Origin of the sequence: Anaerophaga thermohalophila str. Valhall, assembly GCF_000250735.1 — a bacterium.
GTDB classification, from domain to species: domain Bacteria; phylum Bacteroidota; class Bacteroidia; order Bacteroidales; family Marinilabiliaceae; genus Anaerophaga; species Anaerophaga thermohalophila_A.
The window spans coordinates 1-57,671 of record NZ_AHZV01000106.1 but is presented as its reverse complement, the minus strand read 5'-3'; the positions used below and the strand labels follow the sequence as shown (position 1 = coordinate 57,671).

At 43.2% G+C, this 57,671-nt stretch carries 49 protein-coding genes and 1 pseudogene (1 of these 50 running past the window's edge); 21 read left to right on the top strand and 29 right to left on the bottom strand.

Annotation, left to right across the window (positions count from 1 at the left end; translation table 11 throughout):
- Positions 1 to 262: the 3' portion of a hypothetical protein gene (locus OQ5_RS0105685; protein WP_016776557.1), read on the top strand. 224 nt of this gene lie to the left of the window's left edge; the window shows 262 of its 486 coding nt (coding positions 225-486); its start codon lies beyond the left edge, outside the window; it ends in the stop codon at positions 260 to 262.
- A 5-nt stretch (positions 263 to 267) separates the two neighbouring features.
- Complete coding sequence (locus tag OQ5_RS0105680; protein ID WP_176694059.1) at positions 268 to 744, top strand: HigA family addiction module antitoxin; 477 nt, start codon at positions 268 to 270, stop codon at positions 742 to 744.
- Positions 745 to 1,630: 886 nt separating this feature from the next.
- Here the strand turns inward: OQ5_RS0105680 and OQ5_RS0105670 are convergent.
- The 10 genes from OQ5_RS0105670 to OQ5_RS0105620 form a co-directional block, all read right to left on the bottom strand.
- On the bottom strand, positions 1,631 to 2,395 hold the full coding sequence (locus OQ5_RS0105670; protein WP_255297403.1) for a sulfite exporter TauE/SafE family protein: 765 nt from the start codon (positions 2,393 to 2,395) through the stop codon (positions 1,631 to 1,633).
- A 109-nt stretch (positions 2,396 to 2,504) separates the two neighbouring features.
- Positions 2,505 to 2,918, bottom strand: a complete 414-nt coding sequence (locus OQ5_RS0105660; RefSeq protein WP_026055136.1) for an FMN-binding protein — start codon at positions 2,916 to 2,918, stop codon at positions 2,505 to 2,507.
- 181 nt (positions 2,919 to 3,099) lie between these two features.
- Complete coding sequence (locus OQ5_RS0105655) at positions 3,100 to 3,825, bottom strand: tRNA threonylcarbamoyladenosine dehydratase (protein WP_016776551.1); 726 nt, start codon at positions 3,823 to 3,825, stop codon at positions 3,100 to 3,102.
- 33 nt (positions 3,826 to 3,858) lie between these two features.
- Complete coding sequence (locus OQ5_RS0105650) at positions 3,859 to 4,527, bottom strand: TatD family hydrolase (protein ID WP_016776550.1); 669 nt, start codon at positions 4,525 to 4,527, stop codon at positions 3,859 to 3,861.
- An 18-nt stretch (positions 4,528 to 4,545) separates the two neighbouring features.
- A complete protein-coding gene (locus OQ5_RS0105645) occupies positions 4,546 to 10,071 on the bottom strand; it encodes an alpha-2-macroglobulin family protein (protein ID WP_016776549.1) in 5,526 nt (1,841 codons plus the stop codon).
- Between the two features lie 54 nt (positions 10,072 to 10,125).
- Positions 10,126 to 10,611 (bottom strand): hypothetical protein, encoded by a 486-nt coding sequence (locus OQ5_RS0105640; protein ID WP_176694058.1) that lies wholly within the window; start codon positions 10,609 to 10,611, stop codon positions 10,126 to 10,128.
- Between the two features lie 440 nt (positions 10,612 to 11,051).
- Positions 11,052 to 11,813 carry a class I SAM-dependent methyltransferase gene (locus OQ5_RS0105635; protein WP_016776547.1) on the bottom strand — a complete coding sequence of 254 codons (762 nt, stop codon included), beginning with the start codon at positions 11,811 to 11,813 and terminating at the stop codon, positions 11,052 to 11,054.
- A 23-nt stretch (positions 11,814 to 11,836) separates the two neighbouring features.
- Positions 11,837 to 12,757 (bottom strand): CPBP family intramembrane glutamic endopeptidase, encoded by a 921-nt coding sequence (locus tag OQ5_RS0105630; protein ID WP_016776546.1) that lies wholly within the window; start codon positions 12,755 to 12,757, stop codon positions 11,837 to 11,839.
- Between the two features lie 6 nt (positions 12,758 to 12,763).
- Positions 12,764 to 14,056 (bottom strand): tyrosine--tRNA ligase, encoded by a 1,293-nt coding sequence (tyrS, locus tag OQ5_RS0105625; protein WP_016776545.1) that lies wholly within the window; start codon positions 14,054 to 14,056, stop codon positions 12,764 to 12,766.
- A gap of 253 nt (positions 14,057 to 14,309) precedes the next feature.
- On the bottom strand, positions 14,310 to 14,837 hold the full coding sequence (locus OQ5_RS0105620; protein WP_016776544.1) for a CvpA family protein: 528 nt from the start codon (positions 14,835 to 14,837) through the stop codon (positions 14,310 to 14,312).
- A 345-nt stretch (positions 14,838 to 15,182) separates the two neighbouring features.
- Here OQ5_RS0105620 and OQ5_RS0105610 point away from each other — a divergent pair, with 345 nt between their 5' ends.
- Positions 15,183 to 16,706 (top strand): GH3 auxin-responsive promoter family protein, encoded by a 1,524-nt coding sequence (locus tag OQ5_RS0105610; RefSeq protein ID WP_016776542.1) that lies wholly within the window; start codon positions 15,183 to 15,185, stop codon positions 16,704 to 16,706.
- 521 nt (positions 16,707 to 17,227) lie between these two features.
- Positions 17,228 to 17,809: a deoxynucleoside kinase gene (locus tag OQ5_RS20380; RefSeq protein ID WP_016776541.1), complete on the top strand. Its 582-nt coding sequence runs from the start codon at positions 17,228 to 17,230 to the stop codon at positions 17,807 to 17,809.
- A gap of 61 nt (positions 17,810 to 17,870) precedes the next feature.
- On the opposite strand, the gene nagA is transcribed toward OQ5_RS20380, so the two are convergent.
- The 3 genes from nagA to OQ5_RS0105590 all read right to left on the bottom strand — a co-directional run bounded on the left by nagA (position 17,871) and on the right by OQ5_RS0105590 (position 20,784).
- Positions 17,871 to 19,013: an N-acetylglucosamine-6-phosphate deacetylase gene (nagA, locus tag OQ5_RS0105600; protein ID WP_016776540.1), complete on the bottom strand. Its 1,143-nt coding sequence runs from the start codon at positions 19,011 to 19,013 to the stop codon at positions 17,871 to 17,873.
- A 147-nt stretch (positions 19,014 to 19,160) separates the two neighbouring features.
- A complete protein-coding gene (locus tag OQ5_RS21915) occupies positions 19,161 to 19,907 on the bottom strand; it encodes a vitamin B12 dependent-methionine synthase activation domain-containing protein (protein WP_016776539.1) in 747 nt (248 codons plus the stop codon).
- 202 nt (positions 19,908 to 20,109) lie between these two features.
- Positions 20,110 to 20,784: a corrinoid protein gene (locus tag OQ5_RS0105590; protein ID WP_016776538.1), complete on the bottom strand. Its 675-nt coding sequence runs from the start codon at positions 20,782 to 20,784 to the stop codon at positions 20,110 to 20,112.
- 149 nt (positions 20,785 to 20,933) lie between these two features.
- Here OQ5_RS0105590 and OQ5_RS0105585 point away from each other — a divergent pair, with 149 nt between their 5' ends.
- Complete coding sequence (locus OQ5_RS0105585; RefSeq protein ID WP_016776537.1) at positions 20,934 to 21,962, top strand: uroporphyrinogen decarboxylase family protein; 1,029 nt, start codon at positions 20,934 to 20,936, stop codon at positions 21,960 to 21,962.
- Positions 21,963 to 22,422: 460 nt separating this feature from the next.
- Positions 22,423 to 23,412, top strand: coding sequence for a hypothetical protein (locus OQ5_RS0105575; protein WP_016776535.1), 990 nt, complete (start codon positions 22,423 to 22,425; stop codon positions 23,410 to 23,412).
- A 108-nt stretch (positions 23,413 to 23,520) separates the two neighbouring features.
- Here OQ5_RS0105575 and frr read toward each other — a convergent pair.
- Positions 23,521 to 24,040, bottom strand: a pseudogene (gene frr / locus OQ5_RS20370) (ribosome recycling factor).
- Positions 24,041 to 24,456: 416 nt separating this feature from the next.
- On the opposite strand from frr, the gene OQ5_RS0105565 reads away from it, so the two are divergent.
- The 4 genes from OQ5_RS0105565 to OQ5_RS0105545 all read left to right on the top strand — a co-directional run bounded on the left by OQ5_RS0105565 (position 24,457) and on the right by OQ5_RS0105545 (position 29,101).
- Positions 24,457 to 25,161: a succinate dehydrogenase cytochrome b subunit gene (locus OQ5_RS0105565; RefSeq protein WP_026055135.1), complete on the top strand. Its 705-nt coding sequence runs from the start codon at positions 24,457 to 24,459 to the stop codon at positions 25,159 to 25,161.
- Between the two features lie 183 nt (positions 25,162 to 25,344).
- Positions 25,345 to 27,285: a fumarate reductase/succinate dehydrogenase flavoprotein subunit gene (locus OQ5_RS0105560; RefSeq protein WP_016776533.1), complete on the top strand. Its 1,941-nt coding sequence runs from the start codon at positions 25,345 to 25,347 to the stop codon at positions 27,283 to 27,285.
- A 172-nt stretch (positions 27,286 to 27,457) separates the two neighbouring features.
- Positions 27,458 to 28,213 carry a succinate dehydrogenase/fumarate reductase iron-sulfur subunit gene (locus tag OQ5_RS0105555; protein WP_016776532.1) on the top strand — a complete coding sequence of 252 codons (756 nt, stop codon included), beginning with the start codon at positions 27,458 to 27,460 and terminating at the stop codon, positions 28,211 to 28,213.
- Positions 28,214 to 28,393: 180 nt separating this feature from the next.
- Positions 28,394 to 29,101, top strand: a complete 708-nt coding sequence (locus OQ5_RS0105545; RefSeq protein ID WP_016776530.1) for a hypothetical protein — start codon at positions 28,394 to 28,396, stop codon at positions 29,099 to 29,101.
- Positions 29,102 to 29,113: 12 nt separating this feature from the next.
- Here the strand turns inward: OQ5_RS0105545 and OQ5_RS0105540 are convergent, their stop codons facing one another.
- The 9 genes from OQ5_RS0105540 to OQ5_RS0105500 form a co-directional block, all read right to left on the bottom strand.
- Positions 29,114 to 29,860 (bottom strand): glycosyltransferase family 2 protein, encoded by a 747-nt coding sequence (locus tag OQ5_RS0105540; RefSeq protein ID WP_016776529.1) that lies wholly within the window; start codon positions 29,858 to 29,860, stop codon positions 29,114 to 29,116.
- 96 nt (positions 29,861 to 29,956) lie between these two features.
- The gene (locus tag OQ5_RS0105535; RefSeq protein ID WP_016776528.1) at positions 29,957 to 31,234 is read right to left on the bottom strand and encodes a glycosyltransferase family 4 protein; all 1,278 of its coding nucleotides are present in this window, start codon (positions 31,232 to 31,234) and stop codon (positions 29,957 to 29,959) included.
- Between the two features lie 34 nt (positions 31,235 to 31,268).
- Complete coding sequence (gene yidD, locus OQ5_RS0105530) at positions 31,269 to 31,520, bottom strand: membrane protein insertion efficiency factor YidD (protein ID WP_016776527.1); 252 nt, start codon at positions 31,518 to 31,520, stop codon at positions 31,269 to 31,271.
- Positions 31,495 to 31,911 (bottom strand): ribonuclease P protein component, encoded by a 417-nt coding sequence (locus tag OQ5_RS0105525; RefSeq protein WP_016776526.1) that lies wholly within the window; start codon positions 31,909 to 31,911, stop codon positions 31,495 to 31,497. Before OQ5_RS0105525 ends, yidD begins: the two co-directional genes overlap by 26 nt.
- A 159-nt stretch (positions 31,912 to 32,070) precedes the next feature.
- Positions 32,071 to 32,817 carry a uroporphyrinogen-III synthase gene (locus OQ5_RS0105520; protein ID WP_016776525.1) on the bottom strand — a complete coding sequence of 249 codons (747 nt, stop codon included), beginning with the start codon at positions 32,815 to 32,817 and terminating at the stop codon, positions 32,071 to 32,073.
- Positions 32,818 to 32,866: 49 nt separating this feature from the next.
- Positions 32,867 to 34,024 carry a DUF4271 domain-containing protein gene (locus tag OQ5_RS0105515; RefSeq protein WP_255297400.1) on the bottom strand — a complete coding sequence of 386 codons (1,158 nt, stop codon included), beginning with the start codon at positions 34,022 to 34,024 and terminating at the stop codon, positions 32,867 to 32,869.
- Positions 34,025 to 34,124: 100 nt separating this feature from the next.
- A complete protein-coding gene (locus tag OQ5_RS0105510) occupies positions 34,125 to 34,700 on the bottom strand; it encodes a TIGR00730 family Rossman fold protein (protein ID WP_016776523.1) in 576 nt (191 codons plus the stop codon).
- Between the two features lie 151 nt (positions 34,701 to 34,851).
- Positions 34,852 to 35,559 carry a DUF6048 family protein gene (locus OQ5_RS0105505; RefSeq protein WP_255297405.1) on the bottom strand — a complete coding sequence of 236 codons (708 nt, stop codon included), beginning with the start codon at positions 35,557 to 35,559 and terminating at the stop codon, positions 34,852 to 34,854.
- Positions 35,522 to 35,986 (bottom strand): DUF6452 family protein, encoded by a 465-nt coding sequence (locus OQ5_RS0105500; RefSeq protein ID WP_255297399.1) that lies wholly within the window; start codon positions 35,984 to 35,986, stop codon positions 35,522 to 35,524. The genes OQ5_RS0105505 and OQ5_RS0105500 overlap by 38 nt, the downstream gene beginning before the upstream one ends.
- A gap of 207 nt (positions 35,987 to 36,193) precedes the next feature.
- Here OQ5_RS0105500 and OQ5_RS24295 point away from each other — a divergent pair, with 207 nt between their 5' ends.
- The 10 genes from OQ5_RS24295 to OQ5_RS0105440 all read left to right on the top strand — a co-directional run bounded on the left by OQ5_RS24295 (position 36,194) and on the right by OQ5_RS0105440 (position 47,717).
- Complete coding sequence (locus tag OQ5_RS24295) at positions 36,194 to 36,322, top strand: hypothetical protein (protein ID WP_016776520.1); 129 nt, start codon at positions 36,194 to 36,196, stop codon at positions 36,320 to 36,322.
- Between the two features lie 80 nt (positions 36,323 to 36,402).
- On the top strand, positions 36,403 to 37,737 hold the full coding sequence (locus tag OQ5_RS0105490) for a M16 family metallopeptidase (protein ID WP_016776519.1): 1,335 nt from the start codon (positions 36,403 to 36,405) through the stop codon (positions 37,735 to 37,737).
- A 47-nt stretch (positions 37,738 to 37,784) separates the two neighbouring features.
- A complete protein-coding gene (locus OQ5_RS0105485) occupies positions 37,785 to 39,848 on the top strand; it encodes a M16 family metallopeptidase (protein WP_016776518.1) in 2,064 nt (687 codons plus the stop codon).
- 711 nt (positions 39,849 to 40,559) lie between these two features.
- Complete coding sequence (locus OQ5_RS0105470; protein WP_100221878.1) at positions 40,560 to 41,126, top strand: TetR/AcrR family transcriptional regulator; 567 nt, start codon at positions 40,560 to 40,562, stop codon at positions 41,124 to 41,126.
- Positions 41,127 to 41,624: 498 nt separating this feature from the next.
- Positions 41,625 to 42,404: an outer membrane lipoprotein-sorting protein gene (locus OQ5_RS0105465; RefSeq protein WP_255297398.1), complete on the top strand. Its 780-nt coding sequence runs from the start codon at positions 41,625 to 41,627 to the stop codon at positions 42,402 to 42,404.
- 38 nt (positions 42,405 to 42,442) lie between these two features.
- Positions 42,443 to 43,714, top strand: coding sequence for an ABC transporter permease (locus OQ5_RS0105460; RefSeq protein WP_016776514.1), 1,272 nt, complete (start codon positions 42,443 to 42,445; stop codon positions 43,712 to 43,714).
- 66 nt (positions 43,715 to 43,780) lie between these two features.
- Positions 43,781 to 44,992 (top strand): ABC transporter permease, encoded by a 1,212-nt coding sequence (locus OQ5_RS0105455; protein ID WP_016776513.1) that lies wholly within the window; start codon positions 43,781 to 43,783, stop codon positions 44,990 to 44,992.
- A 45-nt stretch (positions 44,993 to 45,037) separates the two neighbouring features.
- The gene (locus OQ5_RS0105450) at positions 45,038 to 45,721 is read left to right on the top strand and encodes an ABC transporter ATP-binding protein (RefSeq protein WP_016776512.1); all 684 of its coding nucleotides are present in this window, start codon (positions 45,038 to 45,040) and stop codon (positions 45,719 to 45,721) included.
- Positions 45,722 to 46,064: 343 nt separating this feature from the next.
- Entirely contained in the window at positions 46,065 to 46,301 is a 237-nt protein-coding gene (locus tag OQ5_RS0105445; RefSeq protein ID WP_016776511.1) for a hypothetical protein, read from the top strand.
- Between the two features lie 285 nt (positions 46,302 to 46,586).
- Positions 46,587 to 47,717 carry a hypothetical protein gene (locus OQ5_RS0105440; protein WP_016776510.1) on the top strand — a complete coding sequence of 377 codons (1,131 nt, stop codon included), beginning with the start codon at positions 46,587 to 46,589 and terminating at the stop codon, positions 47,715 to 47,717.
- 406 nt (positions 47,718 to 48,123) lie between these two features.
- Here OQ5_RS0105440 and dxs read toward each other — a convergent pair whose 3' ends face one another.
- Complete coding sequence (dxs, locus tag OQ5_RS0105435) at positions 48,124 to 50,034, bottom strand: 1-deoxy-D-xylulose-5-phosphate synthase (protein ID WP_016776509.1); 1,911 nt, start codon at positions 50,032 to 50,034, stop codon at positions 48,124 to 48,126.
- 895 nt (positions 50,035 to 50,929) lie between these two features.
- Here dxs and OQ5_RS0105430 point away from each other — a divergent pair.
- Entirely contained in the window at positions 50,930 to 51,898 is a 969-nt protein-coding gene (locus OQ5_RS0105430) for an OmpA/MotB family protein (protein WP_255297397.1), read from the top strand.
- Between the two features lie 84 nt (positions 51,899 to 51,982).
- Here OQ5_RS0105430 and nadB read toward each other — a convergent pair whose 3' ends face one another.
- The 5 genes from nadB to OQ5_RS0105405 all read right to left on the bottom strand — a co-directional run bounded on the left by nadB (position 51,983) and on the right by OQ5_RS0105405 (position 57,610).
- The gene (nadB, locus tag OQ5_RS0105425; protein ID WP_016776507.1) at positions 51,983 to 53,590 is read right to left on the bottom strand and encodes an L-aspartate oxidase; all 1,608 of its coding nucleotides are present in this window, start codon (positions 53,588 to 53,590) and stop codon (positions 51,983 to 51,985) included.
- 135 nt (positions 53,591 to 53,725) lie between these two features.
- A complete protein-coding gene (locus tag OQ5_RS0105420) occupies positions 53,726 to 54,955 on the bottom strand; it encodes a glycosyltransferase family protein (RefSeq protein WP_016776506.1) in 1,230 nt (409 codons plus the stop codon).
- Between the two features lie 2 nt (positions 54,956 to 54,957).
- On the bottom strand, positions 54,958 to 56,070 hold the full coding sequence (locus OQ5_RS0105415) for a DegT/DnrJ/EryC1/StrS family aminotransferase (RefSeq protein WP_026055133.1): 1,113 nt from the start codon (positions 56,068 to 56,070) through the stop codon (positions 54,958 to 54,960).
- A gap of 7 nt (positions 56,071 to 56,077) precedes the next feature.
- A complete protein-coding gene (locus OQ5_RS0105410) occupies positions 56,078 to 56,545 on the bottom strand; it encodes an acyltransferase (protein ID WP_016776504.1) in 468 nt (155 codons plus the stop codon).
- A gap of 48 nt (positions 56,546 to 56,593) precedes the next feature.
- Complete coding sequence (locus OQ5_RS0105405; RefSeq protein ID WP_016776503.1) at positions 56,594 to 57,610, bottom strand: Gfo/Idh/MocA family protein; 1,017 nt, start codon at positions 57,608 to 57,610, stop codon at positions 56,594 to 56,596.
- Positions 57,611 to 57,671 lie beyond the last annotated feature (61 nt).

Here is a 57,671-nt window from a genome sequence, read left to right as displayed (position 1 = left end):
CACTTTAGAAATAGCACCACACAACATCGGACGAAAAAATAAGAAATATGATTATGTCGCCGGTTGCTTGATTGCTTTTGCATGTAAAGAAAGTTTCAAATTGAAAAGTGCTTACAAAGGATTCCTAACCTTTATGTCGAAAACAAGCCTAATGAAATGGTATTCGAAAAAATATGGAGCATCAGTAGGACTTGGACAGAGAATGTATATTGATAGTGAAAACGGGCTGAAGTTGATAAATGAATACCTTGAAAGAAAATGAAAGCTATGAAACGAGATAATAACACAGAGCCAACTAACGGAATGCTAACAAATCAAATGGATACTGGAACAGATGAATTTAAAGATTTCCAGGCCATAATGTTGAATAAGGCGAAAAGTCGGTCAGAAACGCAAAAAAGAGAAATTGAATTACTCTCCATCAAATTTCAAATGCAAGATTATCTGGAATCTGAAGAAACTGAACTCAAACTTCCGGGAGATTTTTTAAAAGAATACTTGAAAACACTAAGAATACCTCAAAAGAAATTTGCTCATTACATTGAGATAAATCCTTCTAATTTGAGCAAATTAATTAACGGAGAGAGACCAATAAATTATGAATTAGCAATCATTTTGGGAAAGATTTTTAATAATGACCCAATGCTTTGGATTGAAATTCAGGCAAAAAACGAACTCAAAAAAATCAGAAAAACCAAAACGAAACGATTTAATAATTACTCATTGAAAGACTTAATGACCTAAGATAAAACGCGCTACAACAAAGCTATATACGCCAGTCGTGGCGTCACAACATATTCAACCACTCGTTTTGTCTACTCACACAAGCTGTTATGGAGCGGAACGTGGAAGCCCGGCACTCTCTCCCATACATTTCGGGTAGACGAAAGGGATAAAACCATAACTGTAAGGCATTGGGAAACGAGCTTGCGAGTTCATGAACACCTTAAACTATTAAACCCCTCGTGAATAATGCAGGCAAATTACAACTTTTATTGTCAACGATAACAAAAATAGGAATAACAGTCGGGGCTCGCTTCACCGTCCCGAAACTTCGGGATTAAAAGTGCCTGAGCCGTGTGCCGGGAATTGAAAATCATGCATTCCTTAAAATAATAATTATGAATGCATAAACTGGTTCGTACGGTTCTTGGGGAGCGGCTGCCTCTAAAGAGCAACACAACAGTGCTATTGTGAGCAACGCAACAATACTATTGTGAGTGACGCAATAACGTTATAGCGAATGGCGCAAAAGATTGAGAATATCTGTTTGCTCAAGAGTTTATTGTTCCCACAAACCTCTTTAATTATTCATCTGCAAGCCAATCAGGATATAATCGTGAAACAATTAAACAACAATTGCGACTAAATGGACCTGTAATTCTTTCCGGAGGGAACCAGGTTGGTGGATTTCATCAAATAAGCAGCTTCAATCAACAGTAACCCAAAACATCTAATACCTTTCCCGGGCATCTGAAAACAATTGTCAGAGACCCGGGAAAGGGATATTTTATTGATGATTGCCTTCCTCGTGCTGGCACTGCTTGTCATAGATTTTACAATCAGACAGTTTGTCAGAAAAGCAAAAAGCAGTTATTGACCCTTTGGGGTTATTCGAAAACGAATGCCGTTATTTAAAAAACAATAACACTGCCGATAAAGCAATAACAATCGTCACGAATATCCTGAATTCTTTTTCCGGGATAAATCGCACCAGGAATTTGCCGGTAACCGAGCCTAACCATACGGCCGGCAACATTATGAAGTTTAATTGCAGTGTCGCCGTGGAGATCGATTCCCACACAAAAAAGTGAAGCGGTATTTTTAGCAGATTCAGGCTTATATAAAAGACAGCCCCGGTAGCAATAAAGCTCTTTTTGGGCAATCGCATAGAGAGTAAGTACAAATTAAAGATTGGCCCTGCTGCATTGCCAATCATAGTGGCAAAGCCGCCGGTAACGCCAAGTGTGCGGGCAAACCAGCTTTTGCGGGTAAATCCGTCAGGCCCGCCCGAATAGTCGCGATAAAAGATCAGTACCAGACAAAGCAATACGGAGATTCCTATGATGTTACGAAACTGATTATCCGATATCATTTCGCCGACAATCAGTGCCAGGACAATCCCTGTCAGGGCATAGGGATAAAGTTTTTTGATATGTTCCCACTTAAGACTTTTGTAGTAGTAACGGATGGCGAACATGTCGCCAAAAACCAGAAATGGTACCAGTAATCCGGCCGAAGCCATGCCTCCGTAAAAGTGGGCCAGCAACGGAATGGTGACCATAGCAATGCCCTTCAGCCCGCTCTTTGATACGCCCACCAGCCAGGCGCTCCCCAACGTTACCAACCAAATTCCCCAACTTGTATCTAATGGATTTATTATTGATTCAATCATGCTGCAAAGAAACAAAAAATAACCGGGAGGGATAACAGAGAAAACAGTGAGTCTTTGCCTTATGAATGCACGCTATATCGAAATGTAGTGATAAAAAATGTAATCTGTTTTATCGGGCTTGTTTAAGTGCTTCTTTTACCGAAGCTTTGAAGATATTACATGACCAGGTAGCACCACTCATTGCATCAACCTTATCAATATTTTGATATTTCAGCAAACTATCGGGATATGAAATAACCCCGACGCGGTTTTTTCGACATTGATCCATATATAATTCATTTCCTGCAAAATATTTCTCATACTCGTCATCAAACTCAACATGTTTTGCCGAATCGCGAATTACAAACTCAACATCAATTATTTCTCCATTCTGTATTTTTATTGTTGAATGGCCATAATAAGGTTCATTGGTATAAATCGATTTTGATATACCTTGAAATGTACCATCTTTGTACCCCTTTTTTCCTGCAAATGCAAAAAAAATGCACATCAGCAGTACAGCAATCATTATTCTTGAAATCATTGAAAAAACAGTTATTTACAATAATACTCCGAGAAACTTTTACAGGTGTCTGGTAATAAATTTTTTACACAATTAATTGCACAAGCTGCAACTCTCTCATAATAAAAGCTTTGCGTCATTGCGTATCTGCATTTAGGCTTTTTTTAACTGACTATTGTACTATAAAGACAATAAAAATCACTTATACCCTTATTCTTTCCCCTGCCAATTCTCTGATTACCTTAGAGGCTGCCATCATTCCAAAAATGGCAGGCATATATGAGATAGTACCCACAGTGGTTTTTTTGTTTTGTTCGCCCCGGGTTTGTATGATCGCTGATTTGTGAACCGGCTCCGGACTGAAAACCACATCAAATCCTTTTTTGATGCCGAATTTGCTCAAACGTTTTCTTACCATACGTGCCAGGTTACAGTGATAAGATTTGCTGATGTCTGTAATCTGTACCTTTTCCGGGTTCATTTTTCCGCCCGCCCCCATGGAAGAGATCAAACGGCGGCCATTTTTCATGGCAGCAACAATCAGGAAAACTTTTGGGCTGAGAGAGTCAATGGCATCCACCACATAGTCGTACCGCTGTGTCATCAAAACCTCAAAGTCGTCGCCGGTGTGAAAATGGCAGAAAGGATGCAGGACAATATCGGGATTTATTTCTTTTAGCCGGGCCGCCATCACATCGGTTTTTGACATTCCTTCGGTCGAAATAACAGCGGGCAACTGACGGTTTCGGTTCGAAGGATTTACTACATCACCGTCGATAACGGTTAGTTCTCCGATTCCGGATCGGGCAAGCATTTCGGCGCACCAGGAACCAACGCCTCCGAGTCCGGCGACCAGCACATGCGACCGGTTTAGTTTTTCAAGTTTTTCTTTTCCGATTAATAGTTCCGTGCGCTCAAGCCACTTCATGAAGCTACTGTTTTAATAAAATCCCGGGTTATCTCATTCAAATCTGAACAAACGGTTAAAATTTTCTTCAATGCTACTGCCCAGTTTTTCAACTGTGGTATTCCTTATTTCAGCACCCCGGATATATAAGCCCGATATGGATTTATTGGTGTGATCGGTTTCCAGGAATAAGTTTTCCCCAGGGATTCTTTCAAGTGATTCTGCCGCTTTATTATTTTGGTGGTAAAGTATTTTCGGGCCGAATGAAAGATAAAAACCTTGTTTTACAAATTGTTCCATTTCCTGTGGATGGCCGCTAAAACCATGAATCACCCAGGGCTGGGACGGTGTCATTTTTTTATGCAGGTTCAATATCTCGTTATTGGCTTTTACCGAATGAATGATCAGTGGTTTTTTTATGTCCTCCGAAATGTCAACCTGCTGGCAAAATATTTTCTTCTGAAGTCCCAGGGCAGGCCCCTTGATTTTATCAAGACCGGCCTCTCCAATCGCAATTACTTTGTGGTTTGCAGCAATTTTCTTAACCTTATTTAATAATGCATCGATGTCTTGTCCATGAATATACCAGGGATGGATTCCGTACGAAAACCATACGCCCTCAGGTCCTTCCTGCAGAGGCTCCGGCGCCACACAGCTGACGATGGCAATTTCTGTATCAGGATTTTCGGGTTCTGTATGGGTGTGGAAATTGATGTACTTCATTAATTCCTTCTTTTACATTTAGGGGGCCGAAACAATGGTTTTTTCACCGGGAATTCTGGCCCTGATGGCATGATTATACATGGCTTCACAAACAACGGGAGGAAGATAATATTCACCCGGGAATGCAGCGTGTACTACCACAACAAATTGTTTGCTTCTGCCGGCTTTCAGATCGAAATACGAAAGCACCCTGTCATCACGGATGTCACGATAATCAGGAAGGTCAACATCGTACGAACGGATACCTTCCAGACGAGTGTTTCGTATTTCCCATCCTGACGGGATCATTTGTGTCAGGGCCAGATTTCGCGCGTCACCAGCAGAGCCGGGATTGCTGACTCTGATCACATATTTGAAGTCCGTTCCTTGCGGGATATTTTCATGTGAAACAGGGCGATCGTCCATGGTCAGGAATCTGCGTTCAATCTTAAGATTCTCTGAAAAGGCTGTGGAATCAATTCCTCCCGGAATTCCCTGAATCAGCAGTGAGGCAAACAGCTCCTTACCCGAATCGTTGGAAACTGTTATTTGCCCGTTCATTGCTTCACCAAAGCTGATGCTTCGTTGCGAAACCGGTTTGTCTGTTCCTACAGTAATATTATCTTCGTTATTCACCGAATAAGTGTATTGCAGTGACGAGTCATCTGCTCCGTTTCCGGCAAAATTAACAATACTCATCAGTGTCCATGCTGTTGTTTGTGTACTATACCATCTTCCAGAATTAAGCGCCTCAGCTGCTTCTTTTACCAAAGGCATGGCAGTTTCCTTTCGCCCCAGAAGATTCAGTGCCTGAATAAGAATGGCTTTATCGCGCAAGGGTGAGCCGTACGTTTCGTATTGAACATCTGTGGAATTCAACTCAGGTGCCTCATTCATTATTTCCGATGCCACTTTTTGCATACCCGTAAGGGCATAGGCTGAAGCCAGTAACCATCTGGTTTGAGCGATGAGGTACGACTGCTGACGCAGCCGGTTCATGGCGTCAGTGACAGGTTCGCCGGCCAGTGCAAGGGTATAGAGCCTGTAAGCCTGAAGCATCTGTTCTGATGTATAAGCTTGTGTTTCGGGGCGTGGCAGCCAGGATGAAGCTCTTTCTTTTTGCCATTCAATCCAGCCGGACTTTAATGAAGGGTGCACCAGAAAGCCCTGTTTCTCTGCTTCGAGCATAAAATGACCGGCATAACTGGAGCCCCAGTCACTGGGTTGTGATTGTCCCGGCCAGTAAGCAAATCCGCCTTCGGGCGTCTGGTAAGAACTGTAGCGTTGAAGTACGCTGGTGATATTTTCTCTTACCCTGTTGCGTTGTTCCCCCGTCATGTCGACAATCTTGTCGAGATACAATTGCGGAAAACCGCCAGAAGTAATCTGTTCGATACATCCGTGCGGGTATTCAATAAGAAAGTTCAGTCGCCCGGTTAAATCCATCGGAGGAATTGCACTCACCTCCAGTTGCATGGTATTTGTTCCAGGGATACCCGGCAGGTTATATTCCAATGTCTGATTTGCTTTGGGCTCAATAACGGCAAAGCGGGTTTGTGTCACAGGTGGATTGGGCATTCTTATTTCCAGGTTTTTTGTCAGACGGTCTTTTTCCCCGTTGCCCGATGCTTCAATTACCAGTTGCGACTGGCCGGTAAGGGATTTGGTATGCACCTCAAAACTTACCGTTTTTTCACCGGGTGAATCGAAAGAGACGGTTTTGCTGCTGTTTTCTCCGAAGGAATAATGTTGAGAACCTGTAATTGTGACCGTTACTTCGTGAATATTTTCTTCGGAAACAAAAACAGTAACCGGAAGGGACAGTTTCTCATCGGGGCCTAACATACGAGGCAATGCAGCCCACGCCATCACAGGCTTTTTCACTTTTACGGTAGCATCATTGCTGCCGGTAGCCTTTCCGTCGGTGCTGATAACCATAACACGAACAGATCCGGTATAAGAAGGAACTTTGAACCGGTGCGGGTTTTCATCCCTCTTTTTCAATTTGTTCGGGCCGAAGAATTTCACCATGGGCTCGAAGCGTTGCAACCGGTTTTGCCCTTTGTCACCCTTGAGCGATTCATCTCCTCCAACGCTGAAAAGCTGTTCAATCTTTCCACCGAATGCACCGATGACTTCATCGTAAAGATCCCAGGTTTTAACCCCAAGCGCCTGTCTTGCGTTGAAGCGCTCCCATGGATCGGGTGTCTGAAAACCGGTTATATCAAGCAGGCCTTCATCTACTACTGCCAATACATAGTCCATTTCCCGGTTATTGGCCTCGCTGACTATGATTTCAACATCTTCCCCGGGGCGCCAGGTTTCAGAAGTCTTTATTTCCGGTTCGAGACGCGTGCCGGGATTTTCTATTTTTACCGGAATGATTCCGTAAAGACGCAGGGGGCGATTGTTGGTAGTCTGACTGTATGTTTGAATAAGCGTTATGCTGATATAAATGTTGGGAGCCATCTCCGGTGTGGCTTCAAAGCTGAATGTTGTTTCTTTGGCCTGAGGTTCTATCCACCACGACTTCAGCACGCTGCTTCCCGACTCAAGACTGACAAGGGCTCGTCCCTGCTCTGAAGAGGGGAACGTGACGGTAACGTCCTCACCAACCTCATATTTTTGCTTATCGGCAGAAAATACAAGGTGAGAAGCGCCGTCGCCACCACGCGATTCACGTGCCCATCCCGGCCAGTCAACTCTCACTGTGGTGGCAGTTGAATGCCCCGACGAAGGATTTATTACTCTTATCAGGTATCGTCCCCACTCCGGCTTGTTTATCCGAAAATCAAAACTGCCTGAGCCATCATCACCGGTTATCAGTGTTCCTGAGTCGACAATATTCCGGCTGCTTGAAGCAATATAGCGTCCAAGGTCTTCTTCTGATGATTCCCACCACCAGCGCCAGTTTATTTTATAGACGGTATATTGTAGTTTCTGATTGCCTGCAGTATTTCCCTGACTGTTTACAGTAACTACATCTATCCGGTGGTTTTGGTCGGTTAATAATAGTCCGCGATCATCGCCCTCTGGAGCACGAATGCCTGTATATACATCGAAGGGTGATATAGCAAGGGTTTCGTTTCCGACACTAAAAGCGCCCCCTTTTTCAAATACTCGGGTTCTTAATGCTCCCCGAACCATGCCGGGAACCAGGTCGAATTCAGGTATTCTGTAACGGAACGAAGAGAGACCTTTTTCGTCTAACATTCCTTCATAGATGGTCAGTTCCGATTCGTTCACTTCCCGTGAGGGATCATCAAAAATAAAGCCGGCATATCCTTCAAAATGGGTTTTTGCAGGCTGCAAATTAAGTCTTACATCGGCTTTGAGGTTGGAAGCAGGGGATCCGTGAAGCCAGTTGGAGCGGATATTGAAATTATAGATTTGCCCGGATTCCAAAATTTTTCCGGGTGTTTCAAGCTCCACTTTCAGACGGTTGGGACGAATTGTTTCAATGCGAAGATTCTTTTCGAACACAACACCTCCCACATGAACACTTGCGAGCCAATAGCCGGTGGGGGCGTCCTTGCCGGTTTTCGTCCTGAAAGTGTATAAACGGTTTTCGGGATGTGTCCGGGTTTGTTTGTAAACAAGACGTCCTCTTGGATCTGTTAACTTGAACGTAACCGGATGATTGGGGGGAAGTGTTCCCGGCGTGCTTTCGATGGGCATAAAAGAGACAAAAAGGGAGTCTCCCGGTCTCCAGACCCCGCGTTCCCCGAAAATGAATCCTCTCAGACCTTCATTCACGGTTTCACCTGATACGTCGAACCTGTCGAGTGCGAGGGCCTGCCCGTCATCGAGCCTTAAGTATCCTCTTTGCTTTCCATCTCTGGCGATCAGCAAAAAGGGAATTCCGTCAGCCGTTATACTTGCCTGCCCCTCATTGTTGGTAGTGCCTTCCCCGATTTTAATCATTTGAAGGTTAAAAATCTCTACCCCTACATTGGCAAGGGGTTCGGATGAAATAAGGTCGCTCACGGTCACCAATAATTCGTTATTGGTACCGCCTTTTACCAACAGTCCGAGATTCGAAGCCAGCACATTACGTGCCACCCAGCGGTCGCGTGTATAATATGAGTCGGAGCAGGGGTTGTCTCTTTCGCTCCAACGATAATCCGGGTTATAGTGGTAAGGATAAACGGAGTAATAGTTGTCGGTTTCATCCCAGAATCCTTCTTCCGGGTCGGGATGGTCGGCCTGAACGGAATTATCCCTCTGGTCATCACCTGCACAGGGATAAATGGCATCCGTCTTTTCAAAGCCCAGTTCTACCCGGTAAATGGCTCCCGGATCGGGCTGGATGAAGCGGGATAAATCGAGAGAAAAGGTGTTCCATTTGTTTAGGTCGAGTGTTGGATCGGTGTCTATTTCGATGCGTTGCTTGTGAACCAGTCTTCCTGCCCGTTTAATCTGGTTTTCACCACTGAGTTGATTGACCTGAAGGAAATGACCGATGTTGTGTTCATATATCTTGATAATACGGACTCTTACTGCATTCAGACTCACTGCTCTGAAGGGCATGAACAAACCGTCTGAATAAGGCATGACAGTTCCGTCTCCGATGATTTCAACAGCCGGTTTTTCACTTGTGAAGGTGAAGGTGAATTCGCCGCGTCCGGACAATTTGCGGCCCGATACATTCTTAACATCCTCAGAAATAATAAGCGTTTTTTCGCCGGTAATGTCTTCATCCGGGTATAGCTCTACAAGGTTGTTGTCTATATTCCAGTTAAGGTCCTGTCCCGAAAGCCTGAAAAGGCCTGATATGTCCTGTCCCGGGTCTAACGGATCGCTGAAAGTAACGGTAATAACTTTTCGCGGTGAGGTTTCGAGACGGGCTGAAAAGATTTTGAATGTATTTGCCGGAGGGATGTTTACTTTTAGGTTTTGTTCTTCACCGGGAGAAAGCGGACCTTCTTTGACCGTTACAGATAGTATACCCTCATTTTCTCCACGCATTATGTCATTAACAGTAAGGATGTGGTTTCGGCCATTTGAATGGAACCATTCGGGTTCTCGGGTTTCACCGTTGTATTTAACTTCTACATTGGTTTCTACCAGTTCGTCATTGGCTACATCGGCCAATGCCACTTTTATGGTTGCCTGATATTTATTGTAGTCGCTGACAGACAATGGTCCTATGTTTTCGGTGCTTAACCAGGCATCCTGCTGAATAGTCTGAAAGGTAAAGAAAAAAGGCTCCTCTTCATCAGGCAAAAGACGCTGGAGGGCTATCTCACTTTTAAATTTTTCGCCTGAGGGAAGCAGTTCTGAAGGCTTAAAAACAATGGTTCGCTCATCTGCCCATACTGCTTCTCCCTTTATTGATGGAGAAAAAGAAATAATGCCGTCTTTTATGCTCTGGCCAGGGACTGCCTGGCTGACAGGCGATGTAAATTCGACCATCACGGGTGATTTCACAGAAATCTGCCCAGAGGTAAAAGCACTGATTGCCGGATGAAAAGGGGAATGGGGAGCTTCCTTTTTGTCGCTATCGCAGGCAGAGAAGAAAATGATGGTAAGAAAAAAGACAACACGAAAAAAAGTAGTTTTCATAACAAGGCATTTTAAGGAGCAGACTCAGATATTAATTTCTCAATTTTTAGCAATTCAAAATTTTAACGTCAGGCCAATACCGTTTTCCGACATCGTTAAATTTAACTGATGCCTGTTCCAAAATGAACTTGATTGCAACCCTTTATTATAGGTATCAATGGCCTGTTTTGCCTGTTTGTTAAATTTTTGTGTGATGAGAATCGATACTACTGCTAACCCGGCACCAATACCTGCCAATGTCCAGTTTGCATCACCTCCTGCAATGGCGGTCCCAATAGGATAACCAATCATGAATCCGCCGGCGGCCCCGATTACTGTTGCCAGTGCATAAGTGCTTTGTGCAGATTTTATTTCTTTAAAGGCTTGTTCGTTAGGCCTCATCGCGTTTACAAGCTTATTCATGCTTAATCGGTTGTTGTCCTGATAAAACTGATACCCTCCGAAAACCTTTTTCATTGTGATAGAATCGGTAGCCGTTTGGCTGAAAGAGAGTGTCATGCCTCCCATTAACAGGAATAAAAAGAGTAATGATTTTTTCATCAGTATAAAATTTGTCTAAGTTAGTGGTCTGATGGAACTCGCATGATTGAAGGTTATACATGTTCTTTAGTGACAAACCTTGTCATGCTCGTTTCATTCGTATAAAATTTGATTTTTAAGGTTGAATGGAACTCGTATGCAAGAACTTATACATGTTCTTATTGTGGCAACCTTTGCCGTGCCCGTTTCATGAGAATAGAATTTAGTTCAGGTTATTGGTTTAATGGAAAACTCGTATGCAAGTTAATATTTTTATCTTATTCTTCTGTTAAGCGGGTTGGTGCATTTTTTGTTTTTTTATTAATTCCCGGCACTTATTTTATATTCCGGTAAATTTTCTCCTGTTACCAGGCGATAAATTACTTGCAGGGCGGGTGAAACAGATCGTCTTTTTCATAATATAACCTTGCGTCATTAAGTCACTACGTTTGGCACTTGTTTTAGCAGACCATCTTTTTCCCTACAGTGATTATTTGAAACATTGACATTGAGGGTGAAAGAACAGGAAGCATCCGGTCGATCAGTTCTACAGCACGGTATAAAAAATCGGGGAGCATTTGTTTGCAGGTGAAGCCACCGCTCACAAGATATAGGAATGGATTGGTATAGGTGATCCCTCGTACTTCCAGGCCAGGGTATGAAGCGTTAAATTTTTCTCTGTCGCGGCAAAAAATAATCCATGGAAGAGCCCCGTTGGCCGAAGAGAGTGGCCCTTTCTCGGGCAGTGTCCAGTCGCCCGTGGGATCAAACGCTTCGTGATGAAAGTTTTTGTATATGAATCTACCCCATAAAGTGTTGGCGGGTTCAATCATCTTTATGATACCGCCCGGGATTAAAGTTCTTTCAGCTTCAGTAAAAAACTTTGCAGCATCCGGAATGTGATGAAGAGTATCAATCATGAAAATGGCTGCAAGGCTTTGATCTTCAAAAGGCATTTCCACGGCCGAAAAGGTCATGTCGTTGGTTGGCAGTTTCTGTATATCGGAAGCTATGACCCGGGGTTCCAGTTCTTTAAGGAAGCCGCCGCCGCTGCCCAGTTCCAGTAATTTTCCGGGAGGCAAAGACGGGATCTCTTTGAGGAAATGCGAATACCACTGCCGGTAAAGATTTTGTAGGAACTTCTTGCTTTTTAGAATCTTTCGGTGGGCAAGCGTTCTTTCAGGCGAATCAAGGGGGTGGTCAATTTGGTATTTCCAGGGCATAAAATTTAGTCAATAGTTTTTAGTCAATAGTTTTTGGTTTGTTCCGGAGCGTTGCGTATTTTGTGAAACTTCCATAAAAGAAAACCCAGGAGCGCTATGGATGGCAGTACAAAGTTCCAGTCGGTTGTTAAATCTTCTGTTCCGGGTTGGAGCGGGTTGATATCGGGGTTGGTACACCTGTAATAATAAAAAATTATCAGCGACATGAAATTGTTCGCAAAATGCCCTGCAACAGGGTACCAAAGATTTTTCCCAAGGAGCATGAGATATCCCAAAGCCAGTCCGAGGAAAAATCGTGGCAGGAAAGTAAAGAACTGAAGATGAATGGCGCTGAACAGAAAAGCAGTTAGCCATACTGCAACGTGTTTGTTCTTTAGCCATTCCCTGAATACGGGCTGCAAAACACCTCTGAAAAGCATCTCTTCGCCGAGCGCCGGTAATATGGCAATCATTATAAAGTTAATCAGCAGGAGCCCCGGCTGGTCGGTATCCAGAAAACTGTAGATGATGTCAGTTGCGCTATCTTCCGATTGTTTCATCCATAGCTCCAGGCCCCTTAAAAACTCCGGCAATTGCATGTTGTTGTTCAAAATTCCCAGGTAGCTCACCAGCGGTTGGGACGAAACAATTATGGCCAGACTCATCAGCAGCAGGCCGGTTGCAGGCCGGCGAAAACCAATTCCCCGTGTCAGATGGCCCCAGAAGAAAAGGCCGGCCAGTAGCGAAGGAATGATAAACACTGAAAAACTTTGCACAATCTGGAAGTACCGCAGCATATTAACAGACAAAGGCATACCTTCTGTGCCCGCGAGAAAAAGTCCGTCCGTAAAAGGCAATGCAGCCAGAAGTGCAAGGAATGTGAAACCGATAAAACTGGTAAAAACCAGCATTATGGTCATTAATAGCTTGCCAAATCCTTCGAGATGGTTCCAGATTGCCCGCATAGTATTCTATTCTGCAATTATCAGGAAGTAATTTTTCTTGCCTTTCTGTATCAAAAGATATTTGTCGTTCAGCAAGTCGGTTGTTTTAACGATCAATTCTTCGGTTGTCACTTTTTCTTTGTTGAGGCCGAGTCCGCCGCCTTTAATGGTTCGTCGTGCTTCACCTTTCGATGGGAGCACTTCGGTTTTTTCGGCCACCAGGTCAATAATTCCGATGCCTGCATCAAGTTCCTTTCTGTTGATGTTGAATGTGGGAACTCCCTCGAAAACAGACAAGAGTGTCCTTTCGTCCAGCTTTCTTAAGATGTCGGTAACATTTTTTCCGAAAAGTATCTGTGAAGCATCAATGGCCATCTGCAGGGCTTCATCGCCATGCACAAGGCGGGTAACAGTTTCGGCGAGCCGTTTCTGAAGTTTTCGCTGGTGGGGCGCTTCGTTGTGTTCTTTAATAAGCGCTTCAATTTCGTCGCGCGGTATCAGTGTAAATATTTTGATGTATTTTTCGGCATCGGCATCCGAAGTATTGAGCCAGAACTGGTAAAAAGCGTATGGGCTTGTACGTTCGGGATCGAGCCAGACGTTGCCCGATTCGGTTTTTCCGAATTTTCCGCCGTCGGCTTTGGTAATAAGCGGACAGGTCAGTGCAAAAGCTTCACCGCCTGTTTTTCTGCGAATGAGTTCTGTTCCGGTGGTGATATTTCCCCATTGGTCGGAGCCGCCCATCTGCAATTTACAACCATGCGCCTGATACAGATGGAGGAAATCGTAGCCTTGCACCAGCTGATAGGTAAATTCAGTAAATGACAATCCTTCGCGCGATTCGCTACCCAGGCGTTTTTTCACGGAGTCCTTAGCCATCATGTAATTAACGGTGATGTGCTTACCTACATCGCGAATAAATTCCAGAAAAGTGAAATCTTTCATCCAGTCGTAATTGTTTACCATCAGGGCCCGGTTCTCTTTGCCCGTCTCGAAATCCAAAAACCTGGAGAGTTGCTCCTTCAGACATTTCTGGTTATGACGCAGCGTTTCTTCATCAAGAAGGTTTCTTTCCTGCGATTTCATAGAAGGATCGCCGATCATTCCCGTAGCACCGCCCAGCAAAACAATTGGTTTGTGACCGGCAGCCTGAAAATGCCGAAGCATCATAACACCAACAAGATGGCCGATGTGCAGCGAGTCTGCAGTGGGATCTATACCCACATAGGCCGTGGTCATCTCTTTCTCCAGTTGTTCTTCGGTACCGGGCATGATGTCGTGGATCATTCCCCGCCACTTGAGTTCTTCTACAAAATTCATGGTTCAATATCCGTTAATCTTTAGAATGCAAATCAAATGTTCGTGATCAAAGCGTTTTAGTTGTTAAAATGCAACACTTCAGGTTTTGCATGCAATGTCTTATTAGTTGATCGACATCGAGCATTAAAAAAATTAATGATCTGCTGTACACATATTGTTAAAAATTTTGCGAGTTTATAGACACGCAATAGTTAACATTGTTTCATTCAAGAGGCGCAAAAATAAGAATAATTAACGAACATGCCTTGAGGAATTAAATGGTTACCGGACTTTGTCCGTTTTCTGACGGATTCAACAATTCTTCAAGGTCCCTTTCAAAGAGGTCAAAGATAAGTGGAGCAGCCTTCTTTACCGGGGGATACAGTTTTGAGCGTTGCTGTTCTTTCGGAGTAATAATTTTGTCCTCCAGGCCGAAAGCGTTAAGTCCCAAAAGAAGAATGCTGATGATGAAAGCTGTTTTTAACATTCCGAAAACGAGGCCAATGATCCTGTCGAAAGGTCCAAGTGCTATTGCATGAATCAGAGTTCGCAGTAACGAGGCAATAAGATGAACAATCAACACAACAATAACGAAGGTAACCAGAAAGGCAATAATTCCCATGTATTGCGAATGAAATATCCCGGAAAGGAAACGTGCCGTAACGTCAGAAAACTGAACTGCTAAAATTATTCCCAGAATTAATGCTGCAAGGCCTGCCAGTTCTTTGATAAATCCGTTTTTTAAACCTTTCAGGGCAGTAAGGATCAGAAGAATACCGGCAATGATGTCGAAATAGCTCATAGTTTTATCTAAAAATCTGACGATTTATGAATAAAGCAGGATAAATTATTGGTTGGAACAAAATTATTTATATTTACGGTCAAAACAATAGATGAGTACACCTTTAAGAAGCTCATTTTTTCCACCCTTTTTGTTGCAGGGAGTTTTATATCGTCATTTCCCGGCTCAAAGAGGGCTGTTTTTCAGCTTTTTGCAAAAATAACATTGTTTGGCCGGCTCATAAAACGGTTGCCGGTTTTTGAAGAATATTGAGGCTGAATACATGGAATAATATCACGACAACAGAAAATAAACAGCCGGGGACTCGTAAACATTAGAGTAGTGAATTTTTGAAAAGATAAAGAAATGCCAATTATATCCAGTATTGTCGGGCTTTTTAATGCCCGTCGTTTGTCGCAGATCGATCTGTTCCGGAAAGCACCTATGGAGGTACAGGAATCGGTCTTCTTCTCCCTGATTGAAGAAGCCCGGGAAACGGAATGGGGCAGGCAATACGATTATTCTTCTATCCGTAAGATTCATCAATACCAGGAGAGAGTGCCCGTTCAGGGTTATGAGGGGTTCGAACCTTATGTAGAACGCTTGCGAAACGGAGAAAAAGATGTGCTTTGGCCGGGCGTCACCCGCTGGTTTGCCAAATCCTCGGGGACGACGTCATCTAAAAGTAAATTTATTCCTGTGACTAAAGTTGCTTTGGAAGCATGCCATTTTCGTGGCGGAAGAGATGTTCTTGCAATATATAACGACAATTATCCGGAAAATCAGGTTTTTTCAGGCAAAACACTCACACTGGGCGGCAGCCATCAGATCAACAATTTCAGCAACGATTCTTATTACGGGGACCTTTCAGCAATACTGATTGAAAACCTGCCATTCTGGACCCAGTTTTTCAAAACGCCGGGGCCCGATGTTGCCCTGATGGAGGAGTGGGAAGAAAAGTTGAAGAAGATCACGAAGGTTACAATTGAAGAAAATGTAACTTCTCTCGCAGGTGTTCCTTCCTGGTTTTTGGTTTTGATCAAGCATATTCTGAAGACCACGGGCAAAAAAAATTTATTGGAGATATGGCCGAATCTGGAACTCTTTATCCACGGGGGGATTAATTTTACTCCTTACCGCGAGCAGTATAAAGAATTAATTCCTTCCGAAGAGATGCATTATATGGAAACGTATAATGCCTCGGAAGGATTTTTCGGGATACAGGATGATCCGACTTCTTCTTCGATGTTGTTGATGCTTGATTATGGTATTTTCTATGAATTTATGCCGATGGGAGAGTTGGGAAAAGAAAATCCCAAAACACTGGTTCTGGATGAAGTGGAACTCAACAAGGATTATGCAATCATCATAACAACAAATGGCGGATTGTGGCGGTATATGATAGGTGATACGGTACGGTTTACCCATCGCTACCCTTTTAAATTTATCATTTCGGGACGAACCAGGCATTTCATCAATGCTTTTGGCGAAGAAGTTATTATTGATAATGCCACAAAGGCGCTGGATGCTGCCTGTAAAGCCACGGGCGCAGTTGTCAGTGAATACACTGCAGGACCGTTATATATGAGCACAGGTAGCAAGGGGGCTCATCAATGGGTTATTGAATTTGAGAAGTATCCCGATTCTGTTGATAAGTTCAGGGAAGTGCTCGACAAAGCTTTGCAGGATGTTAACAGCGATTATGAAGCCAAGCGTTACAAAAGTATTACCCTTGATCCGCCCGATGTTGTTGTGGCGCGCGAAGGCCTGTTTTTTGACTGGATGAAGTCGAGAAATAAACTGGGAGGACAAAATAAGGTACCCCGGCTATCGAACAATCGCGATTATCTTGATGATCTTTTAAAGCTGAATCATAGAATAGATCATTAGATTTTTAGGAAAGAAGATTAAAGCTGAATCAATAGATCGTTAGATTTTTAGATATAAGTAATCGACAGGCAGAAGTTTGCCAGGCAGAAGGCAGAAGTGTTAAATTCTGCAGATAAGAATTTTACCGTTAGTACCGAAAATTGGCCTGATAAGCAAAAATCCAACTCCGCAAAACAAATAATTGATATAGAGTGTTTTGTAATTTAAGTTAGGCATAAGATAATTCATCAGTATAAATTATGTATAAGTTATTGGTCTGATGGAACTCGCATGCAAGCATTTATACATATTCTTGTTGTGGGAAACCTTGCTATGCTCGTTTCGTACAACCTTGATATACTGTATTTTAACAAATAAACCTCTTTAGGTGCAAACAATTGGTTTGCAACGTTTTGCAAAAGTTTGACGGAGTATTATGAATTCTATAATACTGATAATCTGACAAACACTCGCTGAATCGTAAGGAGTTGAATATGAGTTTTCTACAAAAGAGTTAAGGACTATTGTAAAAAGGTATTGTTATGCATATTGCTATTGCCGGGAACATCGGATCGGGGAAAACTACTCTGGCCGGATTACTGGCCAATCATTACGGTTGGGAGGTTCATTACGAAGATGTGGAAGAAAATCCTTACCTGGCCGATTTTTACAACGATATGAAGCGATGGTCGTTCAATCTTCAGGTCTATTTTCTGAAAAGCCGTTTCTCTCAGATCATTAAAATCAGAGAAGGCAATAAAAGTGTCATCCAGGATCGTACCATTTATGAAGATTCGGTTATTTTTGCGGCTAATTTGTACGATATGGGGCTTATGAGTCCGCGCGATTATGAAAATTATAGCGGACTTTTTGATCTTATGAGCAGTTTGATAGCGCCTCCCGACCTCCTGATCTATCTGCGGGCTTCTGTTCCCACCCTTGTGCGGCAAATCGAGATGCGGGGACGTCCTTACGAATCGTCTATACGCCTGGATTACCTGCGACGCCTAAATGAACGCTACGAGGGGTGGATACGTAGTTACAAAGCGTCCAATTTGCTCATTGTTGATGTTGACAAGAACGATTTCATTAAAGAAAAAAGTAAATCTGAGTGCTGTGATTGATAAAGTGGACAGCAAGATACACGGTTTGTTTTAACCGGCATTATAATGCGGGTCATCCGTATTAAGCTTCAACTTCTTCTCCTTCATAGTAAACCGTTTCAGGCATCCAGTCGTCGTTTAAAACAACCATATTGGCAAGGACACCTTTGCCTATCCGTCCTATGCGGTGCGTTTGCCCCATAACGGCAGCCGGGGTGAAGGAGGCCATGCGTAAAGCTTCTGCTTGGGGCAATCCGACCTCTTTGATACAATACTGTACGGCTTGTGCCATTGAAATGGAGGACCCGGCCAGCTTGCCTTCCTGATTGTAGCAAATGCCGTTTTTCATCCTGAAAGTGGTCGGGCCGAAATAAACCTCGCCGTCTTTTTGTCCCAGAAAAGTGGCATCGGATATCAGGAACAAGCGGTCACCCATGACGCGGTGAGCCAGGCGAATGGCGGCCGGATGCACATGGTGGCCGTCAGCAATAACACCTGCCCGTGCACTTGGATGTTCGAAGATAGCGGTAATAATCCCCGGTTCTCTTCCTGATATGGGCGACATTGTGTTATACAAATGGGTTGCCATTCGTCCTCCATGATCAAAGAACGACATTGCTGTTTCGTAGGATGCATTAGAGTGACCGGCAGACAAAATCCACCCGGTTTCCATCAGAACATCCAGATTTCCTGAGGTGAACAACTCGGGAGACACAGTGATGGCTTTAATAACTTCGTGTCCTTCGCCGGTTATTTCTTTTAACAATGATGGGGTAGCCGGTTGTAGCCATGGTTCATGATGGGCCCCTTTTTTAGAAGGGTTCAGGAAGGGGCCTTCGAGGTGTCCGCCCATGAGCAATGATTGCTCCTTTGCCATTATTTTGCGTATGGTCTCGATGGCATTTTTCCTCGTATCGGTAGCGGAACTTATGATGGTCAGGAGTAATGACGTGGTTCCGTGTGCCAGATGAGTGTTCAGTATTTGGCGAAATGACTTTTCCGATGGGTCCAACGAGGCATACTTCCCTCCGCCACCGTTAACCTGGAGATCGATATATCCTGGAGCAACCACCTTCCCCTCCAGATCGATGGATGGTAAATGTGAAGGAGGATGCGTGGTTATGCCAAGAATGTGTGGCGGTTTTACAACGATAGAAAATCCCGGTGAGAGAAAAGACCTTCCGTCAAAAATCCGACCGTTTTTAAGAATGAAAGATGGTAACATATTGGTTCTTCTCTTTAATTCTATAAATTTAGAAAATTGGAATTAATTATGCAGAATTTTGCCGGCTATTTTGACCGGGTTACAACAGCGAACCTTATGACTTTCAAATTTTCTCCTGTTAATTGCCCTGTAGGACAAAGCGTTTCCTTAATGGTTCCTGTATTTATCCCTGAATAGACAATACTTAGCATCGCATTTCGAGCATTGGTATTCCATTCTTTTCATTTCTTTCCCGGCACCGACAATGCCGCTGACAGATTTGATGGGGAGCATCAATGATGAATCTGTCAGTTTTACACCACAGGTGTTTCCCGACATCAGAGCAAATAGTTTTTGCTGGTCGGAAACAGGCCATCTGCAATAGCCCGGACTGTAGCGGTTAGAGATTTTCATTCCGCTGCGGTTGGCATACTTTTCTATGGTGTCGTGAGCAATGCCGGCGACCGATTCGGCCATTTCGGAGCCTATAATGTCTATAATATAGCCTTCGAGAAGGTTTCCCTGTTGCAGATGTTTCCGCGAAAGATTTTCCATTTCTTTCCCGCACGTTCCGATAAAACAATATATTTCTTCACTTTTCTGAAGGCATGAGGCAACCATCTTGTTGAGGTAAAAAGTGTAACCCTGAAGCTTCATGGTTCCTGCCGAAACATCGATTTCAGGCCTTTGAAAGCAGCTGAAGCATGCAGAAGGGCAGACAACAGAAAGGCATTCGTCGATCAGTGTCACGATCAGCTCTTCAAGATATGGCTCTATTTGCCCCGACGGAACTTCTAACATGCCGGATACCCGCCCGGGGTCAATGGTAATAAGTGAATTGTCAGGATGTATTCTGACAGACCTTCCGTTTTGAGTCCTGTCTGCTGTTTCGCGTATGTTATATCTGCCGCTCATGATTTTACAGAAGTTCAGGTTTCGAACTAAAAACGGGGCTTTCTGTTTTTGCAAGCCTTGTAAATGACACTTTACTGAACAGACACATAAATGTAATGATTAAGTCTGCTCCTGAAAAGTCTCTTTTTGCAAATACCATGACGGAAACGCCTCTTTCAAGAGCACCCGTATTTTTATGTTAAAATCCGGCGGGGGAGTCGGGTCAGGCAATCAATGAATTGAGATAGGAAACAGCCCCCTGGGGATCCGGAGCATACCCGTCTGCGCCGATTTCGGTTTTGAAATTTTCATTAACCGGCGCCCCGCCAATAATCAGAGGGACTTCCGGGTATTGTTGCTTGATATCCTGTGCTATGGTTTTCATGTTGGCCATGGTGGTTGTAAGCAATGCCGAAAGGCCGACAACGGCATCCTTATGAGAACCTATGGCATCGAGAAATTTCCGGGAATTGACATCAACGCCTAAATCCAGAACTTCCCACCCGGCACCTTCGACAATCATGCCTACAAGATTTTTGCCTATGTCGTGCAGATCACCTGCTACCGTTCCTATAATAAACAAGCCTTTCTTTTTGACAGCGCCAGACTGGAAGTAGGGTTTGAGATGTTCCATGGCAGCATTCATGGCTTTAGCCGAAATCAACATCTGAGGGACAAAAATTTTCTTTTCTGAGAATTTTTTGCCCACAACATCCATGGCTTTAATGAGAGCTTCACTCAGTATCTCATCGGGGCCTATGCCTTCTTCCAATGCCTTCTTTGTCCATTCATCGGCACCATCCTTGCCTTTCATATTCGGAGGATAAGGAGCGGCGTTGTTTACTTTTCCATTCTCAACACAATGCAGAATTTTTTGTAGTAATTCCTCTTTTTCCATAGTTGTTTTCGGGTTGTGAACGTTTATATTTTGGCACAAAAATGTTTGATATTCACCTGTTATCCGGCATCAATATACAAAAATATATTTGTAAAGATGCTTTATACTATGTAAATTTAGAACCGTAAACTGCAAACCTTCCATTTACTATGACCGACAAACAATGGACAGAACTGATTTCTGTCGTAAAAGGAGAACAACAGAACAGAATGCCGATAGGGTTTATTATCGATTCGCCCTGGTTGCCAAACTGGTATGGCATTAACATTCTCGATTATTTTACCAGTGATGAACTATGGCTTAAAGCCAATCTTAAAGCTATAGAAACATTCCCTGAGGTGATGTTCCTTCCCGGCTTCTGGAGTGAATACGGGATGTGTACTGAACCATCTGCTTTTGGCGCCAGGTGCATTTTCTGGAAAGATGAATTTCCGTTTGCCGAAAAAACCATCCGTTCGTCTGCTGACATTGATGAGCTGAAGGTTCCAAATCCTGAAACAGACGGATTACTGCCTTTCATGCTTAACAGGTTGCTGATGTGCCGGCCCGATATTGAAAAAGCAGGGCATAGAATTCGTTTTTCTGTTTCGCGGGGCCCGCTGAATATCGCTTCCTTCCTGATGGGTACCACCGAACTGATGACAACGATGATGATGGAGCCTGATGCCGTACATAAACTGATGCGTATTGTTACCGACTTTCTGAAGACCTGGCACAAGTTGCAGCGCGAGGCCATACCAACCATCGATGGTATCCTGATGCTCGACGATATTGTCGGATTTGTAGGAGAGGATGAGTTTATGGAATTCGGTTTCCCCTATTTTAAGGAGCTTTATGATGATGCTCAGGTTAGTGTTAAGTTTTTCCATAATGATGCCGATTGTTCCATGTCCGTGAAGCATTATCCCGACCTGGGGATTAACCTATTTAATCCGGGAACACAAATGTCAGCAAAAGACCTTATAGAGGCTTCCGCAGGCAGGATGACCATTCTTGGGAATATACCTCCTCGAGACGTATTGGGTTCGGGAACGCCGGATGATGTGAAACGCGAAGTAAAAAAACTTCTTGACGAAACACCCGATAAATCGAGGCTCATGCTTTCTGTCGGAGGTGGAATGCCCCCGGGTGTTACAACGGAGAATATTAAAGCGTTTATTGATGCCGCCAGGATCTGAACCGGGGAGTAATCACCTTATTGTGTTCGTTAACCAACAAATCTGGTGGCGAAAGTGAACAAAGGAAAACGTTCGTTGAAGCCCGGTTTAAACTCGTAGGGATATGCAAAACCTAACGATGCATAATAAAATTACCGAAAATACCATCGAGGAATTCACTTGGATATTACTGGAGCATTCCCTCTTTTTTCAGGCCACAAAATGTCCTCCATTATTCCAAAAAACAATAAAAATCAAAATAAATAGTTGATTAATTGCTTATTTGTTTATATTTAAGGCCGAAAAGAATTACAGCTAACTATTATGTTAGGTAAACTAACAATTTCATTAATCTGACCTAACAAAAAGATGATCGTTATCAATAAACAGTTAAATTGTAATTCGTATTGATTAGCCCGCCCCCGATAACTGATAACCCTCACCGGAGTATTAGCTTTAAACTTTTTAAATCTAAAAAATCATGTTTCAGGGGATTGCAGATCAGATTACAGAAGCTCAAAGAGAAATTTTGAGACAGGAAACACTCCAGAATTATTATGAAACGCTGGAAAAATTCCGAAAAGAACAAATCAGAAAACAGAAAAAAACGAACACGGCCTTTTCTAAGTTTTCGTTTCCGCATTTATCTTCCACCGACCTTGACCAAATTCCGGGATTAAAGTCATTGTTCTATGTGGTTTTTGAGAATCAGGACAATGAGGAAGATAAGAAAAGGCGTAGTTTTATTCAGATGTATTTGCTGTTGAAGTCTTTTCCCGAAAGCATCAGGGTATTTTCCGATGAGATGAAACGAATAAACCCCGAGGTTAAATCTAAGAGAGAAACACGCAGTTTACGCATTCTTGCCCGTAATATCAAGGATTCCACTATGGACAAGTATTATTACCAGGAAGTATCTACCTTACTGCATTTTGTTGAGAAAGCCGGGGAAGTGAAAGCCCGTTCGTCTGTTCTTGATATGTTACTCAAGCTTGGAGAAGAGTTACAACAACGGCTTTATGGCGCCGTTAAAAATCTGAAGCAGGAAGAGAACTGGGGTTCCTGGGAAATGTTTTTCTCCCGCAAGGTACGATATGATAAAATTCAGCCCGGCAGTATTGACAGAGCTTTTGAAGTTATGCCGGCTGCTGAAAGCCTGATGTCATGTTTTTCTATACTTGCCGTGCCTTTTTTCTCGAACCGCGATATACTTATACTTAATAAAATTGCAGACGGGTTTGTGGAAGGATTGATCGACGACATGATGCAGGACTGGCTCGTTGAATCCAAAACAAAGAAAATGCTTTCAAGGATCAACCAGGCACTCGGAACCATTAACCTGATGGTACGTACTTTGACAGCTATGAAAGAGCAAAACAAAAATGAGATTACACTCATGCAGGTAGAGCGTAAAAAACGCATCGAGAAGACTGAAGAATACGTTAAGAAAAAGCTCGCCGAGAAAGTCTGATCCCGGCAATAGCTGAAATAGCAAGACCGGAAAAAAAACCGGATATCAGGAAGCAAGTATTTTTTTGCAACCGATATCCGGTTTTTTATCCCAATCCAATTAAGCAGGTTAAACGGTCATAATATCTTTTTCCTTTTTCTCAAGCATTTCTTCGACCTTTTTTGTGAACTTGTCGGTCAGTTTCTGAACTTTGTCTTCAGCATCTTTCTCCATGTCTTCGGGGAGGCCGTTCCTTTTTTAGTTTTTTAAGTTCATCATTGGTCTCGCGTCGTGCATTGCGGATGCTGATGCGTGCTTCTTCTCCTTCTTTCTTCACCTGTTTAACCAGATCCTGTCTGCGTTCTTCAGTTAAAGGGGGGACGTTAATCCGAACAATATCGCCGTTATTGTCGGGATTGAGTCCAAGATTGGCATTCATAATGGCCTTTTCGATTGGCTGGATCATTCCTTTCTCCCATGGCTGAATAGCAATGGTGCGCGGGTCGGGCGTGTTAATGCTGGCCACCTGCTGAAGAGGGGTCATGGTTCCGTAGTATTCAACCATTACACCGTCAAGCATACGTGGATTGGCTTTGCCGGCACGTATTTTACCCAGCTCCCGGTCAAGATGATCGATGGCCTTTTGCATGTTTTCTTCTGTGCTTTCGAGCAGTATTTGAACATCATCTTCCATGGCAAAATGTATTGGTTAATGTCTGATTTCCGATTATTTGTGAACAAAAATATAAAACTTTGGGACATTTCGAAATAGTCTCTCGTTTTATGCTGTAAAACAGGCATCCGTTTTAAACAAAACACAACAATTTATCCTACTTTTGTAATAGCACAAACATGAAAGGCGAAAATTGTTAAAATGGGAAGCAAAACTGTGAAAATTTGCTTCGAAAAAGTGCATTTTTGAAGGTGCAAATTAGATTAGTTATAAATAAAGAACAATTTCTTTAATTTTCTTAGCGAATAAGAATCGTAGCATCTACCTTTGCAGCTCAAAACTCCCGGACGGGAAATTTAGTCAAACAAGATACTAATAAAATTAATGAATTTATGAGTAGTACATTAGGTTCTTCAATTGGGAAAAAGTTGTTGATGAGCATATCAGGACTTTTTCTGATTTTGTTCCTTATAGTTCACCTTACTGTGAACTCACTTCTTCTGGTGCCCGATGGTGGCGACCTGTTTAATGCAGGTGCACATTTCATGGCAACCAATCCGGCAATTCGTGTTATTGAACCATTGCTGGCAATTGGGTTCCTTGTCCACATTATCTACGGGGTGAAGCTTACCCTTGAGAATCGTAAAGCTCGCGGGCCGGCCCGTTATGCATCAGGGAAAAAGACCACTGGTGTGACCTGGGCGTCTCAGAACATGCTCGTTCTGGGCATTACAGTTGCTGCTTTCCTGGTGCTTCACATTGCCAATTTCTGGGTGAAGATGAAGCTCACCGGCGATCCCTTGCTTGAACACACCACAGTGGACATAGCCGGTGTTCCGACAGAAGTCGAAAATGCTTATGCTCTGGTCAATGCCACTTTCGGTTATCTTTGGATTGTGGTAGTTTATGTCATTGGGGCTGTCGGGCTTGCCATCCATCTTTCACACGGTTTCTGGTCGGCCTTTCAAACCATCGGCTTCAGCAACCTGAAATGGAGAAAAAGACTGTCCGTGCTGGGTAATATTTTTGCCTGGATCATAGGAATCGGCTTTTCTTCTATTGCGGTTCTTCAATACTTGTTTTATCAGCCTAATTAGTGCTTGTCTATAAACTCGTAAAAATTTTTCAAGATGTGTGTCTGTTCAGAAGATATCGGTTGCAAGGCTTGTGAAATCCGAAAATACAGATTCCCGGCATGCCGGGGCAAGTAATTTTCGGACAAACTTAACGCAGCAGATAGTACTTAATGGACAGCGACGAATTAAAAATACTGAAAGATCATGGTAAAATTAGATGCAAAAATTCCCGATGGGCCTCTCGCCCGGAAGTGGGACAACTATAAAGCCAACCAAAAACTGGTCAATCCGGCCAACAAAAGGAAACTCGATATTATTGTTGTAGGAACCGGTCTGGCCGGAGCCTCAGCAGCTGCATCATTTGGTGAGATGGGGTTTAATGTCAAAGTGTTCACCATCCAGGATTCACCCCGGCGTGCGCACTCCATTGCCGCACAAGGTGGTATTAACGCCGCGAAAAACTATCCCAACGACGGAGATTCGGTCTACCGCCTGTTTTATGATACTGTAAAAGGAGGTGACTATCGGGCCCGCGAAGCCAATGTTTATCGCCTGGCACAGGTTAGCAACAATATCATTGACCAGTGTGTGGCACAAGGTGTTCCTTTCGCCCGTGAGTATGGAGGCTTACTCGACAACCGTTCTTTTGGCGGAGCTCAGGTGAGTCGGACTTTCTATGCGAAAGGACAAACAGGTCAGCAACTTCTGCTGGGAGCTTATCAGGCACTTATGCGTCAGGTGCATGCCGGCAGTGTGAAGCTTTATACACGGAATGAAATGGTGGAGATCGTGATCGTTGACGGGAAGGCTCGCGGCATTATTTCACGCAACCTGGTGACCGGTAAACTCGAGCGACACTTCGGACATGCGGTTGTTCTTGCCACCGGCGGCTACGGAAACACATTCTTCCTTTCAACCAATGCCATGGGGTCTAACGGCTCGGCAGCCTGGAAAGCTTACAAAAAAGGCGCCATGTTTGCCAATCCCTGTTTCGCGCAGATTCACCCGACATGTATCCCTGTTCATGGTAAATTTCAAAGTAAGCTTACGCTGATGTCGGAATCATTGCGTAACGATGGTCGTATTTGGGTACCAAAGAAAAAGGAGGATGCCGAAGCCATTCGTGCCGGCAAGCTGAAACCAACCGAAATTGCGGAAGAAGACCGCGACTATTATTTGGAACGCCGTTACCCTGCATTCGGTAACCTCGTGCCGCGTGATGTAGCTTCACGTGCCGCCAAAGAGCGCTGCGATGCAGGTTATGGGGTAGGTCCGACAGGGCTGGCGGTATATCTCGACTTCCAGTCGGCTATCGACCGTTTGGGCCGCGATGCCATAGAAGCCCGCTATGGGAATCTTTTCCAGATGTACGAAAAGATTGTGGACGACAATCCGTATGAAACTCCGATGATGATTTATCCGGCTATTCATTATACCATGGGCGGCATCTGGGTAGATTATGAATTGCAGACCACCGTTCCGGGTTTGTTCTGTGCCGGGGAAGCCAATTTCTCTGATCACGGAGCCAACCGCCTTGGAGCATCGGCGCTTATGCAGGGGCTGGCCGATGGTTATTTTGTTCTGCCCTATACCATTCAGAACTATCTGGCCGATGATATTTCCACACCACGTATGACCACCGAAGAGAGGGAATTTGAAGATGCTGAAAAATCTGCCAAAGACCGTTTGGATAAGATTATGAGCATTAATGGTAAACGTTCGGTCGATAGTATTCACAAAGAATTGGGACTGGTTATGTGGGACTTTGTCGGCATGGCCCGTAACAAAGAAGGACTGCAGCAGGCCATCGAAAAGATACAAGCCATTAAAAAAGAGTTCTGGACCAATGTGCGTATCCCGGGGTCTGCCGAAGATATGAATGCAGAGTTGGAGAAGGCAGGCCGGCTGGCCGATTTTATTGAGATAGGAGAGCTCATGGCCCGTGATGCGCTACACCGCGAAGAGTCGTGCGGCGGACATTTCCGTGAAGAATATCAAACCGAAGACGGTGAAGCGCTTCGTCAGGACGATAAGTTCACATATACCGCCTGCTGGCAATACAAGGGCGAAGACCAGGAGCCCGAACTGCACAGGGAAGACCTGACTTTTGAAGTTGTGAAACTGGTACAGCGTAATTACAAATAACAGGGATGTATATCTCAACAGGCCTTTAGATTTTTGGATATTAGATGTAAAATGAATCCTGTAATGCTGAAAATCTGAACTTTAGTAAAAATACGCATTTGTTAGTAAGCAATTGATTTCAAGTTGTTTGCAAAAATCTGACAGAGTATTGAAATTAAATTAAGAATTCATCATGGAAACAACAATAAATATCAAACTCAAAGTTTGGCGTCAGGCCGGTCCAAAAGCAAAAGGCCGGTTCGAAACTTACGAGCTCAATAACATATCTACCGATAGTTCTTTTCTTGAGATGCTTGACATCCTCAACGAACAATTGATTAATGAAGGAAAGGAGCCGGTTGCCTTTGACCACGACTGCAGGGAAGGTATTTGTGGTATGTGCTCGCTTTATATCAATGGCCGGCCTCACGGGCCCGACGATGATGTAACGACCTGCCAGTTGCACATGCGTAAATTTAAGGATGGAGAGACCATCACTGTGGAACCCTGGCGTTCGGCAGGCTTTCCAATTATCAAGGATTTGATTGTCGATCGTACTGCGTTCGACAAAATTATTGCTGCCGGCGGTTACATCTCAGTCAGCACAGGAGGCGTTCCCGATGCCAATGCCATTCCCATTCCGAAAGAAGATGCTGATGAGGCCATGGATGCCGCCTCATGTATCGGGTGCGGGGCTTGCGTGGCTGCATGTAAGAACGGTTCGGCCATGCTGTTTGTATCGGCCAAAGTAAGTCAGTTGGCCCTGCTGCCACAGGGACGTGTAGAAGCTGCACGGCGTGCCAAAAACATGGTGGCAAAAATGGACGAACTGGGATTTGGAAACTGTACCAATACAGGTGCCTGTGAAGTGGAATGCCCTAAAGGTATTTCTCTTGCCAATATTGCGCGACTTAATCGTGAATTTCTGAAAGCCGGGATACAGGACTAACTCCGGGTTTTTAAAAGGTGAAACAAGCTGTGACAGATAATGTTGTTACCCGTCACAGCTTGTTGCAATATGAGCCGAATTTTCCGGGGGCTTTTGCTGTCGTCTGAAACAGGATTATCTCTTTGCATTGTAAATGGTTAAACTTTTTTTTAACTTCATGCCCCATGAAATGATAAGACCATGCCATACAGACGACTCCCCAACACCGACCAGGCCCGGCTCAGGGCTCTGAAAACCGCACAGGAAAAAGGTGCGCAGCTGGCACCTATGGACCTCGCTTTTTCCCAGAAATTGCTTTTTGATGTGAAAGCTTTTGTCCCTCAATATGAACAAGTGATCCAACAGTACCAGTTCAGCAAAGACCGTCAGGCAAAATTCGGCAAGTCGCTGGCCGAACACTTCAGGGTGGCAAGAATGTATCTTTCTCATTTTCTTCAGGTCGTCAATATGTCTATTACCAGGGGAGAGTTTAAGCCGGAGACCAGAACTTTTTACGGCCTTTCAGAGGACGACAGAACCATTCCCGAAATAAACACCGAGCAACAACTTATCGAATGGGGCCGAAAAATTATTAAAGGCGAGGAAGAGAGAATGGTGAGAGGTGGGTCTCGTGTTTTTAATCCAACCATCGCGATGGTTAAGGTGCATTTCGAAAAATTTCTGGAAAATTATGATTTCCACAAGGATCTGGTCAAAACTTCGCAGAAAATGCAGGAAAAAGTTGCTGAGGAAAGGGAAACAGCTGACAAACTGATTGTAAATATCTGGAACGAAGTAGAAGCCCGGTTCGCCGGTCTGGAACCCGAAAAAAAGCGAAAGAAAGCTTCTGAGTACGGGGTGGTTTATATTTACCGTCCGTCGGAAAAAGAGAACGGGAAAGTTTCGTAGCAGAGAAAAAGCCTAAAACCTGCGGTTTCGAATCCAGTACCAGAAAAATTTTGGGACAATTACAAAATGTGCCATAATGGTAGACCACAAACCAAAATTTTTGACCATTATTATGAATCGTTCTTTCAATCCCGGAATAATATTTTGCCTGGTCATCCCTCCTTCCCTGAATTTTGACAAAATAAGACGGGTATTCCTGATTTCAGAAGCATGCTTAAGTGCATGCAGGCACCACTCATAGTCGGCGGAGAAACGATAGCTTAAATCGTATTTCCCGGCCACTTTTCTGGATGCAATAAACGATTGATGACTGACAAGCATTCCTCGCCTGAAATCGCGCCAGCATAAAATTTCCGGAGGCGAAAGGCGTCGTAATCCTATCTCATTCCCCGCTTCATCAATGAGCATGGTTTCGCCATAATAAACGTCTGCGGTTGAACTACCTGAAAAAACTTTGTTCAGCACATCGGGAGAGGCGGGTTCGTCACCAGAATTTATGAACCAGAAATAATCTCCTGAGCTCATTTCCATTCCTTTATTCATGGCATCATACAGACCGGCGTCCGGACCGCTCGTCCAAAGCGATATTTTTTGTTCGTATTTTTTTATTATGTCAATGGTACCATCAGTACTGCCACCGTCAACCACAATGTATTCCACATTTGAGTAGGTAAGTGCCAGGACAGATTTGATGGTGTCTTCAATGGTGGTGACACTGTTGTATACAACGGTGATGATACTTACGCGGGGTTGTTGCATAAAATTGGATATTAAGATTGTTCTCGATATTTCTTCCGGTTAGTGATTTTTGAATCAAGAAATTGCAGGAGCAGACTCATCCATGCAACAGAAAGTTTATGAATAGACCAGGTTAAGTACCGAGTGATAAATTTCTGTGTATCTTGAGGCCACTATCTCAGGCGAAAAATTATTCACTGCAAATTCTCTGGCATTAGAGGTTAACTCATCATGATTGTCCAGAATATACAGAATGCCTTCACCGAGGTTTTTCCACTTGTCGGGAGCTGCCAGAAAGCCATTTTGCTGATGTTTTACCATTTCCGGGACTCCACCGATATTGAAAGCAACAACCGGTGTTCCGCACGCCAGAGATTCTACCACGGTATTGGGCAGGTTATCCTGCATAGAAGGCAGCACGAAAACGTCGGCAGCCTGATAAAGACGGGCCATATTTGCCTGACCGGTTACAACGTCGAAGGTATGGATCAGAAAAGGAGATTGCCACTGAAATGCTTCAACGTTCTTGCCGAATGCAACCAGCTCTATCTCTTTTCGCAGATGTGGTCGTGTCGCATTCAGATTTTTCAGGGAGCGAAGCAGCAAGTTGGCTCCTTTTCTCGGGTCAAAAACATTTGCTGCTCCAAAGAGAACAAGCTTTTTATTTAACGGCAGTCCCAGCTGTTTTCGGACTTCTTCTTTATTTGCCGGACTGAAAATATTGACATCAACAGGATTAAAAACCTGACGAACCGAATGTTTAAGGTCCTTGCGAACCAACGAACTTTTATCGGCCATCTCTTTCATCCAATTGCTACAACCAACAAATGTGATGGCAGCATTGGCATACATTTTTTCTTTTCGCGCATGCTGGTGTGCCGATAAATCGTTTTCTGCCGGCGTTTTGAGCAAGGGACAGTTTCCGCAGGCAGATGTGAATCCTCCACAGCTGCCAGGATAATGACATCCTCCGGTAAAAGGCCATGTGTCGTGTAAGGTCCAGACAACCGGTTTGCCGGTTTGTATAAGTTTTTTTAATCCGTGAAGTGATAAGAATCCCTGGTTAATCCAGTGAAGGTGAAGAATATCGGCTTCTTTGATCAGCGGATGACGGCTGACATCATATCCGAAACGGCCGGACGAGAAGGCAAATCTTTTTTCCCGGTTTTTCTCATACCTGATGAAGGAGAATACTTCTGCTGCGAATTTTAATTGTTGGAAAACTTGTCCTGCGCGGGACTTAATAAGAGGCGTGATGCCGGGATGTTCCCCTTCTGCCTGCAAGACAAGCATCTTAGCATCTGTGCCGCTTGCCCTGAGCGCGTCAAGCAATCTTACGGCTGCCAAAGCAGCACCACCTGTCTGGTCGCTTTTGTTGATGTGCAGAACTTTCACGGGCTCGATTGTTTAAGCGTAAAGATAGAAATTTTTATGGCACCGGATCATAACCGCTACCGCCCCAGGGATTGCACGACAAAATTCGTTTGGTTGCCAGCCACAACCCTTTGAATGGGCCATGCTTTTTCAAGGCCTGCATGGAGTAAACCGAACATGTGGGAGTATACCGGCATGACGGGCCAATCATCGGAGAGATTACCCATTGGTAAAATTTGACCGGCATGATCAGAATGAATACCAGAAGTTTACTGAAACCTTTATATATTTTGCGAAGTATTTCCATATTCTTCAGTTCTTTCAATCAATTGCAACAGCGCTTTCTTCATTCCTTTTTCAATGGTATGATAGTCCAGCTCTTTTTCAGCAATGTACAAAAAGGCAACTGCAATTTGAAGATTTCTTTCCTGAAAAACACGGATGAAGGATGGTTTGTTTATGCGATAGGATTCCCGCATACGGCGTTTCAGAAGGTTTCGTTTTACAGCCTGTTTAAACCTTTTTTTCGAAACCTGAAACATTGCCTGAACCGGAACATCCCCGGGAACTTCTGTAAACAAAAACTGAATACGCAACGGATACACCAGAAAGGCTTCACCTTTTAGGAAGAGCCGGTCGATGATTTTACGACTGCACAGCTTTTCGTTCTTCCCGAAAGTGAAACCTGATCGATGCATACCTGAAATTAGTTATTTTGAGCAGGGATACTACCTTGCAAAATAGTGCAGTAAAAAGCCGATAGTAAATAGCCGGAAAGGAGCAACTGACTAAAAATCATTACAATTCTTTGTGCTCCGGCTTTGTTCCAAATGAGCCCATGAGGGACTTATAATGCACTACTTTTTGTTATGCTTCCTGATGTACATCTCCAAAGCTGCCGTCATGGATGGTGCCTGAGGCATAGGTGCCTGGATGTCGAGCCGTAATCCGGCTTCTTTAACGGCCTTGGCGGTTGCAGGGCCAAAAGAAGCAATAAGCGTATCGTTTTGTTTGAAATCAGGGAAATTCTGCAATAACGATTTTATTCCGGACGGACTGAAAAAGACCAAAACATCATAATCAATGTCTTTCAGATCGCTTAAGTCGCTGCTCACCGTCCTGTATAGAATGGCTTTGGTGAATTTGACTTTGGCCTTTGTCAAAAGGTTGGGAATTTCAGGTTTATGAATGTCAGAAAGCGGCACCAGAAATTTTTCCTGTTTGTGTTTTTTTATCACTTCCACCAAATCGGGAAATTTCCCGGTAGAGTGGAAGATTTTTCGCTTTCTGTAGACAATATACTTTTGCAGATAGAAAGCAGTGGCTTCCGAAATACAAAAGTATTTCATGTCGTCGGGAACCGTCACGCGGGTTTCTTCACATATTCTAAAAAAATGGTCGATGGCCGTACGGCTTGTAAAAATCACCGCGGTGTGGTCGAGAATATTGATCTTCTGTTGCCTGAACTCTTTGGAAGATACCCCTTCCACCTGAATGAACGGCCTGAAATCAATCTTCACATTGTTCTTCTCAGACAGGTCGAAATATGGGGATTTTGGCGTTGACGGTTTAGGCTGCGAAACCAGAATTTTTTTGATCTTCAATTTGCTTAAGTTTTAGTTCAACAAAACCAGAAACCATTCCAGTACCAGGTCAATAAAACAGCACCTTATACAGTATTGACAAGGGTAAAATTTCCAGGGCACAAAGGTACAAAATAATGTAATAACCTGAAAGTGTATCCCTTAAATTTGCGTTAATACCCCTTGCTATCTGTATTAGATACAGCAAAATAAAAACAGCAAAACCGATTTTCGGAACAAAATGTCGTGCTTCGGGTTCCAAAAACGGGAAAAGTGCAATCAAAGGCAGCAGGATAACACCATAAGCTTTGCTCATTACCGATGACTGAGATAAATACTCCTTTGTTCGATCCTGTATTCTGAAAATCCATCCGATAAACTGGTAAACGATTATTTTCAGGGCAAAAATTACAAGCAGAAAACCTAAAACCGTTATCCAGAGTTGCCAGCCTGAAAGACCGAAAAAACTCCGGTCAGTCAAAATAATGAACTCATATAAAAACAAAGAGAAATTCGTATAAAACAAAATTCCCAGCAAAAGCGATGCTGGCTTTTCATTGCGTAGGGAAGAAGTGTTAAGGTTGTTGGCAGCATTGGAAAAAAGAATGGCATTGAAAATATTGGAAAGATATTTCTGCCATCTGAAACGCACAATACCGGTGACTGCAACCAGGATAATAATTGTTGTTATAAACCATGTAACAGAAAGCAGGTCGCTGTTGTGAGCCTGTGATGTCGGAAGTTTCTCCTCCCCGGAAGGAATAGTTTCTTTTGCCTCCTCAATGTTTTTTTTGCTAAAAACTTTGGTGTCGGGTTTTGTTCCGGTAATTTCGACGCCTTCGTTGCGATCAATTATGTCACCTGCCTCGCCAACAAAAGGTAACAAGCAGACAGAATCGTTGGATGCTGAGGACCAAAGTTGCTTTCTAAAGCCCGTGGATTTCCAGTCGGAGATAAGGATGTAATCGAGAGTATCCGGATCATTTTCTTGCCCGGAGGGGGCATCAATTTTTTCGAGCTCTTCCGTTGCTTCTGTTGTAATTTCATCGGTCTGTGCTTGTTCAGTCGGTGCGGGGATAGAATCTTCTTCTGACAGGGTTTTAATTTTTGGCCGTTCCACTTTGAGCTCGATTTCCTGTGGCACGTCAACGGCAGGACGAAGGATATTCAATGTAGTGTCCTGTTGCTGCTCAATTAATGTATGTGAGGGATGAAAAGTTCTCTTCATGCAGTTTGAGTAATTGATTTGCAAAAATATAACATTTTCATAATAAAAACTTTGCGTCATCGCGTCTCTGCGTTTCGGCTTTTTAAAAAGATGATTGTTATTAAACAGCAGCAAAATTAATCGAATTTTTGTCCCATGGTTTTGCATTCTCAATTGCCGGAACTACATCTTCGGGACGGTCAACAATGCTCCACATTTCGTTATGTACAGGGCGCATGAATTTTTCTTCAACCATTTTCCTGGTTTGTTGCAGCAGTCCGTCATAGAAACCATCGGTGTTAAGTACCACGATGGGATGGGAATATTGTCCCAGTTTTTTAAGAGATAATACTTCGAAAAGTTCCTCCAAAGTCCCGGTACCGCCAGGGAGGGCGACTATGCCTGAACTTCCATGTACCATCAATTCTTTACGTTTGTGCATGGTTTCCACATGTATCATGTCTTCCACATCCTTGTGTTCCCATTCTACATCAACCATAAATCGCGGAATAATGCCGGTAATCGACCCGTCAAGTTTCAGAGCTTCGTCGGCAACTGCACCCATTAGACCAACTGCTCCGCCACCGTAGATGATACCATAACCGGCTTTTACAAGGGCTGCTGATACCCGGCGGGCAGCTTCGAAATATTTTTCCGGAACCTTTGGACTTGATGCACAAAAAACGGCAATTTTCATCAGTATAAAATTAGTCTAAGTTATTGGTCTGATGAATTGTCTTATATCTTATATCTAAAAATCTAATGATCTATTGAAATGGCCTACCGTTCCTTAATTCTAAAGCTTTTCCAGATATCGACGGGGTCCAAAACTCTCCCTATAGGGGGATTTAGGGGGTTTTGCCCCAGGGGATAAAATATTCAAGAGAATACGAAAAGCCCAGAGTTATATTGTTATCACCTTTCCCGTATCCCGGGATAGAGAATGGTTTCAGCACCCGGCTATTATTCTCCGTTATTTTTACTCTCAGGTTGAGCGTCCAGCCCATGTACAAGTTTTTTAACAGTTCAGTTCGCGGCCCTGCCAGGAATTCAATCCAGTGATTGTTGATGACATATTTACTCAAAGAGCCGTGATAGTCATCCCAGTAATTGTTCTCAATGATGAAACTTTTGCTGCCATGCTCCTGAAGGGCAAAGCCGTAATTTATTCCCACGAAAATGTTGTCATTATTTCCGGGCTCATCCACATCGAAAAAATCGTATAAAATTCCCAGTTTAAGGAATGATCCGTTGCTTTGGTAATGATAATTGCGTTCCTCCTGATTTTCCTCCGAGAAAGTAAGGTTTTCAAAGCCTGCTTCAGCCCGGATAAACCAATTGGACGGTAGTTTAAAATGCGAAATTACAGAAAATGCAGATTTGTCTGTGTCAAAAAAATGGCCAATCGGGCCTTCAAGGTTTACCCCCAGAGTCATTCCCGGTTGCTCCCGGTGCTCTTTTAACTTTGTACTTTCTCGTTGCTGCCCTGAAGAAGTCTGATACGAGATAAGAAAAAGGTTAATAAATATAAAGCTTAATATTTTCAAGTGTTTCACCATATTGTACAGTCGGATAAATAACAGAAACGGAATCAATAAATGCCTTACTGTGTATCACAGTATCCAGGTCAAATGAAAAAATATACCCACACTCACCTGAGATAAAGTCGAGTTCTTTCTCGTATATAAAATGGATTGTATCTTTCAAAGTTTTGACTGAAATGACAAATGAAGTGGTATCGGTATGATAATTCAGAGGCAAGAATAACCCGGAAATAGTTTGATTGCGGTAAATACTGTCTTCCATATTAAGTCCGGTCACGGATACCTCTGTCAGGGTGGTGTCGTTGTCTTCTTCCCACCAGGCTGAAAGCAAACTTGCCTGAACAGCATTTTGGTTGGAGAGACAGGCTTCATCGTTTTCGCATCCGGCAATTGACAGGATGAATGATGCGGTAATTAATAAATAAGTTATCAGTTTCATAAACTCACGGACATATTTGTGCAAAGTTAGAAAATAAAGTGGTTTTTTTTGTTCGTTTTAGTACATCTATTTGTTCGTTTTCGTACAATTTAATGTTCTGTAATGAATATTTACTTTTAATTTAATTTGTTGTTTGTCAGATAAATATCTTTTTTGGCCTGCAAATTGATTTAACATTTTTTTGAACCCAAAACCATTCTCTTCAAAATGATAGAAGTATTTGTTGGTTTTCTTTTTCAAAGTGCTGCATGGCTGCAGACACAATATAATCCGAATCATTTTATTGATTTTTTCGGAGCTGCAACGATTGGTGTTGTGGCAGGTGATATCTATTGAGGTTATTTTTAATATCTATAAATGAGTCCACTCATAAATCAAATTTTTTACAATCACCTTAACCAATAAAAAGTTATAGTATGAAGAAAATGAAAAGAAGCTCATTATTCCTGCTGGCGTTGGTACTGTCAGGAAGTGTAATGTTTGCCCAGCAGCGGCAGATCGAATTCACGGAGTATGACCTTGACAACGGCCTGCATGTCATTCTCCATGAAGACCATTCTACACCGATTGTATCGGTGAGCGTGATGTATCATGTCGGGTCGAAAAATGAACAACCCGATCGTACCGGATTTGCACACTTCTTTGAACACTTGATGTTTGAAGGAACAGAGAATATTCCCCGGGGAGAATATTCGAGGTATGTAGAAAAATCGGGCGGAACGTTGAATGCCAATACATCGGCCGACCGCACTTATTATTACGAAATTCTTCCTTCCAATCAGCTCGAAATGGGGCTCTGGCTTGAGTCTGAACGGATGCTTCATGCGAAAGTCGACAGCGTGGGGATTGCCACACAAAAGCAGGTTGTGATTGAAGAGAAAAAACAAAATTACGACAACCGGCCCTACGGTTCAATTCTGATCGAGGTAATGAAAAGGGCGTTTAAAGAGCATCCTTATCGCTGGACAACCATCGGCGATCCCGATCATATCAGGGCAGCCAAAGATGAGGAATTTCAGCAGTTCTATGACCAGTTTTACGTGCCCGACAATGCCGTTCTGGTTATTGCCGGCGATATCGAACCTGAAAAAACCAGGCAGTTGGTTCAAAAATATTTTGGGGATATTCCTGCCGGCGAAGGAGAGATATACCGTCCCGATGTTGTTGAACCGCCGTTAGGAGGAGAAGTCCGGGATACCGTTTACGACAACATTCAAATACCGCTTGTACTTCATGCCTATCGTACACCTGCCATGGGAACAGAAGATTATTACGCCCTGGAGATGTTGAGCACCCTTTTGGCCGACGGACAGAGTTCGCGTCTTTACAAGTCGCTCGTCGATGAACAGCAAATTGCCATGCAGGTGAGCTCTTTCCCGCTTCCGTTTCGCGATCCAAGCGTTAGCATCGCATTTGCGCTGCCCAATATGGGAAAAGATATTGAAGAATTGGAACAGGCCATGATTACCGAAATTGAAAAGGTGAAGAACAATCTTATTGATGAAAAGGAGTTTCAGAAACTGAAAAATAAATTTGAGAACGATATTATCAGCAGCAAAACCAGAATTGCAGGTATTGCCAACGATCTTGCTCGGTATTATACCTATTTCGGCGATACCGATATGATTAATTCGGAACTGGATAAATATATGTCGGTTACCCGCGAAGATATAAAGAGAGTGGCCAACAAGTACTACACCAAAGACAATCGTGTTGTTCTTTATTATTTACCTGAAAGTCAGAAAAATTAACCTGACACTGAAAAACCCAAATTTTTCCATTTAAAATACTGAGTATTATGAAGCGATATTTTTCAATAGCCGTCCTTTTTCTTCTGATGGTTTCAACGGTAAGTGCGCAGCTTGACCGGACTACACCTCCCGAACCCGGGCCGGCTCCGGAGGTTAAAATAGGTGACTACAAAACATTTACCCTGTCTAACGGACTGACCGTTATTGTTGTGGAGAACCATAAAGCACCTGTGGTATCTTATTCTCTGACACTTGATGTGACTTTACCACGCGAAGACAATGCCGTTGGTTATGTTCAGGTGGCGGGTGAACTGCTTCGTGCCGGAACCACCAATCGTACCAAGGCAGAAATAGATGAAGCGGTTGATTTTATAGGTGCTACACTTCAGACTCATTCTAAAGGCATATACGCACGGTCGTTGTCGAAACACAATGAGCTGTTGCTGGAAATTATGTCAGATGTGTTGTTAAACCCTACATTCCCCCAGGAAGAGCTTGATAAACTGGTAACCCAGTACAAAACAGCCATTCAGGCCAACAAGGAAGAATCACGTGCGATAGCTGAGAATGTTGCCGGTGCCCTTGTTTACGGGAAAGATGATCCGTATGGGGAGATCGTGACAGAAAATACACTCGACAATGTAACAGTGGAACTTTGTAAAAACTATTATACGTCTTACTTCCGTCCCAATGAAGCTTATTTGGTTATTGTAGGTGACATTTCGGTGAAAGATGCGAAAAGGCAGGTCAGAAAATATTTTGGCGACTGGGAAGAAGGTTCTGTTCCGCAAAATCTTTTTCCTTATCCGGCTTGCTATGAACAACCACAGGTTGCCATTGCCAATAAGGAAGGTGCAAATCAGTCCACTGTCATGGTGACCCATGAAGCCATGCTTACACCCGGACATCCCGATGCCATAAAAGCACGGGTGATGAACCAGATACTTGGGGGTGGCTCCTTCAACGCCCGCTTATTTCAGAACCTTCGTGAAGACAAAGGATTTACCTATGGCGCCTACTCCAGCCTGGAATCAGACGAACGTGTCGGCCGGTTCACCGCAGCAGCCGAGGTCCGTACTTCTGTCACCGACAGTGCACTTACAGAGATTCTGAAGGAAATGGAAAGAATACGTTCCGAACCGGTATCTGATGAAGAACTGCAACTGGTAAAGAATGTTATTTCCGGAGAATTCGGCCGATCGCTCGAAGACCCGCAGACAGTGGCTCGTTTTGCGCTGAACATCGAACGATACGGTTTGCCGAAAGACTATTATGAAACTTATCTTCAGAAAGTAGAAAGTGTTACCAAAGATGATGTCCGGGAAGCAGCCCTGAAATATTTGAAACCCGGTCAGGCCGTTATTCTTGCCGTTGGAAATGTTTCTGCCATCGAAGAAAAGATGAAAAAGTTCAGCCCCTCGCAGAAAGTTACTCAATACGACTATTACGGGAATGTTGTAGAGAAAAAAGCTGTTTCCGGCGACATTAAAGCTTCTGAAGTGATAGAAAAGTACATCGACGCAATCGGAGGAAGTGAAGCATTGACCGAGGTAGATGACTTGAAAATGGTTATGGAGATGGAAGTTCAGGGGATGGCTCTGCAAGTTAACCTGTTTCAGAAACGCCCCGATAAACTTTATCAGGAAACAGTCATGAATGGAAATGTTGTTTCCAAACAGGTTTTTGATGGCGAAAAAGGAAAGATGCAATCGCCTATGGGAGATCAAGTCCTTGAGGGAGAGGCATTAACTCAAATGAAAGAAAGCGCTAAGATCTTCCCCGAACTCACCTATGTGAAAGATGGTGTAAAACTGAAGATGAAGGGTATAGAGAACGTTGATGGGAAAGAGACCTATAAGATAGTAGTTACAAAACCCTCAGGAACTGAATCAAGCGTTTTCTATGGCGTTGAAGACGGTCTCAAATATAAAGAAGTGGCACAAACTCCGCAAGGAACTGTTTCTACTACTTTTGCCGATTATGAAGATGTTGAGGGAATTCTTTTCCCAATGACCATGAAACAGGTAATGGGCCCGCAAAATTTTGATATTCAGATTCAATCGGTTGAGTTAAATACCGGAATTGAAGACAGCCGTTTTGAAGTGAATTAATCGGTTAATCCTTTTTTCATTTCCTTTTTTTGACCGAAATACCCGGGAACTTACCCTAAGTTGCCGGGTATTTTTCTGAATAGCTGACCGGTAAATAGGGCCTCCTTGAAAAGTCAGCAGATCCATTTTTGATTTTCTTTTTGGGGTAATGCCAAGAAGACAATAGTTAGTTAAAAAAAGCCTAAATGCAGAGACGCAATGAGGCAAAGTTATTATTATGAGAGAGTTGTAGTTTTTTCGGTTTTTTGTGTAAACAATTAATTATCAGATATCTGAAAAAGTTTAACGGAGTATTAAAAAGAACATTGGAAAATAAATTTGAAACTGGCTGCTGACTTTTTCAACAACCTGTAAATTCGAGGCAGGAGAACTTCACCGATTATTCCCCCTATTTTTAACCTGCTTCATCGTTACAATAAATCGTTAGATTTTTAGATTTTAGATGCCAGATGATTCTTATATCGTTGAAAATCTTCATTTTATCAGACAACTCTCTTTGATTTCAAACAATTGAATTACAGCATGTTGCAAAAGTTTAACGGACTATTGTCGCTATTCGCAGAATTTTTACCAAAAAGAACAGAAAAATATTTTGTGGATGAAAAAACTCTTAATACTTTTGACTGACCAGTCAGTCAAACTTGATTTAATTTTCATGAGATAAACAAATAGCGATTAAGAGAATACCATCAGGCTAATTTTTATAAAGGGATGAGACAAAATAAAAAGGGCGATAAGAGAGAAAGAATTATGAAAGAAGCCCTTGCTATTTTTGCTAACAAGGGGTATCACACTTCAACCATTGATGAAATAGCAAGGGCTTCAGGAGTGGCAAAGGGGTCGGTTTACAACTATTTTGAGAGTAAGGAAATATTGTTACGCACATTGGTCTTCGAGACCCTTGAAGAAACTGCCGAGATGATGGATCCGGACCATGATGGTATAGTGACGGTGGAAGAGTTTTTTGGAATGATCCGGAAAAGTAAGAAATGGCTTGTAGAGAACAGAGATTTTTTAAGACTCTATTTTTCGGTGATTACGCAGCCTAAGGTTCTAAAAATGCTGGAAAAGGATTTGTGGGAAATAATAAGTCCTTACATCGAAAAAATGAAAACTTTTTTCAAAGAACACGGGTTTAGTGACCCGGAAACCGAAGTGCGTTTTTTTTATGCCCTGCTTGACGGAATAGAAATTAACTACGTTCTCGACCCGGAAAATTTTCCGCTCGATAAAATTGAAGAGCGTGTAATAAGATATTATGAAGGTCTTTTAAAATAATACTTTGAGTGCGGTCTAAAAAGCATCTTTGTTGTTTTAAATTTTGCATCCTCATTAACAATGAGTTAACTCCGGTGCAAAAATTTAAAACGCCATGATCTTGACAAAAAGATGTCTTTTTATACCCCACTCATAATTTGCTAAAAGTGTACAACATAGAAGCCGCCATGACACAAAGTTTTTAATATGAGAGTGTTGCCGCCCGTTTTCCGGGCTGGCGGTTGGCGAGAAGGCTTATTGGGCGACGACTTCAAGGCCTTGCTGGCCAGCCGGAAATTAAGCCTGATGCGGGCGGACAGGTTTAAACGGACCAGACCTTTTTGTTTCTTTTTGGGGTAATGCCAAAAAGAAATTCAATAAAGAAGTAAAAAATTGGTCTGCTGACTTTTTCAGCAGAGCCTAATTACCAGTTATTTGTAAAAGTTTAACGAATTATTGTATTAAGAGACACAGGCCATCAATTGATACCAAATTGACAACAAACAAAACCCAAAAGTTATGCATCAAAGACAAAAATTAAGGATGTTTTTAAGAGGATTGATGATATCCTTTTTAATGACAGCCATTTTACCAGAAGCTATTGCCCAACAGATTTCTGCCCGTGATATTGTGAAGAAAGCTGACGACCTCATGCGTGGTCAAAGCAGTTATTCGGAAGTGGAAATGGAGATCATTCGTCCTTCCTGGACGCGTACGCTTCGGTTTAAAACCTGGGCAAAAGGAGACGATTTTTCTTTGGTTTACATTACGCATCCCCCGCGTGAGAAGGGACAAAGATTCCTGAAACGGGACCGCGAAATGTGGAACTATGTTCCTGCCATCGATCGCATGATTAAGATTCCCCCCAGCATGATGACGCAATCGTGGATGGGCTCCGACCTCACCAACGACGACCTGGTCAATGCAGCATCCATTGTGACTGATTATGACCATGAACTTCTTCGGTCTGAAATGCATAGGGGGCGTGAATGTTATGTCATCAAAATGGTTCCGCACGAAGATGCCCCGGTGGTTTGGGGAAAGGTATTGTGCTGGATTTCCATGGACGGATTCCTGAATCTTCGAAACGAGTATTATGATGAGGCCGGAGAACTGGTCAATGAAGAAATTCTGGACGAGATTGAAGATGTTGGCGATCGCACCATTCCTACCCGTTACACCATGATCCCGGCTGATAAAGAGGGGCACAAAACCATCATGAAATTTCAGGAGATTGAATTTGGCGTTGAGATAGAAGACCGGTTCTTTTCTATTCAAAATATGAAACAAATGCGCTGAAAATTTCTCTTTGTTTAACCCTTTATTTTAATTAGCCCATGTCTGTAAATATTAAACGATATAAAAACTCATTACGGCAGACTCCTGCGGGCGGGTTTACAGGACTTGTAAAAATTGCCTGGCGGAATTTATGGCGAAACAAACGCCGGACGCTCATCACCGTGTCATCCATCTTTTTCGGGGTGATCTTTTCCGCGCTCATGGGTTCGATGCAGGAGGGCTCTTACCAGAAAATGATTGAAAACGTGGTACGCTTCTATGCCGGCCACGCCCAGATCCAGCACCACGACTATCCCGATCACCAAACAATAAACAATTCATTTGTTCCTGGCGATTCTCTTCTAAAAAAACTTCAGGAATACCCCGAACTCGAAATGGTAGTCCCCCGTCTCGAAAGCTTTGCACTTGCCTCTTCCGGGAATAAAACCGAAGGGGTTATGGTTTTTGGGGTCGACCCTGAAAAGGAGAACCGGATGACCCGGCTTTCTGATAAAGTTGTAAGCGGTAACTATTTTCAGCACCAGGGCGCCATGATGGGTGTTGATTTAGCTGATAACCTTGGACTTTCCGTAGGTGATACTCTGGTCATGATCAGCCAGGGATATCATGGAGTTAGTGCATTCGGACAGTATCCGGTTGTAGGAATAATCAAACATCCGAATCCTGAGCTGAACCGTCGTCTTGTTTATTTACCCATTGATGAGGCCCAATACTTTTTTCAAACCTTTGGCAATATTACATCACTTGCTTTGGTAGGGATATCCCAGAAGGCTATAGACAAAGTGCTCCCGGCACTAAAAAAGAATTTGGACGAAGAACTCACATTGCGAACCTGGCAGGATATGTTTCCCGCAGTTCTTCAGCAAATCGAGAGCGACAGGGCAACCGCTTTAATCATGAAGCTCATACTGTATCTGGTCATCGGTTTTGGAATATTGGGAACTGTGGTGATGATGATGGCCGAACGAAGGGCCGAATTCAGTGTCATGGTAGCAGTGGGGATGTACCGTTACAAATTGGCATTTATGTTATTGATGGAAATTCTTTGGATCGGTTTGCTTGGTGTACTGGCCGGATTTTTGGGGACATTGCCTGTCATCAGTTGGTTTGTTCATCATCCGGTACCCATAACCGGTCAGGCCGGAGAATGGATGGAAAACATTGGTTTTGAGCCTTTCATGTTTTTTGCATGGGATGTCGGCGTTTTTCTTCAACAGATGGCGGTAGTCTTTGTCCTGACCACGCTGGTTTCATTTTATCCCTTTGTCAGAGCTTTCAAGGTTTCTCCTGTGATTGGGGAGAAGAATTGATGTTGATTGCCCCTGAATTCTTCAGGCAGAGATTTGTAAAAGTGTAATTATCTAATACTTAATACTATGCTGATAAAAATAGCCTGGCGAAACATTTGGCGAAGCCCGGTACGAAGCTGGATAATTATTGCCGCCTTATTGGTTGGTATGTTTGCCGGTGTTTTCTCATCCACTTTTATCAACGGGTGGATGGTTCAGCGATTGCGCGACGGCGTTGAAACCGAAACCGGACATATACAGATTTTCCCCGACGGATATCAGAACAGCCGGGAAGTGTCGCTCTATATGAAACCGGGACAATTGACAGGTGTTTTGGAGCATTCTGCTGCCTCGGCCACTTCTCCAAGGTTGATTGTTCGGGGCATGGCCGCTTCGGCCGAGACTGCAAGAGGAATTGTGGCATACGGTGTTGATCCTGATGCAGAGAAACAAGTTCTGAATCTTCACGAAAAGATCGTTGAAGGAACCTGGTTCGACTCTCCCTACTCGCGGCCCATCATAATAGGTCAAAAACTTGCCGAGCAGCTGGAACTTAAATTGAAATCGCGTGTGGTGCTTCGCTTTCAGGATGTTGAGGGTACACTTACAGGTGGTTCTTTCAGGGTAGCAGGTATATTCAGGACAAGCAATACTGCTTTCGATGAGGGTCATGTCTGGGTAAAGAAAGAGACCCTTTCAGAATTGCTGGGTATTTCTTCCCAAAATTGCCATTCGCTTGTAATACGGCTAAATGATGCAGAGCAGGCAATGAATGTTGCCGGTGAGCTTCAGGCGGAACTGCCCGGAACTGAAGTTGTGCCCTGGAAAGAGTTGAGCCCGGAGCTCGGTTATCTGACCGAACTGGGCAATACCTATCTTTATATTTTTGTAATCATTATTCTTCTGGCTCTCGGATTTGGCATCATCAACACAATGCTTATGGTGGTTTTGGAGCGTGTCCGGGAAATTGGGATGCTGATGTCGGTGGGAATGACCCGCTGGCGTATTTTTCTGATGATCGTTCTTGAAACGGTCATGCTTTCCTCTACCGGCGGCTTACTGGGTATTTTTCTCGGAATGATTGCCGTCTGGCGTTTAAGTATTACCGGCATTGATTTATCAGTCTGGAGTACAGGACTTACAGAGATGGGATTTAATCCGATAGTTTATCTTGAATGGGACGCTGCCCTGGTTCTAAGTATTGCGTTACTGGTGGTTGCCACAGGTGTTCTTGCTTCTCTCTATCCTGCCTGGAAGGCGTTGAAACTGAAGCCTTCGGAAGCCGTCAGGGCCATATAATATAAAATACGAAACAGGTTGTCAATTAACAAAAAACATAAAGCTATGGCAATAATTACTTTAAATAGTATATCCAGAACCTATAATAGTAAGCAGGTTCCGGTACATGCACTTAATTGCATTGACTTGTCTTTCGACGAAGGGGAATTTACCGCTATAGTCGGTCCTTCGGGATCAGGAAAAACAACTCTTCTTAATATAGTTGGAGGATTGGATGATCCTGACGAAGGAGATGTTGTTATTGATGAGACAAAGATCAATGCGTTATCGGGAAACGAGAAGATTAAATTCCGGCTTCATCATATTGGCTTTATTTTTCAGGCCTATAACCTTATACCGGTGCTTACTGCAAGGGAAAATGTTGAATTCATCCTCGAATTGCAGGGCGTACCCAAATCTGAGCGAAAGAAAAGAAGCGCTGAACTGTTAGAAGCAGTTGGCATTCCCGAGAAGGCGGACATACGCCCCCGCCAGCTCTCCGGAGGTCAGCAGCAACGTGTTGCAGTAGCCAGGGCGCTTGCTTCACGTCCCAGATTTGTGCTGGCCGATGAACCTACTGCCAATCTTGACTCGGCTTCGGCAGAAAACTTGTTGGCTATTATGCAGGAGCTTAATCAAAAGGAAAACACTACTTTTATCTTTTCTACCCATGATGAAAGGGTTGTTAAGATGGCACGCCGGGTTGTGACGTTGCAGGATGGAAAAATAAAAACGGATGAGACCTCCTGAATCGGGGCTAACTCGAAGTAGTGTCTGTCCATAAAGTACCATTTGCTGTGTTACGCTTGCCGCCAAAATACTCATTTACGAAGAGTAAACTCCGTTTTTGGCGGCTTCGCAAGCCTTGCAACCGACACTTTCTGAACAGACACACATATTGTGAAAATTTTTTGCGTGTTTATAGACACGCATTAAGTAGGGCTGCTGAATAATACTTAAATAATTAATAATAAATTATTTACATCGTATAATTCCATTTAAGGTGTAAGGTTATTCATGCAAATCTTTAAAAATGTTTGCACCTGTAAATGTTAATTGTCAACATATCTCTATTCAAAAGAATGTCGTAATAATGAACGATTTTATCTATTTAAAAGGCGCGGTGGCCTGTCCGCTTTCCGGGCCGGCGGATGGCGGGAAGCCAAAATGGGCGACATTCATGGCCTTGCGCAATGGCCGGAAATTTTTGCTTTCGCGGGAAGCCAGGTTTAAGCGGACCAGACTTTTTTGGTTCTTTTTGGGGCAATGCCAAAAAGAACAATGGAAAATAAATTTGAAACAGGTTGCTGCCTTTTTCAGCAACCTCTAAGTGAAGTGATACTTCGTAAAACTCGTATCGCTCAACTTAGGTTATACAATATTTTGTTAAGCTTTTGTAAATATTTAATAATTAATTGCTTGTACAACTAATAGCGCAAATCACAACTTTCTTAAAACAAAAACTTTGTATCATTGCGTCTCTGCGTTTAGGCTTTTTTTAACTGACTATTGTATGTTTAAAAGTTTTTATGACTTAAAATGCAAATTATCAGTGCCTCAAGATTTATCTTAAATCTAAAAATCTAACGATCTATTGTTATATAAATCATTTTTTATGAAGTACCTGTTCCTTCCCATATTATTATTGTTGAGCTTTCAAGTTAAGTCTCAGATTAAAGCCGACGGTTATGTCGGAACTATGCCCGTGTGGTATTATCTGGATCAGCCGGATATGCAGATGTGGGAGAGTGTCGTTCATAACCGGTTGAATCTTAGTTATGATTTTTCACCGTCTGTTATTGGTGTCGCTCAGTTCCGGAATCGTCTGATATGGGGGAAAACAGTCAAAGAGATTCCCGGGTACTCCGCTCTTTTAGATGAGGATCAGGGTTTTCTGGATATGTCATTTAACCTGGCTTCGGGACAGTCGACGGTATTGAATCTGACCATCGATCGTTTGTGGCTCGACTTTTATCTTGGGAAACTGCAACTCAGAATCGGCCGTCAACGAATCAACTGGGGGCAGTCTATGGTTTGGAATCCCAATGATATTTTCAACGCCTATTCTTTTTTCGACTTCGATTATCCTGAAAGGCCGGGTATTGACGGAGTGAGACTTCAGTTATATACCGGAATGGCCTCTCAGGCAGAGGCAGTGGTAAAAATTGACCGGAATAATCGCAAAACCATTGCTGGCCGTTACCGATTCAATGCAGGGAGCTACGACTGGCAACTTTTGGGTGGTCGCTTAAATGATGAAGACTGGGTTGCCGGGATTGGTTGGTCGGGTCATATTGGGGATGCAGGATTTTACGGTGAAAACACGCTGCTCTTTTCTGACCAAAAGAATGAAGACGAAACATTTATTTCATCTGTTGGTGCAAATTACACGTTTAAAAGTTCTCTTTTATTGCAAGTTGAGGGATTGTATAGTAGTAATTTACCCGAACAGGTAAGTGGCTTTACGGAATTAATCAGCGGTCAGGCCTCGGTGCGCCGACTCAGTGTATCACGGTATAGTATATTTGCTTCTGCCGAATATCCGTTTACACCGCTTTTTACCGGAAGTCTTTCATTAATGGCTTTTCCGCCCTCAGAAGCGTTTTATTTTGGCCCCTCTTTTGAATATTCAATAAAACCCAATCTCTACCTTTCTACTTTTTTAAATCTCTTTGTAAACCGGACAGATAGTAACCGAAAAACAACTGATTTTCAGGGAGCCTTAAGGTTAAAATGGTTCTTTTGAATGTTAATACTTCGTTAAACCTTTGCAAAACGTTGCAAACCAGTTGTTTGCATCTAAAAGGGTTGCTTGTTAAAATACAGTATATCAAGGTTGTACGAAACGAGCATGGCAAGGTTTCCCACAACAAGAATATGTATAAATGCTTGCATGAGAGTTCCATCAGACCAATAACTTATACATAATTTATACTGATGAATTATCTTACATCTTTTATCTAACTCAAATTACAAAACACTTTATATCAATCATTTGTTTTGCGGAGTTGGATTTTTGCTTATCAGGCCAATTTTCGGTACTAACGGTAAAATTCTTATCTGCAGAATTTAACACTTCTGCCTTCTGCCTGGCAAACTTCTGCCTGTCGATTACTTATATCTAAAAATCTAACGATCTATTGAATGTGGGGTTAAAACCTTTTTTGTATAATTTCCCGGGCAGCATTTCTAATGCTTTCCATATCAAAGCCGCAATCACGCGCCAGTTCTGTTTGGGTACCCTGGTCGATAAACCGGTCCGGAATACCCAACCGTTTTACCGTTGCCTGATAACCGTTTTCAGTCATAAACTCCAGAACAGCTGAACCAAGTCCGCCAATTATCGTTCCATCTTCTATAGTGATGATTCTTTTATATTTGGGGAACACTTCATGAAGTAAAGCTTCATCCAAAGGTTTTACAAAACGCATATCGTAGTGCCCTGCAGAGATACCTTCTTTTTTTAGTTCCTGAACGATACGTGCAACTTTCACACCTACAGGCCCGATTGTCAGAAATGCCAGGTCATTGCCTCCGGCCAGTTTTCTGCCCGTACCGATTTCAATTTTCTCAAATGGAGTTTGCCAGTCTATCAGGCTGCCACTACCCCGGGGATAGCGGATTGTGAACGGCCCTGTGCCGGGTAACTGGGCGGTATACATAAGGTTTCGCAGTTCCGATTCATCCATGGGGGAGGAGACAATCATGTTGGGTATACACCGGAAATAGGCCAGGTCATAAGCCCCGTGGTGGGTCGGCCCGTCGGCTCCGACCAGACCTCCTCTGTCGAGGCAGAACACTACATTTAGCTTTTGCAGAGCTACATCATGTATGGCCTGGTCGTATGCTCTTTGCATAAATGTGGAGTAAACATTGCAGAAAGGTACCATGCCGGAAATGGCCAGACCAGCCGCAAAAGTTACGGCGTGTTGCTCGGCAATTCCCACATCAAACGCGCGGTCGGGCATCTGTTCCATCATAAGATTCAGGCTGCAGCCGGTGGGCATGGCTGGAGTTATCCCCACAATCTTTTCATTTTTTCTGGCCAGTTCAATAATGGTGTGGCCAAAAACATCCTGAAATTTTGGGGGTTTGGGCTTGTTGGAAACGGTTTCAAGAAAACGCCCGGTATGTCGATCAAATTTACCTCCGGTGGCGTGCCAGGCGGTTTGGTTTTCTTCAGCCAGCTTAAATCCTTTGCCCTTTTTTGTTATGATATGTAATACCTTAGGGCCTTTTATTTCTTTCAAATCTTTAAGTATGTTGGCCAGTCTTTCAACATCATGCCCGTCAACAGGTCCGAAATAACGGATGTTGAGTCCTTCAAAAATATTGGTCTGACGTGTCAATAAGGTTTTAATACTGTTGTTGATCTTAACGATCATTTCGCGAGAGCGGGGACCGCCGATGTTGAATTTTTGCAAGGCTTTGAACACTTCTTTTCTCAGCTTATTATAGGTGTGGCTCGTGGCAATATCTACCAGATATTCGCTGAATCCGCCCACATTAGGATCAATGGCCATGTTATTATCGTTGAGAACAACCAGCACATTGGCTTTGCTTGTAGCAAGATTGTTTAAGCCTTCAAAAGCAAGTCCTGCAGTCATTGCACCATCGCCTATCACTGCAACGGTTTGGCGGTTTTCTCCCTTGTTCCGTGCCGCAATTGCCATTCCCAGGGCAGCAGAGATGGATGTGGAGGAATGACCTACTCCGAATGCATCGTATTCACTTTCGAAAATGTTGGGAAATCCGCTTAATCCCTTATATCTCCTGTTGGTATGAAAACGATCCCTTCGGCCGGTCAGTATTTTATGTCCATAGGCCTGATGTCCTACATCCCAGACAATTTTATCGTATGGCGTGTTAAAAACGTAATGGAGGGCTACAGTAAGCTCTACCACTCCAAGACTGGCTCCGAAGTGACCGGGATTGCACGATACGGACTCGATGATGAAGTCCCGGAGTTCTGCACAAACCGTTATCAGATCTTTCTGAGGTATTTTTCGCAGATCTTCCGGACTGTTAATTCGTTTTAAAAATTCTGTTTCGGCCTCTTCCATTCCCGTTTCCCTTGATTTTAGCCTGCGTTATTCATAAATAATCGTAATGAAAAGTTCAAATAACAAGAAATACAATTAATCGCAGAAAAAATGATGCAGTAAATAGCGAACTATTTTCAAATCATTTTTTTCGAGTACAATTGTATTTCGCAGTTAGTCGGGCTTTGGAATAGATTATTTATGAATAAAGCAGGTCAGGTTAAATGATAATGTATTTAGTGCTCTTCTATAAACTCGCCAAAATTTTCTCAATATGTGTGTCTGTTCAGAAAGTGCCAGTTGCAAGGCTTGCGAAGCCGCCAAAAACGCAGTTTACTCTTCGTAAATGAGTATTTTGGCGGCGAGCGTAACACAGCAAATGGTACTTTATTGACAGACACAATTTAATCGTACAAAGATAAAAGATTGTTAATATTTTGACTATGATTGAAGCGTAGGGTTTTTATATTTGTAGAATAATAATTGTCATTAACCATCCGTTTTCTGTGAAGAAACAAGCATGGCAAGGGGTGGAATACAGATCGTTAGATTTTTAGATATAAGAGGTAAGATGAATTGTACAATTTTGATATACTGTATTTTAATAAGCAAATAGTTTTAAGTGTAAACAATTGATTTAATGCGTATTGAAATATGACTATAGTAAAAGAGCACTAATTTAGTGTCTGTCCATAAAGTGCCATTTACTGTGTTACGCTCGTCCGAAAATTACTCATTTACGATGAAGTAAACTCCGTATTTTCGGATTTTGCAAGCCTTGTAAATGATACTTTCTGAACAGACACACATTTTGTAAAAATTTTTATGAGTTTATAGACAAGCACTAATTATTATCAACCATTTTATGAAGTTTTTCCGATATCTTTTTTACAGCATTATTTTAGCTTTCTTTTTTATGGCTTGCGTACCTCTGAACCAGTTTCGCGAACTGGAAGAGGCCAATAAGCAGCTTTCCGACAAAGTGGAAAGCCTGGGAAGCGAAAATGAAATACTTCAGGGACGTACCGAAGAATTAAAGGAACTGGCCGATCGTTTAAAGAAACAGGTTGCAGAGCTTACAGCCGATACGCTCCGAAAAGGGCGTGAAGCCCGAACATACCGTAATCATCTGAAACAACTGAGAAAAGAATACGACGACCTTCTGGCGCAGTTACGCAATCAAACCGGTACCGGCGATACTGAAGAGCTTCTTGCATACCTTCAGAAACTGCAGGAAGACCTTCAACAAAGGGAAGATGATCTTATTGCTGCCGAACGCGACTTAAAGCAACGCAAGCAGGAACTTAACGATGCCACTGCAAGGCTTAATGCCGCCCAAACCGAACTTGAAGAGCAGAACAGGCGCCTTCTCGAACTTGAACAGGCACTTGCAAAGAAAGACAGTGCCAGCCGCGCACTAAGGAAAGCCATTGCTGATGCACTGACCGGATTTGATCAAAGCCAATTGAACGTACACATGAAAAATGGTAAAGTATATGTTTCGATGGAGGAGAAATTACTCTTTGGTTCAGGAAGTTATCAGGTTAGTCCGGAAGGGGCTTCTGCCATCAGGCAAGTAGCAAAGGTTTTGGGCGATAATAAGGATATCAACATTATGATTGAAGGACATACCGATCCGGTTCCCTATCGTAGTGGTGTTTTGCTCGACAACTGGGATTTGAGTGTTAAACGGGCAACCTCGGTTACCCGGATACTCCTGGAAAATTCAGAGATTGATCCTTCAAGAGTCATTGCTGCCGGACGTGGACCGTATGTCCCTCTGGTTTCGAATGAAACAGCTGAAGGAAAAAGGAAGAATCGCAGAACCGAAATCATATTAACACCCAGGCTCGATCAGATTCTGGATATTCTTGAAAACAATTGATGAGTGCGGTTTAAAACGTCTTGATTTTGATAAAAATATGTCTTTTTATACCACACTCAGTAATCGCAAACAAAGTTGTGGTTTTTAATGATCATTGTGCTTGAGCTCAATCGTCTCGGGGTAATCGCTGTTGTAATGAAGTCCGCGGCTTTCTTTTCTCTGTCGGGCCATTTTGATGATGAGGTAACCAACCTGTATGGTGTTTCGAAGTTCGCACAGACGCTGAGAGACGGTTGAACGCTGATAAAGATCTTCTGTTTCGTGATACAATATTTCCAGCCGGTCCAGCGCGCGTTTCAAACGCAGATTTGAGCGAACAATGCCTACATAGTAGCTCATGATCTGTTCGAGTTCTTTCTGACTTTGGGTAATCAGCACCATCTCTTCGGGGTGCGAGGTTCCTTCATCGTTCCATTCCGGTACTTCATTACAGAACGAATAATTGTTAAAAACAGTTGAGGCATTTTTTGCAGCCGCATCTGCAAACACAATGGCTTCGAGCAAAGAATTGGATGCCAGCCGGTTGGCGCCGTGAAGTCCGGTGCAACTGCATTCACCGGCTGCGTACAAACGGGCGATCGAAGTTCTCGATTCCATATCTACCTTAATTCCGCCACATGAAAAATGAGCAGCCGGAACTACCGGAATATATTCTTTTGAAATATCGATACCCAGTGACAAACACTTATCGTAGATGGCCGGAAAGTGTTTTTTTATTTCGTCGGCAGACTGATGCGTCACATCCAGGTACACATAATCATCTCCGGTGGCTTTAAGTTCATTGTCGATAGCACGCGCCACGATGTCACGCGGGGCCAGACATTCACGCTCGTCGTATTTGTGCATGAACTTTTTTCCGTCGCGACGACGCAGGATACCTCCAAAACCACGCATGGCTTCGGTGATGAGGAAGGAAGGTCTTTCTTTGGGATTGTAAAGAGAGGTAGGATGGAACTGGATAAATTCCATGTTTTCTACGATACCTTTGGCACGGTAAACCATAGCGATTCCGTCACCTGTAGCAATGACCGGGTTGGTAGTGGTCTGATAAACGCTGCCGACACCGCCCGTGGCCATCATAGTTACTTTCGAAAGAATGGTTTCAACAGAATTGGTTGACCGGTTCAGCACGTAAGCGCCGTAACATTCTATGTCTCGCCTCCAACGGTGTACAAGTTCTCCCAGGTGATGTTGGGTAATAATTTCTACTGCAAAGTGGTTCTCCAATATTTCAATATTTGGATGTTTTTTTACAGCCTCAACAAGACTTCGTTGTATTTCATAGCCGGTTTGGTCTTTGTGGTGTAATACCCGGCTCTCGGAGTGCCCTCCTTCGCGATGAAGGTCAAATTTTCCGGTTTCATCCTTGTCGAAATGAACCCCCCACTTCATAAGTTCTTCTATCTGTTTAGGAGCTTCTTCCACAACTTTTCGTACTACCTCTTTGTTGCAAATACCGGCCCCTGCGGTGAGGGTATCATCAATGTGTTTCTCGAAATTATCGGGAGCATAAGTTACTGAAGAGATACCTCCCTGCGCATAGGAGGTATTGGTCTCATCCAGCCGGGTCTTGCTGATAACACAAACCTTTCCCTTGTCTGCCACTTTCAGGGCAAAACTGAGTCCTGCAATACCCGAACCAATAACCAGAAAATCGACCTTCTTGCGCCGTGAAGTATCTGCTTTTCTCATGTGGTAAAGATTTTTGAAAAGGTAAAATTACAAAATTCTTTATTGTCTGTTGTTATTCCACCTGAGAACGCAAAATTAAAGGATATCTGTTTCTATAAGTTCCATCATAGCAGGTGGTTTGATTTTTACCAAAGTTTAGCGGAGTTTTGACATCAGGTATTGGTGAAATATTTCTATTCTTGATTCGAAGGAATGTGTTTGAAAAGTTCTCTGTTGTCCCCTCTTTGCAATTTTTTCGCATTCATCAGGATTATTCATCAACCATTTTATTTTTTCCACGCATTCGGCCGGTGTTTTATATGTCACAATTTCTTCGTCAATTCTGAAAAAATCTGATAGGTTGCTTTTGTAATCGGTAACAAGACAAGTTCCTACTCCGGTTGTTTCAAAAAGGCGCATATTGGCAGCGTAATCGCCGGCACAATCAATGTGAATGTTAAATCCGATTTTAGCCCGTGACAAAGCTTTGAACATATCAAGTCCGAAAACCGGTGGTCTGGCGCTGTCATAAAGCTTTTTAGAGAGCATCAACCGGCGCGGCATTTTTTCATGGTTTCGACCCTTTCTGATGACTTTAACAGCATCTGTCAGTTTGTGTAAACCGAAATTGTCCAAAGTCCGGGCAGCAATAAAAGATGCCTGCCTTTTTATCAAAGCAGTAAGGCTTCGGTCGGGCAAATTCCCGTAAAAAGCAATGGGAATATCATCATTGATGAGTTGTTCCAATACCTGCCGGCGTGTACTGTGAAAACCTTCATCGGCAAAGATGGATCCGATGAAAGCAAAAGGAACTTCAGGGAAGGGGTTGTCTTGATCAATTTTGTCAAGAATACGATGGTCAAAAGCATGGGGGATAACTACCGAGTCAATGTTATATTTCTTTAATTGTTGATGAAAGAAAGGGGAGCAAACGGTGAAAAAATCAAAAGCCTGAAAGGCATTTACCTGGGCCGGAGAAAAAGGAGCACAAAGGTTCCCGATACACAGGCGGATTTGGGGATGTTTCTTTTTGAGCGTATCAATGAAAGAACCGTTGAAAGTTACAGAATCCTGAAAATAAATAATTTCAGGCTTAAAATAGTTGATTTGCTCCTCTAAAATGGTATCGGCGGATGCGTCTGGTGAAATATTATTTTCAAGTGCCCAGGCTCTTTGAAGCGGTTCCGCGTTGGCAACCACTTCCATGGTCTTCATGCCTTTTTGTGCTAACAGGCGACCGTAATTATCCGACCAGGCAAAATACTGTCCCATCAGATGGTCGTATTGTTCCCGGTAACTTAGGGATCTGACCTCCGGATATTTACCATAGTAATGATTCAGAAACCCCCGGTAATAACTTGATATTTTCAGAAATCTGATGGCCATTATTATTCCTTGAAAAATTCTTTGATTTTATCCACTATGAATTCGATTTCGACTGATGTTAACTCAGGGAACAAGGGCAGGCTGATTAGCTCCTGCGAAAATTGCGTGGCTTTTGGGAAATCACCGGTTTTGTATTCCAGGTATTCATAAGCTTTAAGGTTTGGCAACGCTACGGGGTAGTGAATTCCGGCTTCAATATCCGCATTTTTCAAATAGTTCAACAAACCGTCACGATATTCTGCATCCACTCTTACGGGATAGATGTGAAACACATGTTCGGCACCTTCACGTATGGGAGGCGTAACAATTTCTTCTACATTAGAAAGCTGTTTTGAGTATTCCATAGCAATCTCCTGTCGCTTTTTGGTCCACTCCGGCAGGTATTTTAGCTTAACATTCAGTATGGCGCCCTGAATGCCGTCCATCCGGCTGTTAATACCTTCGAAATCATGTTCGTATTTATTAGTGCGTCCGTGATTCGCGAACATTTTTGCTTTCTTGAAAAGCGTCTCGTCTTTTGCAACCAAGGCTCCGGCATCGCCATAGGCGCCAAGGTTTTTACCAGGGAAAAAGCTGAAGGTGGCAAAATGTCCGAACCCTCCCGGAGGCGTTTCGTTTAGCCCGGCCAAAACCGCCTGAGCTGCATCTTCTACAACAAAAAGATGGTGCTTATCAGCAATTTCCATAATGGTTTTCATATCTGCCATCTGTCCGTACAGGTGGACGGGAATAATTGCTTTTGTTCGCGACGAAATTTTTTCTCTGATTTCATCGGGGTCAATTCCGTAAAAGTTATCACAGTCGGCGAAGACAACCCTGGCACCGGTCATGGTAATCGCTTCGGAAGTGGCGATAAAACTGTTGGCTGCCGTAATAACTTCATCGCCGGTGCCAATCCCAAGGGTTTTCAGTGCAATATAAAGCGCATCGGTTCCGTTTCCTACACCCACACAATGAGGCATGCGGGTGACTTTGGCAAAATTTTCTTCAAATTGTTCCACAAACGGGCCACGAATAAATGATTTCTGTTCAAGAACTTTTGCGATGGCCTCATCAATTTCATCTTTTATTCTGTCGTATTGACGATGCAGGTCGGTTAATAAAATTCTTTGCATTTCTGATTTATTCTGATGATTTAAGAAAACGAGCGGGATTTCCGGCATAAATCCCCGGCCGTTCAATATCTTTAGTGACGACAGCCCCGGCACCAATTACCGTGTTGTCACATATCCTTACGGGTAAAATGGTTGCATTGGAACCGATGGAGACGTTGTTGCCGATAGTCGTTTTCTTCCAGAGCCTTCTATCGCCGTTAGCAGGTCCTCCGGTACTAAAAGTATCATTGATAAACATAACACCGTGACCGATAAAACAATTCTTTCCGATTGATACCAGCTCGCATATGAAACTATGTGATTGTATGCGGGTTTTGTCTCCGATGGTTACATCTTTCTGTATTTCTACAAACGGTCCGATAAAGCAATTGTCGCCGATTTTACAGCCGTATAAATTAACCGGTTCTACGTATTTTACATTTTTGCCAAAGGTAACGTCTTTTATTCCGGATTTTAGTGCGGTTGGTTTTGTCATTGGCTTCAGTTTTTGGTTGGACGGGCAGAGTCAAAACAGGAGACGGCATCATTTCGCTTTAGAATATATTTTATCAATTATTTCTACAGTTTTCAACCCTTCGAAACCATTAGTGGCGATCACTCCCTGGCGAGTTAGTACGCTTACCAGATTTTCGTAAACCTTATCATGATTCGACATCGACCCCTGATAGTTGCCGTAGTCGTTTGGTTGCGAACTTTCGGCGAGGTTTTCGATACGAAAATCCTTTATGTTTTGATATTCCAGCTTATTCAGGTATTGACCGCCAATTTTAACGGTTCCTTTTTCTCCGAAAACTGTAATTGAACCTTCCATGTTTTGCTGATAGCTGTTAACGGTGTAGTTGATTGTACCTATTGCTCCGTTGTAAAACTCCATGGCGACAACCCCCGTGTCTTCAAAATCGATGATGTTCTGATGGGTGAAGTTTCTTGTAAACGAGCGAACTGATTTGACATCGCCGATGAGCCAGTAAAGAAGATCAATGAAATGGCTGAACTGTGTAAAGAGCGTACCACCGTCCATTTCTTTAGACCCCTTCCAGTTGCTTTCTTTGTAATAATTCTCATTGCGGTTCCAGAAACAACTGAGCTGCACGTTAAAAATTTTTCCCAGACGGTTTTCTTCTATCGCTTTTTTTAATGCTTCCACGGGCGGATTAAACCGGTTCTGTTTGACAATGAAAAGACGACGATTGGCGCGTTCGGCCTCATTGATCATATTTCCACAGTCCTCAACAGAAATAGCCATCGGTTTTTCGCACAACACGTGATACCCGTGCCGTAGGGCGGCAATTGTATGATCTGCATGCAGTCCGTTGGGTGAGCAGACCGACACCACATCCATTTTTCCTTTATTCTCTGTCAGGAATTTTTCCGTGTCCGACCACGCTTTGCATCCATATTCGTCGGCCAGATTTCCTGCCTTTTCAATGTCAATGTCGCAGGTAGCAGCTAATTGGCCGTTATTGGCAATATGTTTTGCATGACGATTTGCAATTCGGCCACAGCCGATGATCCCAAAACGAATCAATTCTGTATGCATTTATTAGTTGTTTTAAATCATGTAAAATTCATCTTACATTCAAAAAAATTAAGGTAACCTG

Coding starts and splice junctions, on each gene's coding strand:
- OQ5_RS0105680 (WP_176694059.1), top strand. CDS start 268: ATGAAACGAGATAATAACACAGAGCCAACTAACGGAATGCTAACAAAT.
- OQ5_RS0105670 (WP_255297403.1), bottom strand. CDS start 2,395: ATGATTGAATCAATAATAAATCCATTAGATACAAGTTGGGGAATTTGG.
- OQ5_RS0105660 (WP_026055136.1), bottom strand. CDS start 2,918: ATGATTTCAAGAATAATGATTGCTGTACTGCTGATGTGCATTTTTTTT.
- OQ5_RS0105655 (WP_016776551.1), bottom strand. CDS start 3,825: ATGAAGTGGCTTGAGCGCACGGAACTATTAATCGGAAAAGAAAAACTT.
- OQ5_RS0105650 (WP_016776550.1), bottom strand. CDS start 4,527: ATGAAGTACATCAATTTCCACACCCATACAGAACCCGAAAATCCTGAT.
- OQ5_RS0105645 (WP_016776549.1), bottom strand. CDS start 10,071: ATGAAAACTACTTTTTTTCGTGTTGTCTTTTTTCTTACCATCATTTTC.
- OQ5_RS0105640 (WP_176694058.1), bottom strand. CDS start 10,611: ATGAAAAAATCATTACTCTTTTTATTCCTGTTAATGGGAGGCATGACA.
- OQ5_RS0105635 (WP_016776547.1), bottom strand. CDS start 11,813: ATGCCCTGGAAATACCAAATTGACCACCCCCTTGATTCGCCTGAAAGA.
- OQ5_RS0105630 (WP_016776546.1), bottom strand. CDS start 12,757: ATGCGGGCAATCTGGAACCATCTCGAAGGATTTGGCAAGCTATTAATG.
- tyrS (WP_016776545.1), bottom strand. CDS start 14,056: ATGAATTTTGTAGAAGAACTCAAGTGGCGGGGAATGATCCACGACATC.
- OQ5_RS0105620 (WP_016776544.1), bottom strand. CDS start 14,837: ATGAGCTATTTCGACATCATTGCCGGTATTCTTCTGATCCTTACTGCC.
- OQ5_RS0105610 (WP_016776542.1), top strand. CDS start 15,183: ATGCCAATTATATCCAGTATTGTCGGGCTTTTTAATGCCCGTCGTTTG.
- OQ5_RS20380 (WP_016776541.1), top strand. CDS start 17,228: ATGCATATTGCTATTGCCGGGAACATCGGATCGGGGAAAACTACTCTG.
- nagA (WP_016776540.1), bottom strand. CDS start 19,013: ATGTTACCATCTTTCATTCTTAAAAACGGTCGGATTTTTGACGGAAGG.
- OQ5_RS21915 (WP_016776539.1), bottom strand. CDS start 19,907: ATGAGCGGCAGATATAACATACGCGAAACAGCAGACAGGACTCAAAAC.
- OQ5_RS0105590 (WP_016776538.1), bottom strand. CDS start 20,784: ATGGAAAAAGAGGAATTACTACAAAAAATTCTGCATTGTGTTGAGAAT.
- OQ5_RS0105585 (WP_016776537.1), top strand. CDS start 20,934: ATGACCGACAAACAATGGACAGAACTGATTTCTGTCGTAAAAGGAGAA.
- OQ5_RS0105575 (WP_016776535.1), top strand. CDS start 22,423: ATGTTTCAGGGGATTGCAGATCAGATTACAGAAGCTCAAAGAGAAATT.
- OQ5_RS0105565 (WP_026055135.1), top strand. CDS start 24,457: ATGAGTAGTACATTAGGTTCTTCAATTGGGAAAAAGTTGTTGATGAGC.
- OQ5_RS0105560 (WP_016776533.1), top strand. CDS start 25,345: ATGGTAAAATTAGATGCAAAAATTCCCGATGGGCCTCTCGCCCGGAAG.
- OQ5_RS0105555 (WP_016776532.1), top strand. CDS start 27,458: ATGGAAACAACAATAAATATCAAACTCAAAGTTTGGCGTCAGGCCGGT.
- OQ5_RS0105545 (WP_016776530.1), top strand. CDS start 28,394: ATGCCATACAGACGACTCCCCAACACCGACCAGGCCCGGCTCAGGGCT.
- OQ5_RS0105540 (WP_016776529.1), bottom strand. CDS start 29,860: ATGCAACAACCCCGCGTAAGTATCATCACCGTTGTATACAACAGTGTC.
- yidD (WP_016776527.1), bottom strand. CDS start 31,520: ATGGAAATACTTCGCAAAATATATAAAGGTTTCAGTAAACTTCTGGTA.
- OQ5_RS0105525 (WP_016776526.1), bottom strand. CDS start 31,911: ATGCATCGATCAGGTTTCACTTTCGGGAAGAACGAAAAGCTGTGCAGT.
- OQ5_RS0105515 (WP_255297400.1), bottom strand. CDS start 34,024: ATGAAGAGAACTTTTCATCCCTCACATACATTAATTGAGCAGCAACAG.
- OQ5_RS0105510 (WP_016776523.1), bottom strand. CDS start 34,700: ATGAAAATTGCCGTTTTTTGTGCATCAAGTCCAAAGGTTCCGGAAAAA.
- OQ5_RS0105500 (WP_255297399.1), bottom strand. CDS start 35,986: ATGAAACTGATAACTTATTTATTAATTACCGCATCATTCATCCTGTCA.
- OQ5_RS24295 (WP_016776520.1), top strand. CDS start 36,194: ATGATAGAAGTATTTGTTGGTTTTCTTTTTCAAAGTGCTGCATGGCTG.
- OQ5_RS0105490 (WP_016776519.1), top strand. CDS start 36,403: ATGAAGAAAATGAAAAGAAGCTCATTATTCCTGCTGGCGTTGGTACTG.
- OQ5_RS0105485 (WP_016776518.1), top strand. CDS start 37,785: ATGAAGCGATATTTTTCAATAGCCGTCCTTTTTCTTCTGATGGTTTCA.
- OQ5_RS0105470 (WP_100221878.1), top strand. CDS start 40,560: ATGAGACAAAATAAAAAGGGCGATAAGAGAGAAAGAATTATGAAAGAA.
- OQ5_RS0105465 (WP_255297398.1), top strand. CDS start 41,625: ATGCATCAAAGACAAAAATTAAGGATGTTTTTAAGAGGATTGATGATA.
- OQ5_RS0105460 (WP_016776514.1), top strand. CDS start 42,443: ATGTCTGTAAATATTAAACGATATAAAAACTCATTACGGCAGACTCCT.
- OQ5_RS0105455 (WP_016776513.1), top strand. CDS start 43,781: ATGCTGATAAAAATAGCCTGGCGAAACATTTGGCGAAGCCCGGTACGA.
- OQ5_RS0105450 (WP_016776512.1), top strand. CDS start 45,038: ATGGCAATAATTACTTTAAATAGTATATCCAGAACCTATAATAGTAAG.
- OQ5_RS0105445 (WP_016776511.1), top strand. CDS start 46,065: ATGAACGATTTTATCTATTTAAAAGGCGCGGTGGCCTGTCCGCTTTCC.
- OQ5_RS0105440 (WP_016776510.1), top strand. CDS start 46,587: ATGAAGTACCTGTTCCTTCCCATATTATTATTGTTGAGCTTTCAAGTT.
- dxs (WP_016776509.1), bottom strand. CDS start 50,034: ATGGAAGAGGCCGAAACAGAATTTTTAAAACGAATTAACAGTCCGGAA.
- OQ5_RS0105430 (WP_255297397.1), top strand. CDS start 50,930: ATGGCTTGCGTACCTCTGAACCAGTTTCGCGAACTGGAAGAGGCCAAT.
- nadB (WP_016776507.1), bottom strand. CDS start 53,590: ATGAGAAAAGCAGATACTTCACGGCGCAAGAAGGTCGATTTTCTGGTT.
- OQ5_RS0105420 (WP_016776506.1), bottom strand. CDS start 54,955: ATGGCCATCAGATTTCTGAAAATATCAAGTTATTACCGGGGGTTTCTG.
- OQ5_RS0105415 (WP_026055133.1), bottom strand. CDS start 56,070: ATGCAAAGAATTTTATTAACCGACCTGCATCGTCAATACGACAGAATA.
- OQ5_RS0105410 (WP_016776504.1), bottom strand. CDS start 56,545: ATGACAAAACCAACCGCACTAAAATCCGGAATAAAAGACGTTACCTTT.
- OQ5_RS0105405 (WP_016776503.1), bottom strand. CDS start 57,610: ATGCATACAGAATTGATTCGTTTTGGGATCATCGGCTGTGGCCGAATT.